Below are 41,913 nucleotides of genomic sequence, written 5' to 3'. Positions count from 1 at the left end.
GTTCGAGAGTAAGAGTAAGTCCAACCTCTTATTTCATTTATAAAGTCAGATCCATATTTCGGCAAAAATTGGTTTGCGGAAATGCCTTTAATCAAATTCCGAATTGTTTTTTTATCCGATTTTATTTGGAATATATTTCCGCTTTCAGACTTTAGAATCACAATATTTTTTTCAGAATCAATTTCAATGATAATATGAGGTTTCCAGTTTATCCAGTCAGTTTTATTAATTCCTAAATCTTTGAATACTTTCCTCTCTGCTTGATTCCAAGTTGTACCGCTTCCTAATAGCGTTCTAAATAATATGTCGAGTAGTTTTATCAAATGTTTTACAACGGTTTCGTGTATGATTTGTGGCGTGATTCTGCACCAAATTTAGTAAATAAAAACTGAATAGAATATTCCGCAGGAATATTCATAAGTAAGCTAGAACTAGCCATAAATTATACACGTTGTTATAGCGCGTTTTTTTTTATTTCCGTAAAGTTCAGCCGTTTTTCTTTGGTTTTTAAATCCATAACAGTAAGTTTTTTACGTTCTGATTTGTTTTCCACAACAATATTATCCGTTTCTATAAAACTCAAAAGTGAAATTCCGCAATATAATTCTCCGCAATATTTATTTTCACAAACGGATTAAAACTCCGCAAACTTGCTTAAAAGTCAGAAGTTTTTAATTCAGAGTTTGAGTGAAAAAATCCGCGTAATATTTAGCTTTTTAATCCGCGTTTGAGTGAGTGTCAAATGCGCTATAACGGTCTCGTGTATGATTAGTGGCGTGATTTAGCGTGGAAGTTAACAAATAAAAACCTAATAGAATATTCCGCAGGAATATTCGTAAGCAAGCTCGACCTAGCCATTAATTATACACCTTGTTAGCAAATCGTTATTTTTCATTTTTAGTGTAATTCAATTTTTTCTAAGATTTGAGTGAGTTTTTACTCTTATAAACAATTTATTCAGGGAACATAAACTAATTGAATGTCAATTAAATATTCAGTATTATCTTCTCTTATTTCAGCATTCAGTACTAAATCACTCAATCCTTCTTCTTTTGTGAAAAGGTCTATAAGTACATTCCAATATTCCCCATAATATATGTAAACAGATGAATTCCAAGTTTCGTTTGGTAGTTCAATTAGTTCTTCTCCATAATCCTCAATATAATCTTTGATTTGTTTAGCAGTTTCATTTGAGATGGGATTCACATTTTTTATTTCTGTACTTAAGCTGTAGTCTTTATTGACAAAAGCGTTAACAATTGCTTTAAAACTCGGTCTCCAAATATGTGGAATGGGAAGTTCGTTTTCCTCATTTTTCTCAACTTTAATTTCATTCATTTTGTCAATCTTGATTAATTTAAGATTAGATTATTATTTTGCTTTTCTGGAGTGAGTTTGGTTAATGTTTGCTAACGTGTTTGTATAAGATTAGTTGCGTGGTTTAAGCACTAAAGTTAGCAAATAAATCACAGATAGAAAGTCCGCGAGGACTTTCGTAAAAAGGCTAAAACCAGCAATTAATTTTATACGGTGTTGGGCATAGTATTTTAATATTCTCTTGGTATCAAGGCAAACCATTTCTTATCTTTTCCTTTTTTGTCTTTATATGGATATCCATCTTTCCATAGAATAGGCATACTATTATTTGGTGGTGAATAGAAAAAACTAACTAAAAGACCTCTATCATAATCCAGACTACCTGACTTTTTCAATTTATTATTAAGGTCGATTAACTTTCTTTTTATTTTGTTGGAAAAGGTTTTACAATTTTCAGTATAATGTTGAAACTCATTTTCTCTTAGTTCAATTCCATTAACAACCTTGAAATTTGTTTCTTTAGAAACTTTTTCTATTCCTTCTGAAGTTGCACATATTGTTAATAAATAAGGTTTGTGACTTGGATTTAAAAGTAAATTTAATTTAGTTAAAATGTATTCAGTCGATTGAGTACCTGTTCCTATTAAATCTTCTACAAAAATTATAGTACTTTCTTCAGGTAATTTGCTTAATTCCCAACTATTCACAAATTTTTTATTACCAAATAATTTGGTGTGCCTAATTTCATAAGCAATTTTTCCACCACTTTTCCCTTCACTACCAAAAGAAGTTATAAATAGATTATCTGCATTAAATATTTCTGCATTATTCTCAACAATTTTGTGAATTACAGATCTAATTCTTTGTGCATCAAAAATCTCAATACTGTTAAGTAACTTAACTGTTTCTAACCAATTAAGATTAGTTTGAGATTTGAATTTAGGTACAGAATTAGGTCGATAACTTTGACATCTAATTAACTTTTGTTCAATTTTGTTTCCTCCAAGAAACTTGTATATAATTGATTCTATCTTTTCCATAAATTAATCGATAGATTCTATTATTGCGTCTAACCTTTTTTGTAATTGTTTTAGTTGGTCTTCAAAATATATATCACTTATTAGGTCAGGATTTATTTGATCTAGATTAGTGTTTAAGTAAGAAATGTATTTTAGAATATTTTTTCTATTACGTTCCTCTTCAAGATCTTCACTTACGAAAATTTCTAAACCAATATCATTATTGATAAATTCACTAATTTTATTGACGAATTCTTGAAAATTATTTGATTTATCATAGAAACCGAGAGCCTTTCTAATCTCACGAAGTTCTTTTACATCGCTAAAATGTTTCTGTTCCTTAAATTTATCTATACATTTATCTACGAAAAAACTAATTCCTTCTGGATATTTAAAATCAGGTTCATAACTTAATCTATTTGCGATTGGATGTAGTTCAATGAAAAAATCAGTCGATATTCTACCACCTTTTTCCATTAATATATCTCTATACTTTGGTGGATACCACAGTAAGGCTTTACATCTTCTAATTGTAGATCTGCTTACACCTGTAAATTCATTAAGTACAGTTTCACTATCAGTACCTAATTTGTCAATAATTATTTCGAGTTTTAATGCAGTAGGAAAAAGAGCCCATTCTTTTCTAAAATGGTGAATATTAAACATAAATAAGATATTTTGAGTAATATCTTTCGGTTCATCAATCACATTTGCTGGAATCGTTTCTAAACCAATTTCAGTTGCACATCTCCATCTTCTTTCTCCATCAAGAATAATATATTTTTCTTTTGGAAAATCTTTTGAATTCTGATAAACAGTTAGTGGAACTAAAATACCAACTTTTGAAATTGAACTTTTCAAATCATTCAATTCATTTGGTTCAAAAATCAAACGTGGATTGTATGGGTTAGGGGCAATTTCAGATACTTTTATTTCTCTTAATGTTTTATTTTCCATTTTGTGTTCGAATGTTTGTTATATTATGCCCAACGGCTTTGTGTATGATTAGTGGCGTTATTTAGCACGGAATTTAACAAATAATAACCGAATAGAATATTCCGCAGGAATATTCGTAAGCAAGCTCGAACCTAGCCATTAATTATACACCATGTTGTGGTGCGTTTTTTATTTTTATTTTATTCAGTTTGTCTTCCATTTTCTGTTACAGGTGGCGGTGGCAAATATGGCAAATCTTCCCAAAATAATATGTTCAATTCAAGTTTAGAATTTAATTTGTCAAATTCTTGAGTTAGATTGGTTAAAAATTTTTCAATTAGTTTAAGATTTTCATTTCTACTAGATTCCACAATTACTAAATAGCTTTCTGGTTTGTTTGACGCGTTATTTGATCGATAATATGTAAAGTCATTTGCTAAAATCCAAGTTAAAGAATCCATTCCAATTTCTCTATAATTGTTATTACTATCGTGATATAACTTTCCATTCACAAAAGTCACGTAATGTTTTGATTTAGGAGAAAACAAAATGGGTTCACAATGTTCAATCGGATAAATATTTCTTATTAAATTTTTACTATCGATTATTATTTTCGGTAAACTGTCATTGCATTTAATTTCATGAATTCGGTCAATTAAAGTTCCATAATCGTTAAATTCAGATATTTTGAGTGAAACACTTAAATTGTCATTTAGCCTTTTTTCAATTCCGTAATTTTTAATTCCTTTTACTTGCTTTTCGCAACTTGCAAAAACTAAAAAGAAAATTAAATATTTGATAAAGTACAATTTCATTTAGTGAGTTTCTTAAATGCACCACAACGTGCTTGTGTATGGTTAGTTGCGTGTTTTAATCACTAAAGTTAGCAAATAAATCACAGATAGAAAGTCCGCGAGGACTTTCGTAAATTGGCTGAAACCAAGCAATTAATTATACACGGTGTTAGCCACAGTTTTTATTCTTTTTTTACTTTTCCATTTTCATAAAATAGAGTTCTTTTAGTTAAAATTCCCTCGTTATTATAATTAGAGATTTCTTTAATTTTTCCGTTTTGATAATATCTTTTTAACTCTCCTATTACAAGCCCATTTTTAAATTCCGCTTTCAGTCGAACTGTTCCGTTTGAATAATAATTAGTTTCAATTCCGTTACAAACTTTTTCGCAATTCATAAATTTATAATTAGGAATTAATCCAAGTTTTTTAAGTTCTGCTTTACTTGCACTTTTTTTGTAAGAAAAATTGGTCTTATTAATATATTCTTCGATTTTCGGTTTAATTAAAGTGTCTGAATTTATTAGTTTGTCAATTATAATTTTATGTGTTTCTCCGATTTCAGTTGCGATAAGGCTATATTCTCCTTTGCTCGGAAGTATAATTGTTCCGCTGTCAAAGTCTGAAATATTGTATTCCGTTCCATTTTTTTCAAGATGATAGTAAAAACTTCTTTCAATTTTATTTGAACAAGAATCTTTCAAAAATAAATCGAATTTAATTTCTTGACTAAATCCAGAAATGGTAGAAAAAAGTATTACTAAAATCTTTATTTTCATTGGTTTTGTCAAATTGTGGCTAACGGTCTTGTGTATGGCTCGTTGCGTGCAAATTAGCGATTATCTTTCGGTTGAGCCACAAGCCAGATTTTTAAATTTTACTATTTATCTTTTATTGGAAATCGTCAAATTTAAAAATTTGGCGACTTTCCAAATACGCCTTAACTTCGGTTTAAGCAACTGAACAGCAATGAGCTATACACGTTGTTGCCAGTAGTGCTTATTTCTCCATATTATGATTCAATATTATATATTCCTTAATGTCTTTTAAAAATATAGCATAGTCATTTAAAACAATTTTTAGCTCCAAGGTGTGAAATTTTGGTTTATTTTTTAAATCGTTATAATTCAGCGTGTATGCAAAAACTACTGGATATTCTGAACCTTGATATGAATGAATTTGTGAGTTTATGAAAGAATGTTTGAATCCATTAGATATTTCGTTAATAGTTCGTAAAGTTTTTATATGGGAATTCAATTCTTGATTAAAAGCGTTTTCATTATGTAAAAATTCGCCAATGGAACTAACCTTTAATTTACTCGGATTTTTATTCTCTTTTTTGATAAAATCTAATAACCAAGTCAAAGATATTAATTCGTCAGCAGTCTTCCTTAGCCAATAGAAAATTTGTTCTGTTTGCATTTTTTGCTCATAAACTGTTGTCGGATTCAACATTGAATTTGATTTCAAATAATCTTTTAAATTGTAAAAGTCATTATACAGTTTTATAATCAAGTCGTTAATACATTCAACTCTTATTACAATTTCATGATAAGATAAATTTAAATTTCCGAAAACTGAATTTGCTGGTAATTTTAAAAAATCCGATGCGTTTAATATTGATTTATGTTTTTTTAATGATTCGATAATTGGATAATCAATTTTATTCACTGTTATTCTTTTTATGTATGCTGTTTCTCGCATTACTGGCAACGGTCTCGTGTATGAATAGTGGCGTGATTTAGCACGGAAGTTAACAAATAAAAACCTAATAGAATATTCCGCAGGAATATTCATAAGTAAGCTGGAACTAGCCATGAATTATACACGTTGTTAGGCACAGTAGTTTTTTTATCCGCTTCCCTCCTATTTTTTGTCTTTTTGAGTTCTTAATAATGTTGTAAATCAACCATTTTCTCAATGAAATCTTTAATTTCAAAATTCCGAAGCGTTGCTTTTGCGCAATATTATATTTTTCTTTTCTTAAAATCATAAAAGTAAAACTCCGCAATATTTCTCTATAAAATCCTAAATTTTAAATCTTTATAAAAATCCGCAATCTTGCTTTATATTTTGCTTTTTGCAATGTTTCTCAATTGAAAATATAAACAATGTAACTTGTTAAAAATCTCCGCAAACTTGCTTAAAAGTCAGAAGCAGTTTTGTAAAGAGTTTGAGTGTCAAAATCCGCGTAATTTTTGACTTTTTTCTCAGCGGCTGAGTGAGTTCCGCTATTGTGCCTAACGGTTTCGTGTATGATTTGTGACGTGATTCAGCACCAAATTTAGTAAATAAAAACGAATAGAATATTCCGCAGGAATATTCATAAGTAAGCTGGAACTAGCCATGAATTATACACGTTGTTAGGCACAGTAGTTTTTTATCCGCTTCCCTCCTATTTTTTATCTTTTTCAGTTCTCAATAATGTTTTAAATCAATCATTTTTTCAATGAAATCTTAAATTTCAAAATTCCACAGCGTTGCTTTTCTGCGTTATGTTTTTCCGCATTACTTTATTTTCTTTTTCTTAAAACTCAAAAATAAAACTCCGCAATATTTCTCATTAAAATCCTGAATTTTAATATTATAAAAATCCGCAACCTTGCTTTTTCTAATGGTATTTTTTGCTTTCTGCAATGTTTCTCAATTGAAAATATAAACAATGTAACTTGTTGAAAATTTCCGCAAACTAGCTTAAAAGTCAGAAGCAGTTTTGTAAAGAGTTTGAGTGTCAAAATCCGCGTAATATTTGGCTTTTTTCTCAGCGGCTGAGTGAGTTCCGCTATTGTGCCTAACTTGTTATATAAAAACAAATATAACCGTTAATCAAGAATTATTTCGGGATATCAGTACTTTTTTGTTGCTATGTCCCTTTTCATTTAATTGATCTATAGTTACATCTAACGGACTACTAATTTTCATCAAATCCTTTTGTGCAACATGCGTGTAAATCATTGTAGTTTCTGGTTTTGCATGCCCTAATAAATCTTGTATGTAACGTAAATCAACACCATTTTCTAACATATGCGTGGCATAACTATGTCGTAAAGTATGCGGACTAACACGCTTTCTTATATTTGCGGCTTTAGCTGATGCTTTTATAAAATGTCGCACAGAAGTATCGCTATAAATACCCCCATCGCGTCCCTCTATAAAGTATAAATTTGGCATATAGGTATTTAAATAATTTAATAACAATGGTTTTATAACTTCGCTCATTACAACAGTCCTGTCTTTTCTGCCTTTTCCTAATTTAATATGAACTTGACTTCGGTCAAAATCTAAATCTTCTTTCTTTAAATTCAGTAATTCACTTATTCGTAAGCCACTCGAATACAACAAACCAATTATAGCACGATGCTTTAAATTTTTAGTTACCTGAATTAGATCAATCACTTCTTCTTTAGAAAGTATAGTGGGCAAATACCTGCTTTTTTTAGGTCGCTCTAAATTACTCGCGTCAAAATCTTCAAGATTACAAAACGTACTTAATAATTTTAATGCACTTACACATTGCCTATGACTACTTATGCTATACCCCTCTTTTGCAATCACATCTTCAATAAAACGCTGCATATTACTTAGTCGCCATTCGGATATCGCAACAGACTTACTATAATGCATAAAACGTAAAACAAAAGTTCCGTAAGTAGAAATTGTCGAACTGCTATAACGCTTACCTTTTAAAAAAACAACAAATCGCTTTAAACAATCGCGTAGTTCTAATGGCAACTCTTTATAAAGTATAACACTGCTAAATCTATTTGTTTTATTCGGCAATTTAATTTTCTTCTTCATTGAACTATAATCAACATAATAATGATTTTTCTGTAAATATTTAATTAGTATTTGAACTGTATCTTGTTTATTTTTAACACAGTAAGTTCTATGATTTTCAGACCAAGACACACCAGGAAAAGCTTTAATATATGCTTTTACATATCTATTATAAATAAAGCCTATAGCAATGTGTTGTTCTTCACTTTGAATAAAAGGAGATAAAGTAATAACTGTACGCATTCTGAATATTTTATAGTTTACAGACATAATAAAAGTACAATTATATTATACTATTTCCTACAAATACTTCCTGTAATATTGTTTTCAACGGGTATATGTTGAAAATTTACCTTTTAAAAACCCATCAATTCATTTTAATCAAATACATATAGAAGGTCTGAAATTTATAAGTAGTAGTATTAAAAATTGAAACAAATGAATATCAAAATCACGACTTCATAAATAAAAAACACCCCATTAACATATACGCTAACGGGGTGTTTAAAAAAATTATAATGCTTTTATAAAGTATGAAATACTATTCTGTTCTGCTTAAATATTTATCAAGCGGCTCCAGCAGGTTATTAGCTTCGGTCATTTCATCCGAAAGTGTTTGAGCTTCGGTAACCATGGCAGTTGTTAACCCTTTTGTAGACGCAATATTTGTTCTTGCTCTATTTTCTGGTGAAGTATCTATAGTTGCCGATATTAAAAGAAGTGCGATTCCAGCCACCTTGTTTTCTTTAACTCCCTGACCGCGTATATACAACATCCCCAAATTTCCTACCGCCAATCCGTCTCCCTGAATTGAAGCTTTTCGGTACCATGCATTTGTCTTTTCAAAATCGACTGCCGTACCAATACCATTTTCATAACATACTCCAAGATTAAATTGTGCTGCCGAATTGCCTTGTTCTGCAGATTCTGTGTACCAATAAACGGCTTCTTTTGCATTTTTAGTGGTTCCTAGTCCCTGCTCGTACATAAGTCCTAAATTGTACTGTCCGTAAATATGTCCGGCTTTTGCCGATTCTAAAAATTCCTTAAACGCTAATGGCATATTGTTAACCTCGGCTGCTTTAAGTGCCGATACAAAATGTGCCTCGCCTTTGTCTTGATTTGAAGCTGATTCTTCTGTTGAAGTTTGATTTATTTTTGCTGAACTAGAATCATCTTGATTTGTTTGAACTACTTCTGCTTTTGTTTCGTTTGAAGCCTTGTCTTTACATGAAATACATGCATAAAGACATGTGCTTAGTAGAAAAATTCGGAAGGTAAAAGGCATTGTTTTCAATAGTTTCATTTATTAATTTTATTTAAGAAATTCGAAAAGATACATTAAGACTGACTTAGAAACATAATTAATTTCAGAAACAAATCATCTAAATAGTATAAAATCAAAAATAGTATTTTATAACAAAACAAACTTATAAGCACTGTCTTATTTTAAAAGTCGGTTTTAAAACACGACTCCCCTATCCACTTAATATAATAACAAAAAGTATCTTAAATGATTACTTATCAAATCACATACCTATAAGGCGAACATTTAACTATTCTTTTAAAGCAAACTATTTTTATCTCAAAACAAAAAAAACTACAAATAAAAGCATTTATTACTTATATTTGTAGCATTATGAAAATGATTGCTAAAAATATAAAACATTTAAGAACCCTAAAAAAGATTTCTCAAGAAGTCCTTGCAGACGAGCTCAAGGTCACACGATCTCGTATTGGGTCTTACGAAGAAGGTCGCTCTGCACCTACCATAGAAATGCTTATTCTATTGTCCGATTATTTTAAATTACCCATAGACATTTTATTGCGTAATGATTTAACAAAGGCTACAGATGCTTCGTTTATTGAAGTTGGTAATCAACGTGTATTGTTTCCTATTACAGTAGATAGCGACAACGAAAACTTAATTGAAATCGTTCCTGTTAAAGCTTCTGCTGGCTATTTATCGGGTTATGATGATCCTGAATACATTGAACAATTACAAAAAATTAAATTACCGTTTTTACCCTCCGGAAAACACCGAGCCTTTCCCATAAAAGGAGACTCTATGTTACCCATGAAAGACGGCTCGTTTGTTATTGGACGTTTTATAGAAGATAGAAATGATATTAAAACAGGTCGCACTTACGTTTTGGTAACCCTTAATGACGGGATGGTTTATAAACGAATTATGAATAACATCGATTTTAACAACTCACTTTTGTTAATGTCCGATAACAAAAAATACAATGATTACAGTATTCCTATAAATGAAGTCCTAGAAATCTGGGAATTCACCTGCAGTATTAATACTCAAGAATACAATGAAGAAGAGCTTAAACTAAGTAGCATTGTAAATATGTTTACTGAGCTTGGTGTAGAACTCAAAGCTTTAGAGCGCTTAGTACAATGATTTATACCGTAATTGATGTAGAAACTACGGGACCAAGTAATAAGATTACCGAAATCTCTATTTTTAGATATGAAGATGCTATTTTAATAGATGAATTTACATCTCTTGTAAATCCTGAAGTCTTAATTCCCGATTTTATAACGGATTTAACTGGAATTGATGATGTTATGGTTTCTAAAGCACCTAAGTTTTCTGAAATTTCCGAAAACATTTTAACCATCACCAAAAATGCTGTTTTTATAGCTCATAATGTGAGTTTCGATTACAATGTTATTAGAAATGAATTTAAAGCCATTGGTGTCGCCTTCAACAGAAAAAAGCTTTGTACCGTAAAGTTATCCCGAAAACTATTGCCTGGGCATAAGTCCTATAGTTTAGGTAAAATATGTACTGATTTAGACATACCTATAAACGGAAGACACCGCGCAAAAGGCGATGTAGAAGCAACAGTTATTCTTTTTAAAAAACTATTAAAAAAACCAGATGCTCAAAACGTTATTCAGTTATTTTTAAAAAAAGATTCAAAAGAAAAAAAATTACCCAAAAATCTTAAATCAGAAACCTATAACCAGTTACCCAATGCCGTTGGCGTCTATTATTTTAAAGACAAAAAAGGTACTATTATTTTCGTAGGTAAAGCCACAGATATTAAAAAACGTGTACTAAGTCATTTTAACAGCAAAGCTGAAAAAGAAGTTATTTTATCTCAAGAAACTGCCGATGTAGATTTTGAACTTTCGGGAAGCGAAACCATCGCTTCACTGATGGAAGATGCTGCCATTAAAAATCACATTCCAAAATATAACCAAGTCATAAAACGTGTACCAAAGGCTTACGGCATCTTTAATTACCAAGACCGTAATGGTATTTTGCATTTGGCTTTTAATACTTTAAAAGCAGCCCCATCCCCTTTCCAAATTCTACATAGCATTAAAGATTGTCAGCAATATTTAGAAAAACTATGCAAGCAATTTAATTTATGTCCGAAATATTGTCATTTACAAGAAGGTACTCCAGATTGTTCAACCCATCCCGTTCAATCATGCAAAGGCATTTGTAAAAATTCAGAATCGGTGGCACTCTATAATATTCGTGTGAAGCAAGCCATGGAATACTCCAAAAACAGTGCAAAAAATTTAGTGCTAAAACAACAAGGTCGACATGAAAACGAAAAGGCGTTTATCATGATTAAAGATAGTATGTATTGCGGATACGGGTTTGTTGACATTGAAGAACAAGTGATGACTTCTGAAGATTTAGAACCTTTTTTAATTCCGCAAAATGATAATGTCGATGTTCAAAGAATTCTGCAAAACGAACTTCTGAAAATTAATTAAAAGATTGAAACGTTTAGCTTTTTTTTTATTAAACCCCTTCAATCACAGACTTTTATATTTGATTAATGCACGTTTTAAAATTGAAACCCCAATTTATATCACAATTTCAATTTAATATTAAAAGACAAACAAGAACAAATTTCTATTGATTTCGCACTTATTATAGGTTAAATTCTCAGCAAAAAAAGATTACTTATTATAGTTTTGAGCCGATTAAATGACTTAATCGGCTCATATTTTACTTATATTTGAGCCAATAAAGATATTTTAATAGCTCATGCAGTATAATTGGCAACATAAAAACTGGCCTAATTTTATTTACGATACTTCTGGAATTGAAGAAATTGTTTTAAATTTTGCTTTAGAAACAGGAGAAGTAAAAGGACTAATTGAAGGTTTAACAGAGGAAAGCCAACAAGAAGCCATACTGCAATTTATGATCGATGAAGCCATAAAAACTTCTGAAATTGAAGGTGAATTTCATAGTCGTCAAGATGTAATGTCTTCAATTAAAAAACGCTTGGGAATTCACTCTATATCCGACAATATTAGAGATGTAACTGCTAAAGGTATTGCAGAATTAATGGTGGAAGTCCGTGAAAATTACGCCACTCCATTAAGTGAAAACCTTATTAAAAATTGGCATGACATCTTATTTGCTAATGATCGATTTATAAAAAATGGTACATACAGAACAGGATCAGACCCTATGGTTATTGTTTCTGGTAGCTATGGAAAAGAAATCGTTCATTATGAGGCTCCTCCTTCGAATAAAGTGCCTTCTGAAATGAAACAATTTGTTCAGTGGTATGATACATATACTATACATGAAAATAATGTAAAAGATAGCTTAATTAAAACAGCTATTGCGCATCTGTATTTTGAGTCTATACATCCATTTGAAGATGGAAATGGACGTATAGGTCGTGCTATTGCCGAAAAATGTCTTTCAGAATCATTAGGAAGACCTTTAATTTTGAGTATTTCTACTTCAATAGAAAAAGATAAATCGGCATATTATAACGCACTTAAAACGGCTCAAAAATCATTAGATGTTTCAGAATGGATCTATTACTTCTTGCAAATCATATTAAACGCTCAAAAACAAACAAAAACTACTATAGGCTTCACTTTAGAAAAGGTTAAATTTTTAGACCGAATAAATCCTAAATTAAATGAGCGTCAACAAAAGGTCATAACAAAAATGTTAGATAGTGGTATTGAAGGTTTTAAAGGAGGTATGACTGCTAAAAAATATATGTCGATTACCAAAACATCAAAAGCAACTGCTACTCGTGATTTACAGGATTTAATCGAAAAACAGGCTTTAATTGTTAGTGGATCTGGACGTAATGTTCATTATAATTTAAACATAACTTATTAAACAATTCTAATCTGTTTAATTTTTAAAAGCATGTAAAAAATAAGGTGTTCTAAGAGTTACTTCCCGATACAAAAGTTAGCAAATATATTACCAAGTAACTCATCGTTAGTTACTTGACCCGTAATCTCCCCAAAATGGTAGAGCGCTTGGCGAATATCAATAGCCATTAAATCGCTAGATAAATTGGTGTCGATGCCTTCTTGCACTTTTTGGATTTCTTCAAAAGCTTTTATTAGGGAATCGTAATGGCGCGTATTGGTGACAATAGTTTCATTGTTTCGTAAAGCGCCTGTGTTTACAAAACCAATCAGTTGATTTTTTAAATCCTCTACACCCCTATTTTCCTTAGCGGATAATAATATGTATTTAGAATTTTCTATACCACTTAAAAACGCTTCTAATTGCTCTACTTCAACTTCTGATAGCTTATCAATTTTATTAGGAACTATTAATAGTGGCTTTAAAGGATATTTATTTTTTATTTTTTCAATTTCAACTTGAAACTGCGCTGCATTTTCTACAAACTTGGTCGCATCAAATAAATATAAAACCACTTGCGATTGCTCTATTTTCTCGAAGGTCTTTTTAATTCCGATACCTTCAACCACATCTTTAGTTTCTCGAATTCCAGCAGTATCTATAAAACGGAAACCGATACCTTCAATGACCAATTCGTCTTCAATGGTATCTCTAGTGGTTCCTGCAATATCACTTACAATGGCACGGTCTTCATTTAAAAGCGCATTAAGTAAGGTAGATTTCCCCACATTAGGCTCGCCAACAATAGCCACAGGAATACCATTTTTTATCACGTTTCCAACAGCAAACGAATCTATTAAACGTTTTAAAACAAAGGTAATTCTTGAAATGAGTTCTTTAAACTGACTTCTATCGGCAAACTCAACATCTTCTTCAGCAAAATCTAACTCTAGCTCAATTAAAGAAGCGAAATTTAGAAGCTCTTCACGGAGTTTGGCAATTTCCGAAGAAAAACCACCTCGCATTTGTTGCATGGCAATTTGATGACTCGCCTCATTATCCGAAGAAATTAAATCGGCTACAGCCTCTGCCTGACTTAAATCTAATTTACCATTTAAAAAAGCACGCAAAGTAAATTCGCCTGCAGTGGCCATTCGGCAACCATGTCGCAAAAATAATTGGATTATTTCTTGTTGGATATAGCTTGATCCGTGGCATGATATTTCAACCACATTTTCACCTGTATACGAATTCGGATTTTTAAAAACAGATACTAAAACTTCATCAATGGTTCTATTTCCATCAATAATATGCCCTAAATGAATGGTGTGTGTAGGCTGTTTGGCTAGTAATTTACCTGAAACCGATTTAAATTGATTTTCGGCCAAGCTTATAGCGTCTTTTCCTGACAAACGTATTACGGCAATAGCCCCCGCTCCAGAAGGCGTTGCTAAAGCTACTATGGTATCTTGATTAATCATGGTATAAGTCTAAACTAAATAAATCCCATCCGATTTAATCTCAATCTGACGTTCTTTATAAAGTGCTCCAATGGCTTTTTTAAAGTTTTTCTTGCTCATTTGAAGCTGTTCTTTGATGTCTTCAGGACTCGATTTATCGGTTAATTTCATATATCCAGAATTGTCTTGAAGTTCGTGCAAAATACGCTCGGCATTTGGCTCTATGTTTCGGTAACCAATCTGTCCTAAAGAAATATCTAATTTATTTCCTGGACGTACTTTTTTAACAATGCCTTTTAACTTATCGCCTACACTGATATCTTTAAAAATCTGATCTTTATAAATTAAACCAGAATGGATTTTATTTACAATAACATTCATCCCAATATCCGATGGATGCGACACAATTAAATCGACTTCATCAAATTGCTGAACCGTTAAATTTGTATTATCTAAAAAACGATTGGTTTTACTAGACGCTACTAATCGATCGGTTTTTTCATCTAAATAACAATGTACCAAATACCAACCGCCTGGCTTCATTTTAAAAGCCTGTTCCTTAAACGGGCAAAACAATTCTTTTACAAGTCCCCAATCTAAAAAAGCACCATAATCGGTGACTTGATTACAGCGTAACAAAGCATAACCATCGCGCATAATATAAGGCATGTCGGTAGTCGCTACTGGGCGCTCTTCGTTATCTAAATACACAAAAACTTCTAGCTTATCCCAGATTTTAAAACTCTGTGGAACGTAGCGCGAAGGAAGCAAAACTTGGTTATCTTCATTATCAATTAAATAGATACCATGATCTGTTTCTCTTAGTATTTCTAATGTATTTACTTGTCCTAGTGTTATCATGTGGCAAAGATAATGATATTAAAGAAAGATAAGTTTAAGGATAATAATAAAATGATTAAGATTTTTGTGAGGCTTATTTGGTTTGATTAATTCCATCTATTATCAATTATGGATTAAGTTTAAGACTTCAAATAAGAGGGTGTTTGAAATAGAAAACATGAAATTAAGTTTAAAAATTCATCATTAGGGTGTTCGAGCAGAGTCGAGAACCACGACAATTCAATTAAAATAACTTCAAAAAAAAAACTGATTAAAAGTCGTTTTTAAAGCTGAATATCTATATTCAAACTTTAAAACTTTTAATCAGTTTTTTTTTTGAACTTACAATTTAATAAACAGATGCCATGTCAAAATGTTTGGTTAGCAAATAGTAAACCACAACCCTGTATTTATTTCTGTTTGAAGCGCCATATTGCTCCATAACTTTGGCAATGCCTTCATCTAAATGCGAACCATCAACCAAACCTAATTTTTTAATTAAGAAATTCGTTTTCACTCGGGCTATTTCCGATTCATCCGAACTTGAAACCGTTGAGGAATCGGCATTATAAATTGCTGGTCCGCAACCAATAGCTACTTTAGTTAACAATTCCATGTCGGCATCAATTCCACATTTTTCTTTTAAATCGGCCGCATATTTTACTATAAGCGCTTCTCTTTTATTCATAATAAACAGATTCTATTTTATATATTCAAAATAATCTAGAAGCACTTTATCATTAACCTTTTTTGGGGTGAAAATTTCTAACACCTTTGGTTTTGTTCCTTCGGAATAAAAATTGGTTAAAGCAGATTCTAATTTTGCTTCATCTGAAACAGCTTCATAAGCTAAACCATACATTTTACATAAATGTTCGGCTGAATATTTATGATTGGTTTCAAAATAAGTGTCGAAATTCTCTGTGTTTTTATGTCCTGGTAAGATTCTAAAAATACCACCACCTTCATTATTAACAATGATGATTCTAAAATTATTAGGAATATGATTGTTCCAAAGCGCATTGCTATCATACAAGAAACTCAAATCGCCAGTAACCAAAACCGTAGGTTTATCTGGTCTTGCAACCGCACAACCTATTGCTGTAGACGTGCAACCATCAATACCACTTGTGCCACGATTACAGTACACTTCAAGAGTTTTGTTTACTTTAAATAATTGCGTATATCGAATGGCCGAACTGTTTCCAACCTGTAAAATATTCGCGTCTGGAATCGATTTTAATACCGTATTAAAAACTTTAAGATCAGAAAATGGGATTTCAGATAAATAGGCTTTATGCTTTTCTACACGTTTTGCTTTTACCTCTGTCCAAAGTGGTTTGTAATGACTTTTTACATAATGCTGCACTTTTGGTAAAAAGCTCTCAAAGAAATGATTTGGCGTAGTTTCAATATGATTATCTAAACAGAAAAAAGTATCGTTTGCAATTTTACGATCGATGTGCCAATGATGCTTTGGTTGGTATGTTCTTAAAAACTGTTTTACCTTTTTTGAAACAATTAATCCGCCAAAAGTAATTAAGATGTCTGGACGTAATTCCTCTTTCTCTTCATCGGTTAAAGGTGCAATTAATTGATCGATACTAGGAAAACCGCCTTTTAAATGAATGTTAGATGTCGATTCTTTTAAAACAATAATACTATCGTCATCAGCAATTTCATCCAACCATTTTTGCTCTACGGTATTAGGTTGACATGCCCCGATAAGAATCATTTTTTTTGTAGCCACATCCCACTCTTCTAAACACGATTGAAGGATGTAGTCTTCAACATTATGCTGACTTGCTGTAACTTCAATGGTTTTTGGCGAAACAGAAAGGTTTTCAACAGTTTCATAAAGAGGTTCATCAAAAGGGACATTTATATGTACAGGTCCTTTTTTCATCACAGCCATATTAATAGCTAAGTTAATTTCTTCCTCGTTATAAGATTGAATACTTTTTTGTAAACCTAATAAACGTTCAAATTTATCTTCAAGGTTCATTAAAACAGGCAGATGTTCATTTGAAGGAATGTGCTTTTCGTCTTTTAAATCCAATTTTAAATCGGTTGAAAATAAGACGTGTTTATCAAAAACATTTTTCTGAATTATGGTTTGTCCATCCCCTATTCCAATTAGATGCTTTGGGCGATCTGCCGATAAAACTACCAACGGAATGTTGCTATAAAACGCTTCGGCTACTGCTGGAAAATAATTTAACAAAGCACTACCCGAAGTACAAACAACGGCAGTGGCTTCTTGTAATTGTTGTGCTATTCCTAAGGCAAAAAATGCTGCGCAGCGTTCATCTACAATACTATAACATTTAAAAAATGGATCGTTTGTAAAACCTATAGTTAACGGCGCATTACGGCTACCCGGAGATATTACAATATGTTTTACACCTTTGGATTTACATAGCTCAATTAAAGTTTGAGCGAGAGGAATTTTTGGATAAGTCATTTAATCTTATAATCTTGGTTACAAACCAAAAATAAGAAATCGATTAATTAAATAACACTTTTAATCACTAAAGATTTTGAAACCGTTTCTAACCACTCCTTTTCGGGGTTCGAATTTATGGTAATTCCGCCGCCAACATAAAGTATTGCCTCTTGGTTTTTAAGCTGCATACAACGTAAATTCACATAAAGTTGTGTGCTTTTTCTAGATATAGAATAAGCTCTATTTTCAATATTTCGTCTTCCCGACCTTGGTGCAATTGTAGTTTCAGCATTAAGTTCGCCTAAAAAACCTGTATAGAACTCACGATTATAGTTTTCATTTTCTAAAATAAATTCTTTAGCACTTAATTTAGGTAATCCGCAAACGGCTGGTGTTGGGTGTAACGCATGCACCACAGTTTGCAAGGAAACAGATGCTTTTAATTGGGCAGAAATCATCGTTTTTAAATGCACTAAATTCCCTGCTTTTACGGTTTCAACATCGGAAGTTTTTATACTTTCGGCAAGAGGGTTTAAATTATCTAGAATAAAATCGGTAACAAATTGCTGCTCTTGTAATTCTTTATCTTGCCAAAGCACCTCTAAATTCCCCTTATAATTTTGTGTGCCCGCCAAAGCCATAATTGAAAACCGTTTGCCTTCAATTTTAATTAAAGTTTCTGGTGTTGCGCCAAGCCATAAGCCTACTTTAGGATGAAACCAGCAATATACATAAGCCGATTTATAGGTTTTTAATAGGTTTTTATAAATCTGTAACGGGTTTTCTTCTGATAAACTAACTGCTTCTTTTCGAGATAGGACGACTTTTTTAAACTTATTATTTTTAATAGCTTCAACACCTTGCTTAACAAGATTTATATGAAATGCTTTATCTAATTCGCTTGCTGAAGTTATCGCTTCCGCTGAAGTTATATCTTCTGAAAATTCAAAAACAGTTTCTAGTTGCTCCGAAAATTCAGTTGGAATTAATACCGTTTTTTCTGAATCATCAAACGGCGCAAAAACAAAACCTTTTTCTGAATAGTCTTCAGCAAAAAACAAATCGTTGGTGTTTTGAAGAAAACTACTAATTTTTAACGCATTAGGCTTTCTAAAAGCAACAAAAGGCAATTGGTTTGAATACTGTGTTTTTATTCGTTCAAAAAAAGCATTGGAAGTCATGTAACCTATTTAGATTTTGGCAGTGCAATAGTAGTCAATTTACACAACGAAATCAAATTATCGGCTTCATCGGTAACACGAATTTCAAACAATTGTGTGGTACGTCCTTTATGTAAAAAAACGGCTTTTGCATAAACAAATCCTGATTTCACACTTTTTAAATGATTTGCCGAGATTTCTAACCCGCGAACAAATACTTTATTGCGATCCATTAGTAATTGAGCTGCAAAACTTCCCATCGTTTCTGCCAACGCCACCGTTGCGCCACCATGGAGCACGCCATCGGGTTGATGCACTTTAGGGGTAACTGGCATTTTTCCAAGAATAAAATCGTCGCCAAAATCGATAATTTCGATGTCTAAGGTTTCCATTAAAGTGTTTTTGCAGGCTGCATTGGCTTTTTCCAAAACCATTTCTTTAGATAATTCCATCGTTTTTTACTTTTAAAGGCTTTTGAAAGCTAATATTAAGGTAAAAAAATACCGTTTCCAAAACTTTATATTTTGAAAACGGTATATCTATATTGAATCCTTTTTATTAATTATTTTTTAAACTGTGCTAAAACTTTTTTAGCATAAGGTTCGGCAACATCTGAAGCAGAACCAGGATCTTTAATCTGTGAAGCTACTACGCCAACCAATTGTTTCTTTTCTGATCTATTAATAGCGTACACTACAGTTTCAAGCTTGTAAATATCCGATTCGTAAGTTCGTTCCGAACGTGGCACATAATATCCTTCTGAGCTATATGGCGTATAAACACCACCATAATAGTTTCCAAAACCACCATAGCCGCTGTAAGCATAAGGGTAATAGCCACCAACTGAATAACCTCCAGAATCTTCAGTTCTTATGTCTGTATTAACATCTTTAATTACCGTTAAAACAACCGCTCCAAAACCATCATTTTTAAACTTTGCTACATGTGAATCAACCTCTACACTATCCATTTTTTTATTTAACTTAAGATCTGGATATTCTACATAACTTGGCACTGCTTTAAAACCAGAAGCCGATAATTGTTTTGTTATTTCTTGTTCAAACAATTGTCTTGAAGCCAAATCGTCTAATCTAGCCATAACTAATACCTTTGATTTTTTGACTGCTGATAAATCTGGTGCTTTCCATGTTTCGGTTACTTTTATTGAAGGCCCACAACTATAAAAAACACTAGCTATTAATAATGCCATTAACATTGGTACTCTTTTTATCATAATGTATTTTCTTTTAAAGATCAATTAGGTTTTTGAAATGACGATGATTTATTTTCACTTCAAATATAATCAATATGAGCTTGTGCCTAATAAATCTTAGTTAAGATTTTACCTAATTATACGCCGTGGTGCTTCTTATTAATTTTAGCACTTTCAGATAATAATTCACTTTAACGTATTTATTTAACTAAAATCGAAAATATAATTAAAATTAATTAAGAACACATACTTTTAAAATCGAATTAAACCATTTGAATATGAAACCCTTAGTATTATTTTTACTCCTTTGTTTCGGAACAATGCATAGCAGTCAAGCGCAATTTATTTCTAATGATGGTGAGCTTCATTTTGCGGCTGGCGCTTTAATATCGGGGGCAACTTATGGTGTTGTTTATGCGACAACCAAAAATAAAAAAAAAGCCTTTTGGTATAGTTTAGGCGCTGCTACTTTAGCTGGCATCGTTAAAGAAGTTATAGATAGCCAAAAGGTAAACAATAGGTTTGATGCTGGAGATGCACTTGCGACTTCGTTAGGTGGGCTAACCGTAAGTTTGGGCTTACAATTAATAATAAAGGGCAAGGACAAAAAAGCAAAACAAATGGCCGGAATTGCTTTAGTTAACTAAGCGCCTAATAATTTCTTTTACAGGCAAAATAGCCTTGGTATATTCGATGCTTGGCCCTGCAACCCAAACGGTTTTATACGTGGCTTTAGTAGCTGCGTTTTTAGTCGCATTCATACCAATTGAAAACCGTATCATTTTAACCCACTTTTTAAGACTTTTATGTTTATTTAAAACAGATTCTAACCAGGTTTGTTGGGTGCCAATTTTCTGTACATAAGGGGTATTTATTACTGTGCAAGGTGTTCCTGAGATTCTTTGAGTCATTACGATATCATTTTCACCATAATCGACACAAGCTTGCTTATATTCGTTGGTTACATTAGATTCTTCCGAAGCAATAAAAAGACTTCCTACCGAAACTCCTGCGGCTCCATAACTTAGCATTTTATCAATATCTGCTTTACAACCCACACCACCTGCCGAAATAATTGGAATAGCGCAATTTTCACACAACTCCTCTATTAAATCTTTGGGTGATTTTCCGCCACGATGCCCCCCTGCTTTACTATTTACCGCAATGATGGCATCGGCGCCCAAAGCTTCAACTTTTTTAGCAAATTTTAAATCGACTACATCACAAAACACTTTGATACCAGCTTTGTGCGCACTAATAATGGTTTCTTCGGGATTTCCTAGAGAAGTAATTATAAAATCGCAACCCAATTCGCAAATCGTTTCAAGTTGCGCTTTGTATTTTACATTCGATTTGTTTACAATCAAATTAAATCCAAAGGCACCATCTTTAGGTTTGGCGGCTTTCAATTCTTTAATGGCAACTTTTAACTCGTCTACCGTGCGGTAATTTAAAGCAGGAATACAGCCCGCAATACCACAGAGCATTGCTGCTTTAACCATATCTACATTCGACACCAAAAACATAGGCGCCTGAATAATAGGATGTTTTATATTTAAAAGTGAAGTTAGTTGGTTGGTCATGGTCTTTTTTATCAAATATAACAAAATATTATGCATGCATAACAAAAAGGTTAGTTTTGATTAAAATAGACCTGAACTACAATTACTATGAATCTATAAAACGGTAATACCCACACTTTAAATAGGCGCCTTCTGGGAAGCCAATGGGGTGATCGGTATCGTGTTCTGTTTTTAGAATTAATTTATAACGTCTATCGTTTTTATCTAGAACCTTAGCGTTAATTTCGAAAAAATCTTCGGAAAGTACCCGAGACGAGCATGACGCCAGAACCAATAAACCGTTTTTTGCGGTAAGCTTTTCGCCTAATCTGGCAAGTTGGGCGTATTTCTTTTTTGCTAATAGGATTTCTGATGCCTGCTTAGCAAAACTTGGCGGGTCGATAACCACCACATCAAAGGTAACGTCATCCTTTATAAGTGCTGCCAATTCATCAAACGCATCGCCTGCAATAATTTTATGCTTGCCTTTATATGCGTTTAATTTACCGTTTTCAACAGCTATTTCCAGGGCTTGCTTACTTATATCTAAACTTGTTACTTCTTTTGCGCCATTATATAACGCATGTACCGAAAAGCCTCCGGCATACGAGAACACATCTAAAACTGTTTTGCCTTTACTCCATAACCCCACTTGTTTGCGGTTGGCACGATGGTCTAAAAAATAACCCGTCTTATGTCCTTTTATAACATTTGCGGAAAAATTAACATTGTGCTCTACGAAATGAACAACTTCATTTTCTAATGTACCGTAAACCACTTCTCCATTGGAAAGTTTGTGCTGTTTTGATTGCTCTAAGCTTCGAGATAAACGCACAACAACCGTTTTGGCTTTTGAGGTTTTTTGTAAACTTGCTATAATGGTTTCAATATATGGCAACCATATTTCAGAATATAATTTAACCACCAAAACCGAAGCATAAACATCGGCTATTAAACCTGGAAACCCATCATTTTCACCAAATAATAAACGGTAACTGTTTGTGTTTGTTTTTAATAAACTTTTACGTTTTTTATAAGCTTCTTCTATTTTATTTTGAAAAAAAGCGGTGTTAATTTCTACTTTTTCATAACCGCTATGAAGCATTTTAATACGTATTGGTGAGTTCGCATCATACAGCCCCAAACCAATCACACGGTTTTTACTTTTCCCAAAAATAATAGCCAAATCACCCGACTTTGCGCCGTCGTTAATTTTAATAATATTATTTGAAAACACCCACGGATGCCCTTGCAAAACAAACTGTTCGCCTTTAGCATTCAATTTTACAGCCAGCCTTTTGGGTTGATTTTTGTTTTCAATTTTTGGAGAAAAAAGCATAATTCGATTTTAAAACAAAAGTAGTCGTTTTTATAATTTATTTGACTTAATCGCTTTTATAATGCGTGTTTATATTCCTTTATTTGGAATTATTAAAAATTTCATAAATGCAACATTAAATGCAGCATACTGATTATTAAATGATTAAATTTACATCTCTCTAAAAATTACTAGCAGCATTCCCAAATTATTTATTAGCCTATTTACTTAAGTGCTGTAATATTATGATGTTAACCCATGCCAATGATGGTTTAAACGAACTAAAAACAAATCCTTTATTTAAAGATGTTCCTGAAAGTGCATTAATCCAATTACTAGGTCATGCCATTATAGAAACATGGCCAAAACGGCTTTGCTTTTTAGGCAGCGCCAAAACCATTCATCAATTTTATATTATAACCTCTGGTCGTATAAAAGTTTATTTTTATAATGCTGAAAAGGACCGTAAAATAACATTGTTTATCATCACAAAACATGATGTTTTCGATTTGTATCACCTTTTCAATTGGGATCATCATGATGTTTTTTATGAAACTTTAGACGACATTCAAGTCTTATCTATTCCTTTACCCTATTTGAAACAATGGATGCTTAATCATATATCATTTTACAAAAACGCATTGCAATACATCATGCTTAAAATGAAGACTTTAGAGAACTATGTTACAAGTTCTAATTTAGATACTACAGCTACCCGATTAGCTAAATTACTACTACAACACACCAATGAAACAAGTCAAAAAATTGAAATCATAAATGGCTTACCCCATAAAGAATTAGCACAATTGATTGGAACAACTCGAGCTGTTTTAAATAGAAACATCCAACAATTTAAAGAAGATGGTATTATTGATATAAAAAACAAGCATATTAAAATTACCAATATGAACTTGCTTGTAAATAAATCGAAAGAATAAATATTTTTTTTACATAAAACATTACCAATGTGCGACTTAAGTAGCATTTTACTTGCATTATTATATTTAACTTGCAATATCTATTAAAATAGCTTTCTCCCTCAAGAATGGATTATTTATTAACAAAGTGTTTAATTTAAATCTATTGCTATGAAAAATTTTTTAATTGGTCTATTTACTCTAGGGTTTACCACCCTAATGTTCTCTCAATCAAGTTTCGAGTCTGACGACTTAATCTTACTAAAGTACAAAACTGTTACCGCTGTTAACAGCAATTATTTCAGTGCTGTTTTAGAATCAAAAATGGCTAAACGTATTTATTCGCTAGAAAGTAAGGTCGCACAGTATGATATTACTAAGGAAGCTATTTACGATAATAAAACAAGCGAATACCGTGTTACTTTTGAAGAACAAGACGATTACAGTGGAAGCATTACTGCTAGTTTCGATGCAAAAGGTAATCTTACAAAATCTTTCGAACGTTTTAAAGATGTTACTCTACCGTATATAGTTAGGAATTCGGTTAGTAGCCACTACCCTGGTTGTGTTTTTAAAAATAATATCTATTTCGTGAATTACTCCCATAATAAAGGAACCGAAAAACTTTATAAAATTAAAGTGGTTACTGCCAATGGGAAAAATAAAACATTAAGAGTTGACCCTCAGGGCAATATTTTATAAATAAGTGTTATGCTATTAGTGAAAGGCTGTATGAAGCGTTTATTCAATTTTTAGATAAACTTTTCAAACAGCCTTTATTATTTAATTATTTCTACCGTTCGAACGTAGCAATACTTTTTACTGTTGTAATTACATTTACGCCATCTACGACGTTTTCTTCAACTTGATCTACTTCTAATACTAATTTATCATCTGTAAGAAAGAAGATATCGGCCATATGCTCTTCACCATTATTCGTGATGATTAATTTATTGCCTTTAACTTCCCAAGTGCCACTTTCAAGAAATTGAAAATCTTCAACATATTCTGTTTCTGTTTCTCCTGCAAAAGTAAAGGTGATTTCTAAATTGCAACTACCTTCAGAGTCTACGGTATTTGGAGATTCATTAAAGGTTAAGGTATTAGTCATATCATAAGCTTCACCTTCAAAATCAGTTGTAATTGGAAAGCCTTGAACCGAGGTTTCAAGAGTGCCTTCATAAGTTAAATCGGTGATTAACCAGGTGCCTACCAAATCGCCTGTAAATTCAGAGTCGCCATCGTCATTCGAGCACGATGATAATACTAATGTAAATACCGAAAATAAAAGGATTAATTTTTTCATAAAAAAGGAGCTTTAAGTTTTCCTACAATATTACAAGAATTAGATTTATAAAAAAAACGCAACCAAATTAATGATTGCGTTTAGTTTTATAGAGTAAGATTCCTGCGAAAGCAGGAACCTTTTATTTATTTTACTTCTTCGAAGTCTATACTTCGACTTCGCTCAGTACAGGCTACTTGACTTCTTCGAAGTCTACGTCTTCAACGTCGCTGTTTTCAGATTGCCCGCTTGCACCAGCATCTGGTCCTGGAGCTTCTGCACCGCCTTGTGCTTCAGCTTGCGCTTTGTACATTTCTTCGCTAGCTACTTTCCAAGCTTCGTTAATTTTATCTAAAGCAGGGGTAATTACCGCGATATCTTTAGACTCATAAGCTTTTTTCAATTCTTCTAAAGCTTCAACGATTGGTTGTTTTTTATCTTCAGATAATTTATCACCAAACTCTTCTAATTGTTTTTCAGTTTGGAAAATCATAGAATCAGCTTCATTTAATTTCTGAGCATTTTCAGCTGCAGCTTTATCTGCTTCAGCATTTGCTTCAGCATCAGCTTTCATCTTTTGAATTTCTTCTTCAGTTAAACCAGAAGATGCTTCAATACGAATATCTTGGGTTTTATTTGTTGCTTTATCTGTAGCCGATACTTTAATAATACCGTTAGCATCAATATCAAACGTTACTTCAATTTGAGGTGTACCACGTCTTGCTGGTGGAATACCATCTAAGTGGAAACGTCCAATTGTTTTGTTATCGGCTGCCATAGCACGCTCACCTTGCAATACGTGAATTTCTACTGATGGCTGATTATCTGCTGCTGTAGAGAATACTTGCGATTTCTTAGTAGGAATGGTTGTATTCGCTTCAATAAGTTTTGTAAATACATTACCCATAGTTTCAATACCAAGAGATAAAGGCGTTACATCTAAAAGTAATACATCTTTAACATCTCCTGTTAATACACCACCTTGGATACCTGCTCCTAAAGAAACAACCTCATCTGGATTTACACCTTTACTTGGTGTTTTTCCGAAGAATTTCTCAACAGCTGCTTGTACCGCAGGGATACGTGTAGAACCACCTACTAAAATAACCTCATCGATATCAGATTTTGATAAACCTGCTGCTTTTAAAGCAGACTCACATGGCGCGATAGTACGTTTCACTAAATCGTCGATTAATTGCTCGAATTTAGATTTTGTTAAAGTACGCACTAAGTGTTTTGGTCCACTAGCAGTAGCTGTGATATATGGTAAGTTGATTTCTGTTTGTGCAGAAGATGATAATTCAATCTTCGCTTTTTCAGCAGCTTCTTTTAAACGTTGAAGTGACATTGGATCTTTTCTTAAATCCATGCTTTCTTCAGTTTGAAACTCATCAGCTAACCAATTGATGATTTTCTCATCAACATCATCACCACCTAAGTGTGTATCACCATCTGTTGAAAGTACTTCAAATACACCATCTCCTAATTCAAGGATAGATACATCATGTGTTCCTCCACCAAAATCGAATACTACTATTTTTTGGTCTGTTCCTTTTTTATCTAATCCGTAAGCTAAAGCTGCAGCAGTAGGCTCGTTAATAATACGCTCTACTTTTAAACCTGCAATTTCTCCAGCTTCTTTAGTCGCTTGACGTTGCGAATCGTTGAAGTAAGCTGGTACTGTAATTACAGCACGAGATACATCTTGACCTAAATAATCTTCAGCTGTTTTCTTCATTTTTTGAAGAATCATAGCCGATAATTCTTGAGGTGTATATAAACGACCGTCAATATCAACTCTAGGTGTGTCATTATCACCTTTTACCACTTTATATGGTACACGTTCTGCTTCTTTTTGAGATTCAGAATATTTATTTCCCATAAAACGTTTAATTGAATAAACAGTTTTAGTTGGGTTTGTTACTGCTTGTCTTTTCGCTGGATCTCCAACTTTAATTTCTCCGCCTTCAACAAAGGCAATTACAGATGGTGTTGTTCTTTTCCCTTCTGCATTAGGAATAACTACAGGCTCATTACCTTCCATTACAGAAACGCAAGAGTTGGTTGTTCCTAAATCGATTCCAATAATTTTACTCATAATATTTTATTTGTTTATAGATTTCCGTCTTCACGGAAACATGTGTTCATTTTTAATTTCGAGTTGTATAAGTCAATCTTTGTGCCAATTCAAAAATACTGACAAGCTGTCACTTTTAATAAAAATGGCGTATTTTAGAAACAGCTACACAATGTTTATTTTAGCTTTCTAAATAGTAGTGCTTTACCTTTTTATTCGATTAGTCCGTTTTCATAAAAAAACACAAAATTAATTATACTATTAACTTCTATTAAAAAATAGAATATAACGCTCTTATATGTTTAAAAGCATTTTGAATACTAGCAGCCTCAAACCTATTTTTTTATCATATACTTTTATAAAAAAATTTATATTGAAATATATTTAAAAATGCTACCCCAAATACAGGTTTATTTCCCTTGGTTTTGATAATTATAGTGAAGACATGTATCTTTATAGCCAAATGCCGATTTGTAACCCTCTTAATTTTAAGCAGATTTGAAATACACGCCACTAAAAATTTCCGTATACCTGGTCATTATTTTATTGATCCTCTTCGGAATTACCTTCTTTTCAGAAGCTAAACAATTACAAAACGGAACTTTTGAAGAAGGCTTTTTCATTGGAGATGTGGCTATAAAATATCCGAAATCTGCAACCTTTCTTCAAACAAAAAAGGCTGAAACCCCACAGGTTAAATCCTTAGACAGTATTGTTAATAATGTTGAAGCACTTATAACCATTTCTGAGGAAGAAGATGAAAAAGAAGAAGTTGCCGTTAAAGTGGAAAAAGCACCTGCTCCTAACCTAAAAAAAATAGACACTTCTAAAGTACAACGTATTCATTACCCTGAAAACAAAAAAGAATACTTAGAAAAATTACGTGCTAATTTATCGTCAGACCAATGTCGCATCATTCATTATGGCGATTCACAATTAGAAGGCGATCGTATTTCTGCCTATGTTAGAAACAGATTGCAAGGATTGTACAGCGGAAATGGCCCTGGATTTGTTCCTATAGTTCAGGTTTACGAGCAAATTAGCAACGATGTAGTCCCTTCTGAAAACTGGACGCGTCATGCGTATTTTGACAGAAGAGCAGACCTCTTTGAACATAAAAAATATGGGGCCTACACATCCTTATCACGATTTACCCAAGTTTACGATAGCATAAACGATGCGCTTTTAGATTCACTTCCTACTACCAAAGCAAGTATTTATATTGGTGTGCCATCTAAGCCTTATAACCGATTAAAAAAATTCACGCGTATTGGCTTACACTACGGAAATTCGGTAACACCAACCACCATAAACGTTTATAACAATGGAAATTTAATTAAAACCGATCAGCTTATAAACGATGGCAACTACCATAAATACGCCATAAATTTCCCTGAAACACCAACCGCTTTAAAAATCGAGTTAGAAAGTAAAATAAGCCCCGATTTTTACGGCCTCACCCTCGATGGCGAAAAAGGCATCAATCTAGATAACGTGGCCATGCGTGGTTCGGCAGGAACTGTATTTGCAGGTGCTAACAGTCAAGTTTTTGCACAAATGTATAAAGCTCTAGATCCTAAACTTCTCATTTTTCAATACGGCGGAAACTCTGTACCTTATTTTAAAGATTCGCTTCATGTTAAGAAATATGTGGGCTATTTAAAAAATCATGTAAATTGGGTAAAACGTAAATCGAACGATGCCAGTGTCCTTTTTATTGGCCCTGGCGATATGTCTACCACTCAAAATGGCGAAATGGTAACCTATCCCCTTTTACCGTATTTAAATGAAACACTAAAAGAAGTTTTTACTAAAGATGGTGTTGCGTATTGGAGTATTTATGAAGCCATGGGTGGTAAAAACTCGATGCCGTATTGGGTAGACCAAAGATTGGCAGGAAATGATTACACACACTTTTCGCCTTCTGGAACAAAAATTATTTCAGAAATTCTTTTTCTGTCCTTGTATTTAGACCTAACTGATAACAAATGAAAATAAAGTTATTAGCTCTTACCTGTTTGGTAACTACGTCTATATATGCGCAACATTACGTATTGGATAGCATAAAACCAAGCTTAGGTCATCTTATTCATTTTGAAGAAAACACTTTAAAATTTGCTGATAAATCACCAACATTTCAACAGTTTTTTAGAACTTTAGATAGTCTTTACGAAGGCAAAAAAGAAAAACTACACATCATGCATATTGGGGGTTCTCATATTCATGCCGATATGTATTCCAATAAATTAAGAACCTATTTACAAAACATGAATGCTGTTGCTATGGGGCAACGGGGTTTTGTATTTCCGTACCATCTTGCTAAAACCCATAATCCGTTAAGCTATAGGGTTACAGCAACTAAAGGCAAATGGCAGGGTTACCGATGCTCCATTAAATCCGATAGCATTGCTTGGGGCTTATCAGGCATTACAGGCACTTTTAGCGATAAATTAGATACCATCACGGTTAAATCAAACCATAAAAACTATACCGCTAAAAAATACGATTTTGATAAATTAAGAGTGTTCTACAACACTTGGAAAAACGATTATACCTTAAGCGTTATCGATACGGCTTTAGTAACATCGGATACTATTAACTACGCTAAAATGTATAAAGAGTTTCGGTTTAATAAAACCATCGATTCTATTCAGTTAAAGCTTCAATTAAAAAACACTACTACTGTAAATCATGAATTTGCCATTATGGGTATGGAGTTTTTAAATAACAATCCAGGCATAGAATACACAAGCATTGGCGTAAATGGTGCCAGTTTTAAATCTTATAAGCGCTGCGCCTATTTCGAGCAGCAATTAGAACTTTACAAACCCGATTTATTTATAGTTTCTATAGGCACTAACGATGCTTACATGCCAGAGAGCCGCTTTGATGCCGAGGAATATAAAAATAATTACAAGGCATTTTTAGATGAAATTCAACGCATCAATCCAAACTGTGCTATATTACTAACCGTTCCTAACGATAGTTATTACAAACGCAAATACCCAAACCCAAATACCATAAAACAACAACATATTATTTACGAACTTGCGCAAGAATACAACATGGCTGTTTGGGATTGTTTTGCGGTAATGGGCGGTTTAGGCTCCTCTAACCAATGGTATAAAAACAAACTTATGCTTAAAGATCGGATACATTTTAATAAATTAGGCTACAGCGTAAAAGCCGATGTATTATTAAACGCATTTGTAAACGCTTGGGCAAAATCAACCGGCAAAGATGCCACGCAATTATTAAATCATTTTAAACATTTAGATGAATAGGCTTTACGACATATTTACATTCTCGGAAGAATTTCCTTTAATTTTTACACAAGTTAATTTCTGGATATTTTTTGCTGTTGCCTACACCTTGTTTGGCTTATTTTATAAAAAAATAAAACAGCGAAACGCTTACCTTTTTCTTATTTCGCTTTTCTTTTACTACAAAACCAGCGGACTATTTATAGGGATTTTAATATTTAGTACCATTGTCGACTTTTTTATAGGCCGAAACATTTATAACAGTGAAAATAAAAACAAACGCTACCTATTAGTCACTCTAAGTGTGATTACCAATTTAACGGTACTCTGCTATTTTAAATACGCCTATTTCTTTACCGATTCGGTTAACATGTTGTTTCATACCGATTATCAAGTAGTCAATTGGCTTGCCGAATGGGGCAATCGTTTTAATGATCAGAGTTATTTTACCGTCGATAAAATTATCCTTCCCGTGGGGATTTCATTTTACACCTTTCAAACCATCAGTTATTCTGTAGATATCTTCCGCAGAAAACTAAAACCACTAGATTCCATAATAGATTTTGGTTTCTACGTGAGTTTCTTCCCCCAACTGGTGGCTGGACCTATTGTTAGAGCCGAAAATTTTGTGCCACAAATTTCGGCACCTACCATTTTAACCAAAGCCGATTTTGACAGCGGGACCTTCATGATTTTAAAAGGTCTGATTAAAAAAATGATTTTTGCCGATTTTATAGCCATGCATTTCCTAGATCGCGTATTCGATGCGCCCGAAATGTTTTCTGGTTTCGCAAACGTTATGGCCATGTTTGGGTACACCCTCCAGATTTATGGCGATTTTTCAGGTTATACCGATATTGCTATTGGGCTTGCCCTTTTAATGGGTTTCAAGCTACCCGTAAACTTTAATTCGCCTTATAAAGCCATCAATACAGGCGATTTTTGGAGGCGTTGGCACATCTCATTATCAACCTGGCTACGTGATTATTTATACATTCCATTAGGCGGAAACCGAAAAGGTTCTGTGGCTTCTTACATCATTTTAAGCATCATTATTTTAGGCACTTTATATGCCTACCAAGATCTAACTGTTGTGTTTGTAACCCTAGGTATTTGCCTAGCTATTTTCATCGCTTCGCTGTATAGTAAAACGGTCGAAAAACAAATCAATACCAACATCAACCTCATGCTTACCATGCTAATTGGTGGTTTATGGCACGGCGCTTCATGGAAGTTTGTCATCTGGGGTGGCCTTAACGGCTTAGGCATCGTAGTTTATAAATTCTGGCGCAAAATTAGTCCGTACGAAAACTACAACCAATGGTTTGTACGTTGGTGGAAAATCCTTGTAACCTTAATATTTATCACTTTTACACGCATCTATTTTAGAGGCGAAAGCATGGAACATATTGCAAAATGGTACACCCAAGTGGCGCATCATATGGACTGGCATTACGCTTGGGATATTTTGGTAAGTTATAAAGCCGTTTTCCTCGTTATGCTTTTAGGTTACATCACGCATTGGCTGCCAACATCTACCAAAACACGCATTGAAAGCCTATATGCCAACAGCCCAATTTACGCCAAAGTGGTAGTTTCTGTAGTGGTTGGTATTATATGTTATCAAGCCTTTTCAACCGATTTTCAACCTTTTATTTATTTTCAGTTTTAAAAATCACTTCGACAAATTCTGTGTGGCATGGTTACTCCTATTTGTGTTTTCATCTAAATTGATAAGCAAAAACTCCAATTTAGCACAAAAGACAGTTAAAAACCACGATGTCAGTCTGAACCTGTCGAAGACATTGCTTTTTTAATATAATACGAATAATGGCTAATAAAGTAACCCATTAATTCAAAAACACTTCGACAAGCTCTGTGTGACAAACAAATCCTATTTGGGTTTTATCTAAGTTGATAAGCAAAAACTCCAATTTAGCACAAAAGACAGTTAAAAACCACAATGTCAGTCTGAGCCTGTCGAAGACATTGCTTATTTTTTAGAATACGAATAATGGCTTATAAAGTAACCCATTAATTCAAAAACACATCGACAAGCTCTGTGTGACAAACAACTCCTATTTGTGTTTTCATTTAAATTAATAAGCAAAAACTCAATTTTAGCACAAAAGACAATTAAAATCCACGATGTCAGTCTGAGCCTGTCGAAGACATTGCTTATTTAATTCAAGTTTCGAATCAACAATCATTTAGAATTAAAACACCATATTTTAAAATTTGGGCGCAACCCTAAGGGGTCGGGCTATCCGCTGCAATCTTTTTTCTCCTTCCTCGAAAAAAGGATTTCCGCTACTATCCCTTGCGCGAAAAACAAGAACATCCATATTATCCAATGCTTGAACATGATTAATACAAATTAATATGTTTACACTAAAGAATCTTTCAGGTTTTAAAAGCATAACTGTTTGAAAAATTAAAATAGGTATAGTTTAAATTTTCCTGAAAACATTAATAAAACTTGCTCCTCTCTTCTTTTTGAAGGAAAATTTCAATTTCGTCGAAATTAGGAGGGTTAAAAGGATATAAAACATAAAACTTTTCATCTTCTAAAATAGTGTTATAAAAACCATTCTTTTTTACACTCCAAACATCTATGATGCTTACCCCAGTTCATCATCTAATTCATCTATTTTTTTACAGGGTTTTCTTTCCAAAACCATAGTCTTTTCAACTAAAAAACCACCTTAAAAATCGGTATATTTACATCAACTTAACTTTGATATAAGCTATGGAATGTATTTCTGTTTTCGACATGCTTAAAATTGGTGTTGGCCCCTCTAGCTCACATACTTTAGGACCTTGGCGCGCTGCCGAACGCTGGATAGCCGAATTAAAAAAAGCCAATCTGTTTGATAATGTCGAACAACTAAAAGTTGATTTATACGGTTCCTTATCCCTAACAGGAAAAGGCCATGCTACAGACTTCGCAGTAATACTTGGTTTATCAGGCGCAGACCCTGAAACCATACCAACCGAAGATATTAACCGCATTATAAGCACCGTTAAAAGTGAAAACACATTAAAGCTTAATAATGAAAAAACAATTCAGTTTAATCCGAGTGCTGACATTGTTTTCAACAAGAAATTTTTACCATTTCATGCCAATGGCTTAACATTTTCGGCAATTGTTAAAGGCAAAAAACACAAATCGACCTTCTACTCTATTGGTGGCGGATTTGTTGTTAAAGAGAACCGCAACAATTCAAAAAAGAATTTTGAAATTAAATGTGCCTTTCCTTACCCAGTCGATAAAGGTACCGAACTGCTTCATGCTTGTAAAACAACACAAAAATCGGTTTCCGATATCGTTCTTGAAAACGAAAAATCCATCCGTCCAGAATCAGAAATCGACTTCGAATTAAAACGCATTTGGGATACTATGTTAGACAGCATGTATCTGGGCTGCCATACCCAAGGCACACTTCCTGGCGGATTAAATGTACACCGACGTGCTTTCGATATTCATGAAAAACTAATCGGTTCTGCACCTTATAACACGCCTGTAGAATGGATTTATGCCATAAGACAAACTGAAGTGAAATTTAGACAAATCCTTAAATGGGTGAGCTGTTTTGCTTTAGCGGTTAACGAGGTAAATGCCTCCTTAGGTCGTGTAGTTACTGCGCCCACTAACGGCAGTGCAGGCGTAATTCCTGCTGTACTTATGTATTATCTGGTGATTGAAAATCACGATGGTAATTTTGAAGACATCAAACGCTTTCTACTCGTAGCCAGCGAAATTGGGAGCATCTTTAAAAAAGGCGCAACCATAAGTGCAGCTATGGGTGGTTGTCAAGCCGAAATTGGCGTTTCTTCTGCTATGGCTGCGGGGGCTTTATGCGAATTGCTTGGTGGAACCCCAGAGCAAGTTTTGGTTGCCGCCGAAATTGCTATGGAACATCATTTAGGTCTAACCTGCGACCCAATTGGCGGCTTAGTACAAATTCCATGTATCGAACGCAATGCTATGGGCGCAATAAAAGCTATTAATGCTTCCGAGTTAGCCTTAGACACCAATCCGGAAAACGTTAAAGTGCCTTTAGACAAAGTGGTTTCAACCATGTGGGAAACCGCAAAAGACATGAATACCAAATACAAAGAAACTAGCGAAGGTGGTTTGGCCGTAGGTGTGCATCTTAGTGATTGTTAATTAAAGCAAAACATGCAGGTTATAACAAATCTATAATCAATGGTGTTACTTTTAAAAACGTGGTAGTCAATAACAAAACCATACATTGAACTCCCGTACATTTTACCAACTAAAACAATTTGTTTTAGTACTTTTGTACCTCTAAAAATTTTAAGAAATGTCCACAGCTCAAAAAGAATACAAACGTGTTACCGTGAAAACTTTGGTTGATATGAAAAACCAAGGTGAAAAAATATCGATGCTTACTGCCTATGATTATACCATGGCAAAAATAGTCGATGGTGCCGGAATTGATGTCGTTCTTGTGGGCGATTCGGCAAGTAACGTTATGGCAGGACATGAAACCACCCTACCCATTACTTTAGATCAAATGATTTATCATGCTTCTTCAGTAGTGCGTGCTATTCATAGAGCTTTAGTGGTAGTCGATTTGCCTTTTGGAAGTTATCAAAGCGACCCTAAAGAAGCTTTGCGTTCTGCTATTAGAATCATGAAAGAAAGTGGTGCACATTCTGTAAAATTAGAGGGTGGAAAAGAAATAAAAGAATCGATTAAACGTATTCTAAACGCAGGTATTCCTGTTATGGGGCATTTAGGGTTAACCCCACAATCCATTTATAAATTTGGCACTTATACCGTTCGCGCTAAAGAAGACGAAGAAGCCAAGCGCCTTATTGCCGATGCTAAAATGTTAGAACGCATTGGCTGTTTTGCCATTGTTTTAGAAAAAATTCCTGCCAAATTAGCCAAGCAAGTTGCCGAAAGCGTAAGCATTCCTATTATTGGGATTGGCGCCGGCCCAGATGTAGACGGACAAGTTTTGGTTTTACATGATATGCTTGGTATGACTCACGAATTTCATCCCAGATTTTTACGCCGTTATTTGAATTTATATGATGATATGACTTCGGCCATCTCACAATATGTAGATGATGTTAAAACTAGAGATTTCCCTAATCAAAGTGAAAAATATTAGTGAACCATTTTCTTCTGAAGATCGCTGCATTTAGTAACTATCCAAAACCCTAAAATGTCTAAAGTTTTATCTAATAAATCCAATCTTCAAGTGCTTTTTGAAGACAATCACATTATTATCGTTAATAAACGGGCTGGGGATATTGTTCAAGGTGATAAAACAGGCGACAAACCTTTAAGCGACGTTGTAAAGGAATATATCAAAGATAAATACAACAAGCCTGGCAATGTGTATTTAGGCACGGTACACCGCTTAGACAGACCCACAACAGGACTTGTTATTTTTGCTAAAACAAGCAAAGTCCTTCCGCGACTTAATAGCCTATTTCTTTCTAAAGACATAAAAAAAACCTATTGGGCAGTGGTTAAAAACGAACCTCCAAAACCAGCCGATACCCTAACGCATTGGTTGGTTAAAAACCCTAAAAACAACAAATCGAAAGCGCATAGTAACGAGGTTCCTGGCAGTAAAAAAGCCATTCTTCATTATAAAGTTTTAAAAAAACTAGACCGTTACTTTTTACTTGAAATTAATTTAGAAACTGGTCGACACCACCAAATACGCTCACAATTAGCAACCATAGGTTGTGCTATTAAAGGCGATTTAAAATACGGTTTCGATCGCAGTAATAAAGATGCCAGCATTCACTTACACGCTAAACATATCGAATTTATCCACCCTGTGAAAAAAGAACCTGTTTTGGTTGATGCCCCTCTACCCGATGATGTAGTTTGGAAAGCCTGTTTATTTGATAGATGATGGTTGTTGGTGAAAATTAGTCTTTAGTCTTTAGTCTTTAGTAAAAATAAACTTTCTTCAATTAGAAAAAATATACATTAGACGGTAGACAAAATTAGCAATTAGCAATAGTCAAAATTAACTAATAACCAAAAACCATCAACCAATAACCAATAACCAATAACCAATAACCAAAATATTAATCTAGCAGTAAACGAGCTAAAGGCCGAGGGCAAAAAGCCAACAGCGAATAGTGAAAAACCAATAACCACCAACCAATAACTAAAAACCATAACCTAACTCCATTAAAAAGGCTTCGACAAGCTCTGCCTGACATTTTCGGAGATCAAATGAGATTTTTTATATAATCGGTAGACAGTAGACGAAATTAGCAATTTCCAATTAGCAATTAGCAATTAGCAAATTAACCAAAAACCATCAACCATCAACCAATAACCAATAACCAAAAACTAAAAACTAAAAACTAAAAACCCAAATATTAATCTAACAGTAAATTAGCTAAAGGCAAAAGGCAAATAGCCAACAGCGAATAATCAATAGTCAAAAGTCAAAATTAACTAATAACCAAAAACCATCAACCAATAACTAAAAACCCAAATATTAATCTAGCAGTAAACTAGCTAAAGGCAAAAAGCCAACACCGAATAGTGAATAGTCAATAGTGAATAGTGAATAGTGAAAACTAATAACCAAAAACCAGCAACCAATAACCAGCAACCAACAACTAATAACCAATAACCAAAAACCAGCAACCATCAACCAATAACTAATTCGGATACCGTATCTCCAAACGTACGCCTTCATTAAGTTGGCTTTCTAGTTTTAATTCGGCTTTGATTAAATGGGCGCGACTTTGCATATTTATAATTCCGGAGCCTTTTTTAATTGTTTTTTCATCGAAACCTTGGCCGTCGTCTTTTGCCGTAATTATTAAAAGTTCAGGGAGGAATTCTAGAGTTATTAGAATATTTTTCGCTTTTGAGTATTTTACCGAATTCGATAAAAACTCCTGAATAATCCTAAACAACACGATTTCATTCTTTTTATTTTCAATTTCGCCAGGTTCGCCAATAATTTCTAATTCAGCGGTATCAAAGCGCATTCTTCTTAAGCGTTCTATTTCGTTAACTAGTGCTTTAATAAAACCCATATCCGAAATCACTTCATTATTCAAGGTTTTGGCTAACGATCGTAATTCCGATAAACTTAATTTTACAGTTTCGGCAAGCTCAGAAATTTCAGCCTGAATCTGTGCAGAACCGTTGCGCTTTAAAACACTTAATTGCATACTAGCAAAGGTTAGAGATTGTCCAACATTATCATGCAACTCCATGCCAATATTTTTTAAAGTTTGCTCCTGAGTTTCTGTTTGCGCATGGGTTATTTCTTCTTGAATGGCTTGTTTTTGTAGCATGCGCTCTCGGAAAAGCTTGTTTTTTCGAATAATAAACATGACAAAAAAGGCAATTACTAAGCTTGTTACAATGATTAAAACAGCAATCATATAAAGCAGCAAATAGCGTTCGGCAGCTGTACTTGCCAGCCTTCTTCCAGAATCTATAATAAAAAACCAAGGCATAAATAACATCATAGCGCTACAAAAATATAAATTTCATCGCTGAAAAAAGGAAAACTAAACCTATAGAACTCCTGCTTACGCTATAAATCGTATTAAAACAATAGCTCATTAGGTTGAAGCTGTAAAGCTAAGGCTAATGTTTAAAATAATACAACTGCGTGTCTATTTTGTTGTTCTATTAAGTAAATAGTGTATCGAAGATGTAGCTGGCATCTAGGGTGCTTCATTAAAAGATGTTATATACAAACAATCTTATTTATAATTTGTAGAGTATTTTATATTATGTATACATACATGTACATTATATGGATTTACAATTAATTTCGTTAAACTAGTTGATGCTTTTTCTAAATGAGTACTTAAATTAAGTATACTTCGTCAAGCCAAATACAACATAGTAAGAGCAATTTATGTTTTAAACCAACTAAACGTAAAGACCTTTCATTATTAAACAAAAACAGCAGTAAAACTCAATACTTTTAAAAGTAAAAGTTTTACTGCTGATATAAAATGTTATAACATGGATTTATCCCAATTGTTTATCTCCAAAAGGTTTAAATAATTATAAATTATAATCACCTGTTCCTCCATGTCCTCTATTTAAAGGACTTACAGGGATATTACCGCTATTACCAAAACTAAAATTTATAGTACTGGCTTTAGAATAATTTTCGCGACCCGTTGGTGCAAAAAACAAGGTGTTTTGCCCATCTTTCTCTGGGTAAGCGGCTAAATACACACGTACACCATCCATGGTATACCCTTTATCTTGAGCTTCTTGTTCGGCGTAAGCCAAATAATTACGTAAATCCTCTAAAGACCACCAAAACGATTGGTGCTGGTTCTCAAATTTAGAAGCCCCTGCTTTATTAAACAAGGCGGCATTTTTTTCTTGCCAAGCCTTATTTAAATCTTGGGCTTCGTCTGTTGTAATCACTCCCTCTGGAATGTAAAAACTGGTTTGGGTTTCGCTTTCTTGCTCATCTTTAGAGCAGTTTAACAAAAATAAGCAAGCACATACACAAAGGCTTAGTTTTTTTAATGTAATAAAATGTTTCATAATTCTGGTTTTTATTTCGTACAAAACTACAAAATTTTACGCACAAAAAATCAAGTTCTTTTTGGTGGTTTACACCAGATTAACGCAAAAGTAAATGTTAGGTACATGAATAAGTTTGCGAGGATGTAAATTTGATTTCTTAAAAACTTATAATTCCAATCTCTAATTGGATTACCTAACTCATAGGTATAATAAATATCATAAAATGTTAATGGCGTGATGACCAACCACCACATAAAAATAGCTGCAGAAATATAAAAATATAACGATTTATAAAAATGTAAAATTTTATCACTTAATAAAGTTTCAATAAAATAAAGAGAAGTACATAATAAAATAATTCCTGCCCCAAACACAAATACGGCATCATAAAATTGGAAAAAAAACACCTCCCGATTCAAACCTATATATAGGATAGAAAAAAGTAGAAATATAATAGAACTTACGAAAATTATATTTTTAAACAATTTTGTAGATAAAATTTTATGATAAAAAAAAGAAAAAAACAAAGGAGCTCCAATATCCCAAAACAAAGTATAAAGCCAATGATTTTTTTCGAAAATAGTACCTACAAGAAAACTTAATATTTTATTAGAGTCTACAAATCGAGTATAAAGACAAAAAAGCTCACAAAAAGCAATATATATTAAAAAAAAAATAAAATATTTGGCAGCAGTACATCTATATCTATTATAAAAAAATATACCAGTACCTGCTGCCAAAAGCTCTACTCCATGAGTTAAAAAACTATAATGTTTTATTAAAAAGTCGCTCACAAAAACAATTATAGGTTAATAGCTCCCTTCCCCTCCTTGCCCTCTATTCAGTGGGCTTACAGGAATATCTTCATCATCACCAAAAAAACTCAAGTTTAAAGTAGCAGCTTTAGCCTTGGATTTGTTACCAGTAGGCACAATAAACATAGTGGATAGGTTTTTTTTGGTTTGTCCAGCGTTTTTACCATAAACTCCTAAATACACACGAACGCCCGTCATGGTGTAACCCAAACTATCCGATTGGTTTTTGGCATAGGCTAAGTAGTTTTCAATTTCTTCTAAAGAGAACTCTGTAGAACGGTTGTCCTTTTTTCTACCTTGTTTTGCGGCTGCAGAATCCACGGCTTTTTGTCTGAACTCCGTCCAGTTGTTATTTAGTTCTTTGGCTTCATCAATGGTAATTAAACCCTTTGGCTTTACAATTTTAGTTTCGGTTTCGTTTGCCGCAACAGGTTTTACACAGAAATAATAAGTTAAAAAGGCTCCAACAATGAAACCTAAAATAGCGTAGGCTAATTTTTTCATTTTAATAAAATTTTGGTTAATGGTTAATAAAAGCTAAAAGTAGTAAAAAGTTTCAAGACTGTAAGATTTTCACTAATAACATCTGGAGGCATCTTTATTCTATTCTTAATTGCACTTAAACTTCAGCCTAACAATTTCTAATCATTCAAAAATAAACAGTGATACAAAAGTATTTAAGCCACCTAAAGCCAATAAGTCTTAACGCGTTTCTTAACAAAACAAACTCTAATTTGGAGAATGGCGTCTTTTTAGCTAAGTTTATATTAGGTTAATAAAATAACCCGAGTGTTATAGAAAAAAGAATCAAGCATCGGAGAATTGCTTCTAAAACAGTATAAAAGACTAAATAAAAGTAAGCAGAGGCCGTTTCTTTATCGTATTATTAAATCACATATTAAAATTAATTAATTGAAAAAATTTCAATGAACTCTTTTCAAATCACACCCTTAAAAAAAATATTATGAAAAAAACTGTATTATCAATCGTTACTTTTGTTGCTCTTTTTATTGTTTCTTGTGAAGGTCCGCAAGGCCCTCCAGGAGCCGATGGAATATCCATAGACATTGTTGGGCAAACCTATGAAATTACAAACGTTAATTTTTCGGCTACCCAAGATCTTGAACGCTTTTTCTTCCCAAATAACCTTGTTGATGGCGATGCGGTTTTAGTATATCGCTTAGAAGGTGTCGATAATGGTTTAGATATCTGGGAACCTTTACCTACGGCCACTATTTTCTTTGACGACGGAGGCTTTTTTCAATACCGTTTTAATTACACCATAGGCGATGTTGATATTATTGCCGAAAGTGATGACCTAAATGCTATTGGAGCTGATTTAATGTTAAATCAAACTTTTAGAATTGTGGTGATGCCTTCTGATATGGCTGCTACTATTAATACCAACAAATTAGAAGACGTGATGAAGTATTTGAATATAAAAGAAATGGATATTCAGAATATAAAATAAAGCATCCTAATCTGTTATTAAAACCCCACTTTTTAAAGACTTAAAAAGTGGGGTTTTTAGTTAGGCGCATTCAGAATTTAGCTTACTTACATAATAATCAAATATAAAAACCAAGAATTGATTAAATATCAGTCTTGGTTTTTTGTTTTTTTATTAAAATCTTGATGTATTAGAGTTTTTAGGTGCTAATTGAACATAGCATAGCTATCCCTGTAAAGTTTTTAAAACAACTAAAATCTAGGCAGCTTTTTGAACTTGGCTATTTTGTTTTCGTCTACCTATTTCCAGAGCATTGGCGGTATGTATTCCGAAGAATATCCAGAGGGCTTCGGTGGCTTTTGTTTTAGCTTTTATGCGTTTGAGATGGTAATATTCCTTTTCCTTTCCAAAACTCCCTTCTAATCTGGTTGCCCGTTCCTTGGTAATTGCAGCCTTAAGTTGGTTCTCCTGCTTATAGTTTTTAGGAAGCTTCCCTTTACGCTTGAAGTCCGTTTTGATATTGTTTTTAGTCACAAAATTCCTGTTCTTATTTGTGGCATATATAGCATCTGCACCTACTATTTTTACTTTTCTTTTTGTTAGTGATTGTGCTTTGTAAATAGA

38 protein-coding genes are annotated in these 41,913 nt (G+C 33.1%); 13 read left to right on the top strand and 25 right to left on the bottom strand.

The genetic code is table 11. The features are described from left to right. The 9 genes from H6X70_RS15990 to H6X70_RS15950 all read right to left on the bottom strand — a co-directional run. Positions 1 to 323 (bottom strand): hypothetical protein (locus H6X70_RS15990; protein WP_194768703.1); only part of this gene is annotated, 323 nt, incomplete at its 3' end. A 634-nt stretch (positions 324 to 957) separates the two neighbouring features. Continuing rightward, positions 958 to 1,338 carry a hypothetical protein gene (locus H6X70_RS15985; RefSeq protein WP_194768702.1) on the bottom strand — a complete coding sequence of 127 codons (381 nt, stop codon included), beginning with the start codon at positions 1,336 to 1,338 and terminating at the stop codon, positions 958 to 960. Between the two features lie 209 nt (positions 1,339 to 1,547). Next, entirely contained in the window at positions 1,548 to 2,357 is an 810-nt protein-coding gene (locus tag H6X70_RS15980; protein ID WP_194768701.1) for a hypothetical protein, read from the bottom strand. Positions 2,358 to 2,360: 3 nt separating this feature from the next. Beyond that, positions 2,361 to 3,293, bottom strand: a complete 933-nt coding sequence (locus tag H6X70_RS15975; RefSeq protein WP_194768700.1) for a ParB/RepB/Spo0J family partition protein — start codon at positions 3,291 to 3,293, stop codon at positions 2,361 to 2,363. A gap of 179 nt (positions 3,294 to 3,472) precedes the next feature. Next, positions 3,473 to 4,087: a hypothetical protein gene (locus tag H6X70_RS15970; protein ID WP_194768699.1), complete on the bottom strand. Its 615-nt coding sequence runs from the start codon at positions 4,085 to 4,087 to the stop codon at positions 3,473 to 3,475. A gap of 161 nt (positions 4,088 to 4,248) precedes the next feature. Continuing rightward, the gene (locus H6X70_RS15965; protein WP_194768707.1) at positions 4,249 to 4,845 is read right to left on the bottom strand and encodes a toxin-antitoxin system YwqK family antitoxin; all 597 of its coding nucleotides are present in this window, start codon (positions 4,843 to 4,845) and stop codon (positions 4,249 to 4,251) included. A gap of 220 nt (positions 4,846 to 5,065) precedes the next feature. Further along, positions 5,066 to 5,737, bottom strand: coding sequence for a hypothetical protein (locus tag H6X70_RS15960; protein WP_194768698.1), 672 nt, complete (start codon positions 5,735 to 5,737; stop codon positions 5,066 to 5,068). Positions 5,738 to 6,892: 1,155 nt separating this feature from the next. Then, on the bottom strand, positions 6,893 to 8,086 hold the full coding sequence (xerA, locus tag H6X70_RS15955; protein WP_194768697.1) for a site-specific tyrosine recombinase/integron integrase: 1,194 nt from the start codon (positions 8,084 to 8,086) through the stop codon (positions 6,893 to 6,895). Between the two features lie 298 nt (positions 8,087 to 8,384). After that, a complete protein-coding gene (locus H6X70_RS15950; protein ID WP_228530404.1) occupies positions 8,385 to 9,149 on the bottom strand; it encodes a tetratricopeptide repeat protein in 765 nt (254 codons plus the stop codon). A 333-nt stretch (positions 9,150 to 9,482) separates the two neighbouring features. Between H6X70_RS15950 and H6X70_RS15945 the strand changes: the two genes are divergently transcribed. The 3 genes from H6X70_RS15945 to H6X70_RS15935 all read left to right on the top strand — a co-directional run bounded on the left by H6X70_RS15945 (position 9,483) and on the right by H6X70_RS15935 (position 12,977). Then, a complete protein-coding gene (locus tag H6X70_RS15945; protein WP_194768696.1) occupies positions 9,483 to 10,256 on the top strand; it encodes an XRE family transcriptional regulator in 774 nt (257 codons plus the stop codon). Continuing rightward, positions 10,253 to 11,593 carry an exonuclease domain-containing protein gene (locus H6X70_RS15940; RefSeq protein ID WP_194768695.1) on the top strand — a complete coding sequence of 447 codons (1,341 nt, stop codon included), beginning with the start codon at positions 10,253 to 10,255 and terminating at the stop codon, positions 11,591 to 11,593. Before H6X70_RS15945 ends, H6X70_RS15940 begins: the two co-directional genes overlap by 4 nt. 277 nt (positions 11,594 to 11,870) lie before the next feature. Next, positions 11,871 to 12,977, top strand: coding sequence for a Fic family protein (locus tag H6X70_RS15935; RefSeq protein ID WP_194768694.1), 1,107 nt, complete (start codon positions 11,871 to 11,873; stop codon positions 12,975 to 12,977). A 56-nt stretch (positions 12,978 to 13,033) separates the two neighbouring features. Here H6X70_RS15935 and mnmE read toward each other — a convergent pair whose 3' ends face one another. The 7 genes from mnmE to H6X70_RS15900 all read right to left on the bottom strand — a co-directional run bounded on the left by mnmE (position 13,034) and on the right by H6X70_RS15900 (position 20,096). Next, positions 13,034 to 14,437 (bottom strand): tRNA uridine-5-carboxymethylaminomethyl(34) synthesis GTPase MnmE, encoded by a 1,404-nt coding sequence (gene mnmE, locus H6X70_RS15930; protein ID WP_194768693.1) that lies wholly within the window; start codon positions 14,435 to 14,437, stop codon positions 13,034 to 13,036. Positions 14,438 to 14,446: 9 nt separating this feature from the next. After that, the gene (locus H6X70_RS15925; RefSeq protein WP_194768692.1) at positions 14,447 to 15,277 is read right to left on the bottom strand and encodes a S1 RNA-binding domain-containing protein; all 831 of its coding nucleotides are present in this window, start codon (positions 15,275 to 15,277) and stop codon (positions 14,447 to 14,449) included. A 328-nt stretch (positions 15,278 to 15,605) separates the two neighbouring features. Continuing rightward, complete coding sequence (locus H6X70_RS15920) at positions 15,606 to 15,944, bottom strand: DUF2853 family protein (protein ID WP_194768691.1); 339 nt, start codon at positions 15,942 to 15,944, stop codon at positions 15,606 to 15,608. Positions 15,945 to 15,956: 12 nt separating this feature from the next. Further along, positions 15,957 to 17,720 (bottom strand): 2-succinyl-5-enolpyruvyl-6-hydroxy-3-cyclohexene-1-carboxylate synthase, encoded by a 1,764-nt coding sequence (gene menD / locus H6X70_RS15915; RefSeq protein WP_194768690.1) that lies wholly within the window; start codon positions 17,718 to 17,720, stop codon positions 15,957 to 15,959. Positions 17,721 to 17,767: 47 nt separating this feature from the next. Beyond that, entirely contained in the window at positions 17,768 to 18,883 is a 1,116-nt protein-coding gene (locus H6X70_RS15910) for a chorismate-binding protein (protein WP_194768689.1), read from the bottom strand. Between the two features lie 5 nt (positions 18,884 to 18,888). Continuing rightward, complete coding sequence (locus H6X70_RS15905) at positions 18,889 to 19,314, bottom strand: PaaI family thioesterase (protein WP_194768688.1); 426 nt, start codon at positions 19,312 to 19,314, stop codon at positions 18,889 to 18,891. A gap of 110 nt (positions 19,315 to 19,424) precedes the next feature. Next, positions 19,425 to 20,096 carry a hypothetical protein gene (locus H6X70_RS15900; protein ID WP_194768687.1) on the bottom strand — a complete coding sequence of 224 codons (672 nt, stop codon included), beginning with the start codon at positions 20,094 to 20,096 and terminating at the stop codon, positions 19,425 to 19,427. A gap of 257 nt (positions 20,097 to 20,353) precedes the next feature. On the opposite strand from H6X70_RS15900, the gene H6X70_RS15895 reads away from it, so the two are divergent. Beyond that, positions 20,354 to 20,722 carry a hypothetical protein gene (locus H6X70_RS15895; protein ID WP_194768686.1) on the top strand — a complete coding sequence of 123 codons (369 nt, stop codon included), beginning with the start codon at positions 20,354 to 20,356 and terminating at the stop codon, positions 20,720 to 20,722. Here H6X70_RS15895 and H6X70_RS15890 read toward each other — a convergent pair. Both H6X70_RS15890 and H6X70_RS15885 read right to left on the bottom strand, forming a co-directional pair. Then, positions 20,711 to 21,658, bottom strand: a complete 948-nt coding sequence (locus H6X70_RS15890) for an NAD(P)H-dependent flavin oxidoreductase (RefSeq protein WP_194768685.1) — start codon at positions 21,656 to 21,658, stop codon at positions 20,711 to 20,713. The genes H6X70_RS15895 and H6X70_RS15890 overlap by 12 nt on opposite strands. An 85-nt stretch (positions 21,659 to 21,743) precedes the next feature. After that, positions 21,744 to 22,976, bottom strand: coding sequence for a class I SAM-dependent rRNA methyltransferase (locus tag H6X70_RS15885; protein ID WP_194768684.1), 1,233 nt, complete (start codon positions 22,974 to 22,976; stop codon positions 21,744 to 21,746). Positions 22,977 to 23,200: 224 nt separating this feature from the next. On the opposite strand from H6X70_RS15885, the gene H6X70_RS15880 reads away from it, so the two are divergent. Together H6X70_RS15880 and H6X70_RS15875 are read left to right on the top strand one after the other, a co-directional pair. Next, a complete protein-coding gene (locus H6X70_RS15880) occupies positions 23,201 to 23,893 on the top strand; it encodes a Crp/Fnr family transcriptional regulator (protein ID WP_194768683.1) in 693 nt (230 codons plus the stop codon). Positions 23,894 to 24,043: 150 nt separating this feature from the next. Then, positions 24,044 to 24,574: a hypothetical protein gene (locus H6X70_RS15875; protein ID WP_194768682.1), complete on the top strand. Its 531-nt coding sequence runs from the start codon at positions 24,044 to 24,046 to the stop codon at positions 24,572 to 24,574. A gap of 91 nt (positions 24,575 to 24,665) precedes the next feature. Here H6X70_RS15875 and H6X70_RS15870 read toward each other — a convergent pair whose 3' ends face one another. After that, complete coding sequence (locus H6X70_RS15870) at positions 24,666 to 25,178, bottom strand: lipocalin family protein (RefSeq protein WP_194768681.1); 513 nt, start codon at positions 25,176 to 25,178, stop codon at positions 24,666 to 24,668. Positions 25,179 to 25,350: 172 nt separating this feature from the next. Next, complete coding sequence (dnaK, locus tag H6X70_RS15865) at positions 25,351 to 27,255, bottom strand: molecular chaperone DnaK (RefSeq protein WP_194768680.1); 1,905 nt, start codon at positions 27,253 to 27,255, stop codon at positions 25,351 to 25,353. A 477-nt stretch (positions 27,256 to 27,732) separates the two neighbouring features. Between dnaK and H6X70_RS15860 the strand changes: the two genes are divergently transcribed. The 6 genes from H6X70_RS15860 (at position 27,733) to H6X70_RS15835 (ending at position 36,403) form a co-directional block, all read left to right on the top strand. Next, positions 27,733 to 29,226, top strand: a complete 1,494-nt coding sequence (locus H6X70_RS15860) for a lipase (RefSeq protein ID WP_194768679.1) — start codon at positions 27,733 to 27,735, stop codon at positions 29,224 to 29,226. Then, entirely contained in the window at positions 29,223 to 30,518 is a 1,296-nt protein-coding gene (locus tag H6X70_RS15855) for a GDSL-type esterase/lipase family protein (RefSeq protein ID WP_194768678.1), read from the top strand. The genes H6X70_RS15860 and H6X70_RS15855 overlap by 4 nt, the downstream gene beginning before the upstream one ends. After that, positions 30,511 to 32,169 carry an MBOAT family O-acyltransferase gene (locus tag H6X70_RS15850; RefSeq protein WP_194768677.1) on the top strand — a complete coding sequence of 553 codons (1,659 nt, stop codon included), beginning with the start codon at positions 30,511 to 30,513 and terminating at the stop codon, positions 32,167 to 32,169. The genes H6X70_RS15855 and H6X70_RS15850 overlap by 8 nt, the downstream gene beginning before the upstream one ends. A gap of 1,077 nt (positions 32,170 to 33,246) precedes the next feature. Further along, positions 33,247 to 34,668, top strand: coding sequence for an L-serine ammonia-lyase (locus H6X70_RS15845; RefSeq protein ID WP_194768676.1), 1,422 nt, complete (start codon positions 33,247 to 33,249; stop codon positions 34,666 to 34,668). 157 nt (positions 34,669 to 34,825) lie between these two features. Continuing rightward, positions 34,826 to 35,644 (top strand): 3-methyl-2-oxobutanoate hydroxymethyltransferase, encoded by an 819-nt coding sequence (gene panB / locus H6X70_RS15840; RefSeq protein WP_194768675.1) that lies wholly within the window; start codon positions 34,826 to 34,828, stop codon positions 35,642 to 35,644. Positions 35,645 to 35,698: 54 nt separating this feature from the next. After that, complete coding sequence (locus tag H6X70_RS15835) at positions 35,699 to 36,403, top strand: RluA family pseudouridine synthase (RefSeq protein WP_194768674.1); 705 nt, start codon at positions 35,699 to 35,701, stop codon at positions 36,401 to 36,403. 766 nt (positions 36,404 to 37,169) lie between these two features. Here H6X70_RS15835 and H6X70_RS15830 read toward each other — a convergent pair. The 4 genes from H6X70_RS15830 to H6X70_RS15815 form a co-directional block, all read right to left on the bottom strand. Then, on the bottom strand, positions 37,170 to 37,994 hold the full coding sequence (locus H6X70_RS15830) for a sensor histidine kinase (RefSeq protein ID WP_228530403.1): 825 nt from the start codon (positions 37,992 to 37,994) through the stop codon (positions 37,170 to 37,172). 550 nt (positions 37,995 to 38,544) lie between these two features. Further along, complete coding sequence (locus H6X70_RS15825; protein ID WP_194768673.1) at positions 38,545 to 39,042, bottom strand: hypothetical protein; 498 nt, start codon at positions 39,040 to 39,042, stop codon at positions 38,545 to 38,547. Positions 39,043 to 39,092: 50 nt separating this feature from the next. After that, the gene (locus H6X70_RS15820) at positions 39,093 to 39,818 is read right to left on the bottom strand and encodes a hypothetical protein (protein ID WP_194768672.1); all 726 of its coding nucleotides are present in this window, start codon (positions 39,816 to 39,818) and stop codon (positions 39,093 to 39,095) included. A gap of 15 nt (positions 39,819 to 39,833) precedes the next feature. Further along, positions 39,834 to 40,343 (bottom strand): hypothetical protein, encoded by a 510-nt coding sequence (locus H6X70_RS15815; RefSeq protein ID WP_194768671.1) that lies wholly within the window; start codon positions 40,341 to 40,343, stop codon positions 39,834 to 39,836. Between the two features lie 460 nt (positions 40,344 to 40,803). Between H6X70_RS15815 and H6X70_RS15810 the strand changes: the two genes are divergently transcribed. Beyond that, positions 40,804 to 41,310 (top strand): hypothetical protein, encoded by a 507-nt coding sequence (locus H6X70_RS15810; protein WP_194768670.1) that lies wholly within the window; start codon positions 40,804 to 40,806, stop codon positions 41,308 to 41,310. Between the two features lie 237 nt (positions 41,311 to 41,547). Here the strand turns inward: H6X70_RS15810 and H6X70_RS15805 are convergent. Then, a partial coding sequence (locus H6X70_RS15805; RefSeq protein WP_228530402.1) for a transposase occupies positions 41,548 to 41,913 on the bottom strand: 366 nt, incomplete at its 5' end.

It is taken from the genome of Tamlana sp. I1, assembly GCF_015355625.1.
Lineage (GTDB): Bacteria > Bacteroidota > Bacteroidia > Flavobacteriales > Flavobacteriaceae > Pseudotamlana.
The sequence above is the reverse complement of the archived record's forward strand: the minus strand, read 5'-3'. Positions and strand labels throughout refer to the sequence as shown.

Coding starts and splice junctions, on each gene's coding strand:
- H6X70_RS15935 (WP_194768694.1), top strand. CDS start 11,871: ATGCAGTATAATTGGCAACATAAAAACTGGCCTAATTTTATTTACGAT.
- H6X70_RS15875 (WP_194768682.1), top strand. CDS start 24,044: ATGAAAAATTTTTTAATTGGTCTATTTACTCTAGGGTTTACCACCCTA.
- xerA (WP_194768697.1), bottom strand. CDS start 8,086: ATGCGTACAGTTATTACTTTATCTCCTTTTATTCAAAGTGAAGAACAA.
- H6X70_RS15815 (WP_194768671.1), bottom strand. CDS start 40,343: ATGAAAAAATTAGCCTACGCTATTTTAGGTTTCATTGTTGGAGCCTTT.
- H6X70_RS15900 (WP_194768687.1), bottom strand. CDS start 20,096: ATGATAAAAAGAGTACCAATGTTAATGGCATTATTAATAGCTAGTGTT.
- H6X70_RS15945 (WP_194768696.1), top strand. CDS start 9,483: ATGAAAATGATTGCTAAAAATATAAAACATTTAAGAACCCTAAAAAAG.
- H6X70_RS15890 (WP_194768685.1), bottom strand. CDS start 21,658: ATGACCAACCAACTAACTTCACTTTTAAATATAAAACATCCTATTATT.
- H6X70_RS15850 (WP_194768677.1), top strand. CDS start 30,511: ATGAATAGGCTTTACGACATATTTACATTCTCGGAAGAATTTCCTTTA.
- H6X70_RS15985 (WP_194768702.1), bottom strand. CDS start 1,338: ATGAATGAAATTAAAGTTGAGAAAAATGAGGAAAACGAACTTCCCATT.
- H6X70_RS15830 (WP_228530403.1), bottom strand. CDS start 37,994: ATGATGTTATTTATGCCTTGGTTTTTTATTATAGATTCTGGAAGAAGG.
- H6X70_RS15880 (WP_194768683.1), top strand. CDS start 23,201: ATGATGTTAACCCATGCCAATGATGGTTTAAACGAACTAAAAACAAAT.
- H6X70_RS15905 (WP_194768688.1), bottom strand. CDS start 19,314: ATGGAATTATCTAAAGAAATGGTTTTGGAAAAAGCCAATGCAGCCTGC.
- H6X70_RS15895 (WP_194768686.1), top strand. CDS start 20,354: ATGAAACCCTTAGTATTATTTTTACTCCTTTGTTTCGGAACAATGCAT.
- dnaK (WP_194768680.1), bottom strand. CDS start 27,255: ATGAGTAAAATTATTGGAATCGATTTAGGAACAACCAACTCTTGCGTT.
- H6X70_RS15950 (WP_228530404.1), bottom strand. CDS start 9,149: ATGAAACTATTGAAAACAATGCCTTTTACCTTCCGAATTTTTCTACTA.
- H6X70_RS15835 (WP_194768674.1), top strand. CDS start 35,699: ATGTCTAAAGTTTTATCTAATAAATCCAATCTTCAAGTGCTTTTTGAA.
- menD (WP_194768690.1), bottom strand. CDS start 17,720: ATGACTTATCCAAAAATTCCTCTCGCTCAAACTTTAATTGAGCTATGT.
- H6X70_RS15940 (WP_194768695.1), top strand. CDS start 10,253: ATGATTTATACCGTAATTGATGTAGAAACTACGGGACCAAGTAATAAG.
- H6X70_RS15910 (WP_194768689.1), bottom strand. CDS start 18,883: ATGACTTCCAATGCTTTTTTTGAACGAATAAAAACACAGTATTCAAAC.
- H6X70_RS15965 (WP_194768707.1), bottom strand. CDS start 4,845: ATGAAAATAAAGATTTTAGTAATACTTTTTTCTACCATTTCTGGATTT.
- H6X70_RS15810 (WP_194768670.1), top strand. CDS start 40,804: ATGAAAAAAACTGTATTATCAATCGTTACTTTTGTTGCTCTTTTTATT.
- H6X70_RS15970 (WP_194768699.1), bottom strand. CDS start 4,087: ATGAAATTGTACTTTATCAAATATTTAATTTTCTTTTTAGTTTTTGCA.
- H6X70_RS15845 (WP_194768676.1), top strand. CDS start 33,247: ATGGAATGTATTTCTGTTTTCGACATGCTTAAAATTGGTGTTGGCCCC.
- mnmE (WP_194768693.1), bottom strand. CDS start 14,437: ATGATTAATCAAGATACCATAGTAGCTTTAGCAACGCCTTCTGGAGCG.
- H6X70_RS15980 (WP_194768701.1), bottom strand. CDS start 2,357: ATGGAAAAGATAGAATCAATTATATACAAGTTTCTTGGAGGAAACAAA.
- H6X70_RS15885 (WP_194768684.1), bottom strand. CDS start 22,976: ATGCTTTTTTCTCCAAAAATTGAAAACAAAAATCAACCCAAAAGGCTG.
- H6X70_RS15870 (WP_194768681.1), bottom strand. CDS start 25,178: ATGAAAAAATTAATCCTTTTATTTTCGGTATTTACATTAGTATTATCA.
- H6X70_RS15920 (WP_194768691.1), bottom strand. CDS start 15,944: ATGAATAAAAGAGAAGCGCTTATAGTAAAATATGCGGCCGATTTAAAA.
- H6X70_RS15825 (WP_194768673.1), bottom strand. CDS start 39,042: ATGAAACATTTTATTACATTAAAAAAACTAAGCCTTTGTGTATGTGCT.
- panB (WP_194768675.1), top strand. CDS start 34,826: ATGTCCACAGCTCAAAAAGAATACAAACGTGTTACCGTGAAAACTTTG.
- H6X70_RS15855 (WP_194768678.1), top strand. CDS start 29,223: ATGAAAATAAAGTTATTAGCTCTTACCTGTTTGGTAACTACGTCTATA.
- H6X70_RS15975 (WP_194768700.1), bottom strand. CDS start 3,293: ATGGAAAATAAAACATTAAGAGAAATAAAAGTATCTGAAATTGCCCCT.
- H6X70_RS15925 (WP_194768692.1), bottom strand. CDS start 15,277: ATGATAACACTAGGACAAGTAAATACATTAGAAATACTAAGAGAAACA.